Genomic DNA, 57671 nt, shown 5'->3' with positions numbered 1-57671 from the left:
GATCCGGCATCAACAGCGTGCCGTCCATATCGAAAGCTGCCAGGCGATACATAGAGACCTCTGAATGTGAACGCGATTACAATCACTGCAGTATGGGATGGCATTTGCGGAAGTAATAGTGAACAATTTGAGAAAACTGTTCCGGATTTCTACTCATGCGCCTGGTTCACCGTCTCAGCCAATATCAACGCCTGTACCATCAGCTCGGCAGCGCGCCGGTCGCCGTGACCATCGGCGAACTGGCGGCGATGTTCTACTGCAGCGAGCGGCACGCCCGCACGCTGGTGCAACAGCTGCAGGATCAAGGCTGGTTGAGCTGGCATTCGCAGCCCGGCCGTGGCAAACGCGCTCGCCTGCACTGCCTGAAAACCCCGGATGAACTGCGCGCGCAGCTACTGCAACAGCTACTGCAACAGGGCAACCATCAGGGGGCGCTGGAGATGGCGCAACTCGATCCGCAGCACCTGCAGGATCTGCTCAGCCCGCACCTCGGCGGGCAATGGCAGGCCGGCAGCCCGACGCTGCGCATTCCCTATTACCGCACGCTGGAAGCGCTCGACCCGCTCACGCTGACCGGCCGCGCCGAACAACATCTGGTGTCGACCCTGCACGCCGGGCTGACGCGCCTGGTGACCGGTAACCCGGAACCGCAGCCCGATCTGGCGCACCACTGGCAGATTGACGATCGCGGCCTGCGCTGGCGCTTCTTTCTGCGCAGCCAGCTGCGCTGGCACAACGGTGAACCGCTGACCGGCCACCAGCTGCTGCAAACGCTGGAAAAACTGCAGCTCCACCCGCGTAGCCAACCCAGCTTGGCCAACGTCGCGAACATCAGCCTGCCGCATCCGCTGTGCATTCAGTTTGATCTGCAGTTGCCGGACTATTGGCTGGCCCACCGGCTGGCGGAGCTGCCTTGTCTGATGACCCATCCGGAGCTGCCGGCCATCGGCGCCGGCCCGTTCAAACTGACGTTGAATGAACCGCAGCTGGTGCGGCTAGAACAGCACGCCGGTTACCATCTGCAGCATCCGTATCTGGACACCATCGAATACTGGATCACCCCCGATCTGCCCACCGCCGGCGCCGACGCCAGCTGCCAGCATCCGGTGCGCATCACCATCGGTCAGCAAGACGATTTGGCGCAGGCCCGGCCGGTACAGCGCAGCATGAGCCTGGGCTGGTGTTATTTGGCGCTGAACCTGCGCCACGGCGTGCTGAGCGAAGCCCAGGGGCAAAAGCTGCTGATGCTGATCCAGCAGTCAGGCCTGCTGAACCATCTGCCGATCCCCAACAGCGTGATCACCCCCAGCCATGAAATGCTGCCCGGCTGGCGCATTCCCAGCCAACAGATTGAAGAAGATGTCCCCCTGCCTGCCCGGCTGACGCTGCTGTATCGGCCACCGGTCGAGCTGGAAACGGTGACGGTCGCGCTGCAACAGCTGTTGGCGCAGCACGGCTGCGAGCTGGAGGTGCGCTACTACGCCGGCAAGCGCTGGCAAAGCGAGGAACAGATCGCCCAGGCAGACCTGCTGTTGGCGGACAACCTGATCGGCGAAGCGCCTGAGGCGACGCTGGAGAGCTGGCTGCGGCAGGATACGCTGTGGCGCGGCATCCTGACGGAAAGCCGCTGGCAGCAGCAACAGGAGACGCTGCAGCAGATCCAGCAGCTGCAGGCGCAGCAACCGCGCTTCGAGCGGCTGCAGGCCTATTACCAACGGCTGATGGCCGCCGCCATCATCACGCCGCTGTTCCACTACCAGTATCAGATCAGCGCGCCGCCGCGCATGCATGGCGTGACGCTGACCGCGCACGGCTGGTTCGATTTTTGCCAGGCGTGGCTGCCGCCGCCGGTGGACGACGCACCGACCTGAGCCGAACCGCCCTGCGCCTGGCGGCCCTTTCTGCTACTATTGTCGCCGCAACGCAATTTTTATCCTGCCGCCCGAATGTGTATCGGGAATGGCCAAAGTCCAAAAAGGTGATTTTATGAAGCGCGCGGTTGTCGTTTTCAGCGGTGGACAAGACTCCACGACCTGCTTGATCCAGGCATTGCAACAGTATGACGAAGTTCACTGCGTCACGTTCGATTATGGCCAGCGCCATCGCGCCGAGATTGAAGTGGCTCAAGAGCTGTCGGTGGCCCTCGGCGCCAAAGCGCACAAGGTGCTGGACGTAACGCTGCTCAATGAGCTGGCCGTCAGCAGCCTGACGCGCGACAATATTCCGGTTCCCGCCTACGATCCCAACCAGAAAAACGCGCTGCCGAGCACCTTCGTGCCGGGCCGCAATATCCTGTTCCTGACGCTGGCGGCGATCTACGCCTACCAGGTGGAAGCGGAAGCGGTGATCACCGGCGTATGTGAAACCGATTTCTCCGGCTACCCGGATTGCCGCGACGAGTTCGTTAAAGCGCTGAACAAAGCGGTGGTGCTGGGCATCGCCCGCGATATCCGCTTCGAAACGCCGCTGATGTGGCTGAACAAGGCCGAGACCTGGGCGCTGGCGGATTATTACCACCAGTTGGATCGCGTGCGGCAGGATACGCTGACCTGTTACAACGGCATCAAGGGTGACGGCTGTGGTGAATGCGCTGCCTGCAACCTGCGCGCCAATGGCCTGATGCAGTACCAGGCCAACCAGGCGGAAGTGATGGCGGCGTTGAAACAGAAGGCCGCTCTGGCCTGAGGCAGTGACGGCGGCAACCTCTGCCGCCCGTGAGTTTACTGCGGGTTTTCCTTCAGCGTGAGCGCCTCCAGGTGCTCGCGCAATTCGCCTTCAATAGGCAGCGCCCGCTGCGTTTTCAGATCGACGCACACGAAAGTCAGCAGCGCGTCGGCCACCGACGTCCCCGCCGGATCCTGCGTCACCTTTTGGCTCAGCACCCCGCTCTTGCCGTTGAGCTGCACCATCTGGCTGTCGATACGCAGCTTATCCCCCAATACTGCCGGGCTGCGGTAATTGATATTGATGTTCACCACGATGAAAGCGATGTTGTTTTCCGTCATCCAGCGGAACCCGGCCTCGTTTTCCAGCCACTCCCAGCGCGCCTCTTCCAGAAACTCCAGATAGCGGGCGTTGTTAACGTGCTGGTAAACATCAAGGTGATAACCGCGAACTTTGATAAAGGTTTGCATAGGGAACGATCGCTCCTGCCTGGTGATTACAGAAAGAGGGAGCCGCAGAGGCTCCCTCGCCCGTTTGGTCAACGCGCCAAACTGGTAAGACCTGTAAAATGTAGCAGAGGAGTCACGGCCTCAGCGGCATTTTGCCACGCAGCCGCGACCGGGATCACATTTTCAGTCGGGTGCGATTCTTCTCAAACAGCGCCGGCCCGATGCCCGGCACCTCCTGCAGTTGCTCAACCTGGGTGAACGGCCCGTTCTGTTCGCGGTAGCGCACGATGCCTTCCGCCTTCTTCAGACCGACGCCGCTCAGGGCGGCAGCCAGCTGTTCGGCGGTGGCCTGATTGATGCTGACCGCCGCCTCTTCGGTTGCCTTGGTCATCACCGATTGCCCGCCATTGCCCGCCGGTGTTGAGAGCATCGGCGCCGGCGCATCGGCTTTATCTACCGCGGCGGCTGGCCCCGCGAGGCATAACAACAGCGCGGTCAGCACCGCTTTGACGTGATGACGGTAACCTGATAACGCTTTTTTCTCTGTATGTTGCATGCTGTATCCTCCTTGTGTGTGACAGCACGGCTACCTTGCCGCGGCGGCGGATATTCAGCAATCGGCGGATATCAGATGTGGAAAAGGCCGCGAAAGCGGCCTTTGTTTGTTGCACTGCGTTGCAGAAAAATGCGGCGATTACTGCGGCTGTTGCTCAGCGGCGCCCATTTTGATTTTGGCTTCTTTACGCAGGCTCGCCAGCAGCGAATCGAAGGAAACGCCGGTCGCGCCCTCTTCCATCTTGCCGACGAAGGTTTTCATTTCGTCTTCCGGCAGCGTGCCTGGCTTCACCGCATCGAGTGCGATCAGCACCACGTTGTCCTGGCGATCCTGCGACATGCCGTACACCGGTTTGCCATCCTGCGGGTGCGGCAGCGCGAACACGCTCTCCACCAGCTGGCTGTCTTCCGGCGCGCGCGCCATCTTCTGCACGGCGCCAAAGCTCAGGCCGGCGGCTTTCATCGCCTCGTCGCCCTTGCCCTGCTTCAGCTCAACCAGCAGCTTCTCGCCCTGCAGCTTCGCTGCCTGCAGCGCCTTGTTGCGCTTCACCAGATCTGCCACGCGGTCTTTGACCTGGTCGAACGGCTCGATGCCTTCCGGCTTGTGGCCACTCACGCGCACCACGAAGGCGCGGTCGCCGTCTACGGTGATAACGTCAGAGTTGCTGCCCGGCGCGCCGTTCTCGCCGATCAGCGAGCCGTCGAAGATCGCCTGCACGACCGGCTTGAAGTTCAGCGCGGCGGGAATGTTGTCGCGGGTGAACCAGTCGCTTTGCGCCGCTTTCACGCCGGCCGCTTCTTCAGCCGAGGCCAGTGATTCGTTGTCGCTGGTCGCCGCTTCGCTCACCTTCTGCTGCAGCGCGTAATACGCGTCTACCGCTTTCTCCTGCTGCACCTGCTTGGCGATAGCATCATGCACTTCGCTCAGCGGTTTCAGTTTCTCAGGTTCGATGTCGTTCAAACGCACGATCAGGAAGCCGACAGAGGATTTCACCACGCCGGACAGCTGCCCTTTCTCGGTCAGGTTAGCCTGTTTCAGCTCGTCGGCGGTGGTTTCCGGCTCCAGCCAACCCAGCTCACCGCCGGTACGGCGTGAGATGATGTCGGTGGATTTCTCTTTCGCCAGGGTGGCGAAATCGGCACCCTTCTTCAGCTCGTCCAGCGCCGCGTTGGCTTCCGCCTCGGATTTCAGCTGGATCACGCTGTAGTTTTTACGCTCCGGCTGGCCATAGCTGCTCTTGTGCTGGTCATAGTAAGCGCTGATGTCCTCTTCGCTCACTTTCACCTTGTCCTGCATGGACGCGGCGTCCAGCGGGATATAGCTCACCTTCACCTGCTCCGGAGCGATGAAGCTGTTTTTATTCTGATCGTAATACGCCTTCAGTTCGTCGTCGCCGGCGCTCTGTTTCGCCTGCAGCGCTTTCAAATCGATGGTCGCCAGGCGCACGTCGCGCTCCTGCAGCACCAACGCCGCCATCGCTTGCGATTCGGACGGCAGCACAAAGCCGGAATCGCCGAAGGCCTGGATCACCTGCTGATTGACCAATTGCTGACGCATCGACTGCGCGAAATTGTCGGCGGTGTAGCCCATGCGGCCGATCAGGTCGAGGTATTTGGCGTTATCAAACTGGCCGTTGGTCTGGAAGTAAGGCGCCTTGCGGATGGCGTCCTTGATCTGATCGTCGCTGACCGTCAGGCCCAGTTTCTTGGCGTACTGGTCGAGCAGCATGTTGTCGATCAACTGGGACAACACCTGACGGCGCATCTGCTGCATGTAGCCTTCGTTGCCGGCCAGCGCGGAGAACTGGTCACCCAGTTGCTGCTGCATGCGGCTACGCTCGCTTTGGAAAGCCTGTTCCAGCTGAGCGCGTTCGATCGTCTGACCATTTACTTTCGCAGCATAATCGCCGGAGCCGCCGATCAGGTAGTTACCCACCCCGGTCAGAACGAATGACAGGATGATCAGGGCCAGGATGATTTTGAGCACGACGTGATTGGCAGCCGCGCGTAAATTGTCCATCATAGTGTGACAACACTCCGCTGTGATGTGGATTAACAACCCTTGTGCAGGCGCGTTCCCTGCGACAAAAATAAAAAAAGCGCATCAGTCCGATGCGCCTTGTATCTTACCTTACCAGCACCGCTGCGTCAGGTGATTGTTTATTACAAAACCCTGTTACGCTAAACGGTTAGACGCTAAATCAGTTTACAGCGTCTTTCAGCGCTTTCCCTGCACGGAAGGCCGGTACTTTGGCTGCCGCGATTTTGATCTCTTTACCGGTCTGCGGGTTGCGGCCGGTACGAGCCGAACGTTCACGTACGGTGAAGGAACCGAAACCTACCAGAGCCACGTCATCCCCTGCTTTCAGAGAGTCGGTAACGGAAGCGATTACTGCGTCTAAAGCACGTCCCGCTGCCGCTTTGGAAATATCAGCACCTGCGGCAATCTTGTCGATCAGTTGTGACTTATTCACTCTATCATCCCCTCTAGAATTCTATCGTCGCACCGAAAAATCCCTACGGTTGCGACAGCGCAGCTGTTATATCAATCCCATCGAACCTTGGCAAGCCACCGACTGGGTGGCAAAACGCGGGCCGACAGAGATCTAACTTAGCGGTACAAAAAAATACTGGCAAGTCCGAAATGGCTTGCCAGTATAAGTTTTATCAATGGTTTTTGCGATTCGTCACTATTTTGCCGCTACCGGCAGTGCGCCGAAGGCCGGGTTTTGTAACGCAATGTTCAAAACTTCATCGATTCGCTGCACCGGATGAATCTCCAGATCGGCGATAACATTGTCCGGGATCTCTTCCAAATCGCGCTTGTTCTCGTAAGGGATCAGCACGGTTTTGATGCCGCCGCGATGCGCCGCCAACAGCTTCTCTTTCAGGCCGCCGATCGGCAACACCTGGCCGCGCAGCGTGATCTCGCCGGTCATCGCCACATCGGCGCGTACCGGGTTGCCGGTCAGGCAGGAGACGAGCGCGGTGCACATCGCGATACCGGCGCTCGGGCCGTCTTTCGGCGTCGCCCCTTCAGGCACGTGCACGTGGATGTCGCGTTTCTCGTAGAAATCGGCGTTGATGCCCAATTTCTCCGCGCGCGCACGCACCACGGTCAGCGCCGCCTGAATCGATTCCTGCATCACCTCACCCAGGGAACCGGTGTAGGTCAGCTTGCCTTTGCCCGGCACGCAGGCGGTTTCGATGGTCAGCAGATCGCCGCCCACTTCCGTCCACGCCAGCCCGGTGACTTCGCCCACGCGGTTTTCGGTATCCGCACGGCCGTAATCGACGCGCTGCACGCCCAGGTAATCCTTCAGGTTGTCGCCGTTGATCTCGATATGCTTGAGCTTCTTGTCCATCAGCAACGTTTTCACCGCTTTACGGCACAGCTTGGAGATTTCACGCTCCAGGCTACGCACCCCGGCTTCGCGGGTGTAGAAGCGAATGATGCCGATGATGGCGCTGTCGTCGACCGTCAGCTCGCCTTTTTTCAGCGCGTTGCGCTCAAGCTGCTTCGGCAGCAGGTGCTGCTTGGCGATGTTGAGCTTCTCGTCCTCGGTGTAACCCGACAGGCGGATCACTTCCATACGGTCCAGCAGCGGCGCAGGAATGTTCATCGAGTTCGAGGTGGCAACGAACATCACGTCGGACAGATCGTAATCGACTTCCAGGTAGTGGTCGTTGAACGCCACGTTCTGTTCCGGATCCAGCACCTCCAGCAGAGCGGAAGCCGGATCGCCGCGCATGTCGGAAGACATCTTGTCGATCTCATCCAGCAGGAACAGCGGGTTCTTCACCCCAACCTTAGCCATCTTCTGGATCAGTTTGCCTGGCATCGAACCGATGTAGGTACGACGGTGACCGCGGATTTCCGCTTCGTCACGCACGCCGCCCAGCGCCATGCGCACGTACTGGCGACCGGTCGCTTTGGCGATCGACTGCCCCAGTGAGGTTTTACCCACGCCCGGTGGCCCCACCAGACACAGGATCGGCCCCTTGATTTTGCTGACGCGGCTCTGAACCGCGAGGTACTCGAGGATGCGATCCTTGACGCGCTCAAGGCCGTAGTGATCGGTATCGAGCACTTCCTGCGCCTTGTTCAGGTCTTTTTTCACCTTGCTGCGCGCATTCCACGGCACCTGCAGCATCCAGTCGATGTAGCCGCGCACCACGGTCGCTTCCGCCGACATCGGCGACATCATCTTCAGCTTTTGCAGTTCCGCTTCGGTTTTCTCGCGCGCCTCTTTCGGCATTTTCGCCGCATCGATCTTGCGCTTCAGCGCTTCGTGCTCGTCCGGCGCGTCGTCCATTTCGCCCAGTTCTTTCTGAATCGCCTTCATCTGCTCATTCAGATAGTACTCGCGCTGGCTCTTCTCCATCTGCTTCTTGACGCGGTTGCGGATACGTTTCTCAACCTGCAGCAGGTCGATCTCCGATTCCATCATCGCCATCAGGTATTCCAGACGCTCGGTGATGTCGGACATCTCGAGCACCGACTGCTTGTCGCTGAGTTTCAGCGGCATGTGGGCAGCGATGGTGTCCGCCAGGCGCGCGGCGTCGTCGATGCTGTTCAGTGAGGTCAGCACCTCCGGCGGGATTTTTTTGTTCAGCTTGATATAGCCTTCAAACTGATTGATCGCGGTGCGCACCAGCACTTCCTGCTCGCGCTCGTCGATCGATGGCGACTCCAGGTATTCCGCCTGCGCGGCGAAATGCTCACCGCTGTCGGACAGCGTAGTGATGCGCGCGCGCTGCAGCCCCTCGACCAGCACTTTTACCGTGCCGTCCGGCAGCTTCAGCATCTGCAGGATCGACGCTACGGTGCCAACCGAGAACAAGTCGTTAATGCCAGGTTCATCCGTTGAGGCCTCTTTCTGTGCCACCAGCATGATCTTCTTATCGTGATCCATTGCGGCTTCGAGGCACCGAATCGATTTTTCCCGGCCAACAAATAACGGGATCACCATGTGCGGATAAACCACCACGTCGCGCAATGGCAGGACGGGGATTTCAATGCGTTCGGAACGCTCAGGGTTCATAGAGCTCTCTCTTAGTTTAATTTCCGCCAGGTTGAGGGGGAATCTCATGAGACGCAAGCATCTAACGTTTCATAAAATCTGGTTAATGAGTATATGGGGATGAATCTCTTACATTCAACGGCAAGAATGCAGGAAAAAGAAATGGGGGATGAAATCCCCCATTTTGCTGATAACGCTCTGGTTTGACTGGCTAATTATTCGCCAGATGCCTGGGCTTCCGGCTTGCCGTAAATCAGCAGCGGCTTGGATTGGCCGGCGATCACCGACTCGTCGATCACCACTTTGTCTACGCTGTCCATCGACGGCAGATCGTACATGGTGTCGAGCAGCGCGCCTTCCACGATGGAACGCAGGCCGCGGGCGCCGGTTTTGCGCGCCATGGCTTTCTTGGCGATGGCGTTCAGCGCTTCGTCACGGAACTCCAGCTCCACGCCTTCCAGGTTGAACAGCGCCTGATACTGCTTGGTCAGGGCGTTCTTCGGCTCTTTCAGGATCTGAATCAGCGCGTCTTCGCTCAGTTCGCTCAGGGTCGCCACGACTGGCAAACGGCCGATGAACTCAGGGATCAGCCCGAATTTGATCAGGTCTTCCGGTTCGGCCTGCAGCAGCAGTTCGCCTTCGGTCGCCTTCTCGGACTCGCCCTTGACGGTCGCGCCGAAGCCGATGCCGGAGCCGGTGTTGACGCGCTGACCGATCACCTTATCCAGGCCGGCAAATGCGCCGCCGCAGATAAACAGGATCTTGGAGGTATCGACCTGCAGGAACTCCTGCTGCGGATGCTTGCGCCCGCCCTGCGGCGGAACCGCGGCGATGGTGCCTTCAATCAGCTTCAGCAGCGCCTGCTGCACGCCTTCACCCGAGACGTCACGCGTGATCGACGGGTTGTCGGACTTGCGGGAAATCTTATCGATTTCATCGATATAAACGATGCCGCGCTGCGCTTTTTGCACGTCATAGTCACATTTTTGCAACAGCTTCTGGATAATATTTTCCACGTCCTCGCCCACGTAACCGGCTTCGGTCAGCGTGGTGGCGTCGGCCATGGTGAACGGCACGTCCAGGAAACGCGCCAGCGTTTCCGCCAGCAGGGTTTTACCGCTGCCGGTCGGGCCGATCAGCAAGATGTTGCTCTTGCCCAACTCGATACCGTTGCTGGTATCGCCGTTGCGCAGGCGTTTGTAGTGGTTATACACCGCAACCGCCAGCACTTTCTTCGCCTGCTCCTGGCCGATGACGTAGTCATCCAGGTGGTGGCGAATTTCGTGCGGCGTCGGCAGCGCACTGCGCTCACGATGCGGGGCAACTTCTTTAATCTCTTCGCGAATAATGTCGTTACACAGATCGACACATTCATCGCAGATATACACTGACGGCCCGGCAATCAGCTTACGCACTTCATGCTGGCTTTTGCCGCAAAAAGAGCAGTACAGCAGCTTTCCTGAACCGTCTTTGCGCTTATCTGTCATCAGTCAAACCTCTTCTTTAGTCTTGTCCCGCAGGAAAATCACGGCGGCAGTGCGCCCAAACTCATATCGGGAACGCCGAGGGGCTACAACAGAGCGAGCCCCTGCCCACTCTGATTACTATAGTCCATCGGCGCCGCGTGGTTCTAGCTGCGGTGTGTCAGAATGCCGTCAACCAGGCCGTATTCCACGGCTTCTTCCGCGGTCATAAAGCGATCGCGCTCGGTGTCGCGTTCGATCTGCTCCAGCGGCTGGCCAGTATGCTCGGCCATCAGTTCGTTCATGCGCGCTTTCACCTTGAGGATTTCACGCGCGTGGATTTCGATGTCCGTCGCCTGGCCCTGGTAGCCGCCCAGCGGCTGGTGAATCATCACGCGCGAGTTCGGCAGGCAGAAACGCTTGCCTTTGGCGCCGGCGGTCAGCAGGAAGGAGCCCATCGAGCACGCCTGGCCCATACAGATGGTGCTGACGTCCGGCTTGATGAACTTCATGGTGTCGTAAATCGACATGCCCGCGGTAATTACCCCACCCGGCGAGTTGATGTAGAGGTAAATGTCTTTTTCCGGGCTTTCCGCTTCGAGGAACAGCATTTGCGCCACGATCAGGTTGGCCATGTGATCTTCCACCTGGCCGGTCAGGAAAATGATGCGCTCTTTCAGCAGGCGGGAATAGATGTCGTAAGAACGCTCCCCGCGTGAAGTCTGCTCTACCACCATCGGCACCAGCGCCATGTTCGGTGCAAATTGATCTCGTTCGCCACTGTATGACATTACCGTCTCCTAATAGAAATTGCCTTGGCGGCCAGGGTGTCACCCTAATACGCCGATTCTACTTGAGAACGGCCATGATGACTATGCTCAAGCATTCGACCCGCGCCACACGTACCCGACGGTTATTTCATCCCGCGCACTTTGGCAAACAGCCCCAGAATTATTCTTTACAGATTGGGGGAGCCCGGCGCGATTTCAAGCCCAGAGGCCGATTTTCTCCGCGCGCCGAAAACGATGCCGTTAATCTGACCGTTATCATGCCAGCCAGTTCCCCAGGCAACAGGGTAAATATAGTGCATATTGCCCCGTTTAACCTGAGATTAATCAGCAACGTGGCAAAAAGAAAAGCCCGCAACCTGAGGTTGCGGGCTTTTTCATCGTGCGCCGGTTCGCCAGGCGAAACCGGGGGCGCCGTTCATTGCGCCCGGCACGCCGGCATTACGCCTGTTGAGTCTGGTTCATCAGCTCGCTGAAGGTAGTGGCTTTTTCTGTCACTTTCGCTTTTGCCAGCAGGGCTTCAACCGCTTGCTCTTCCAGAGCCACGTTGCGCATGTTGTTCATCAGCTCTTTGTTTTTGCTGTAGAACTCGATGACTTCGCTTGGATCTTCGTAGGCAGAAGCCATTTCTTCGATCAGCGTCTTCACGCGGTCTTCGTCAGCTTTCAGATCGTTGGTGCTGATCACTTCGCCCAGCAGCAGGCCAACCACTACGCGGCGTTTCGCTTGCTCTTCGAACAGCTCGCGTGGCAGTTCCAGCGCTTGCTTCTCGTTGCCGCCGAAACGCTGTGCAGCCTGACGACGCAGTACGTCGATTTCGCCGTCGATCAGGGCAGCTGGTACGTCGATTTCGTTCGCGCTCACCAGGCCATCGATCGCCTGAGACTTGATGCGGTTACGCACGGCGCCTTTCAGCTCGCGCTCCATGTTCTTGCGAACTTCGGTGCGCAGGCCGGCAACGGAACCATCCGCCACGCCGAAACGCTTGATGAACTCTTCGGTCAGTTCCGGCAGTTCGCGCTCTTCAACTTTCTTCAGCACGATAGCGAATTTGGCCGCTTTGCCCTTCAGATTTTCCGCGTGGTAATCTTCCGGGAAGTTCACGTCGATGGAGAACTCTTCGCCCGCTTTGTGACCGACCAGACCTTCTTCGAAGCCTGGGATCATGCGGCCCTGGCCCATTGCCAGCACGAAGTCGGACGCTTTGCCGCCTTCGAACTCTTCACCGTCGATAGAACCGGTGAAGTCAACGGTCACGCGATCTTCAGCTTCCGCTGCGCGATCGGTTTCTTTCCAGGTCGCCTGCTGCTTGCGCAGGGTGTCCAGCATCGCGTCGACGTCTTCGTCGTTCACTTCGACCACAGGTTTTTCAACTTCGATGTTTTCCAGGCCTTTCAGCTCAACTTCTGGATACACTTCGAATTCAACGGCGAAAGTGAAGTCTTCACCTTCTTTGTACTCGCCCGGCACGTAGTTTGGTGCGCCGGCCGGATTAATCTTTTCTTTGATGATCGCATCAACGAAGCTGCGCTGCATCGCTTCGCCCAGCACGTCCTGACGAACAGAAGCGCCGTAACGCTGTTCCACGATGTTCATCGGCACTTTGCCTTTGCGGAAGCCGTCGATACGCACGCTTTTCGCTGCGTTGATCAGCTCTTTCTTCACCGCCTGCTTGATAGTATCAGCCGGTACAGTAATAGAGAGACGGCGCCCAAGGCCTTGAGTGGTTTCTACTGAAACTTGCATCTTGTTACCTCAAAAAAATCACAGTGCTCGGTCAACTCCGTTCCAAGAACCAGGACGGCTACAGATAAGAACCGAGTTCCCTGATGACAGAAGCGTCCCGAAACCATTCCGGAAAAATAAGACGCGACATTATAGCGGCGCATGCGTGGCGAGTCGAGGAAAGCTAGGCGGCGCAGGCGCGCTAAAACTCACACTTTTGCCGATTCGATCGCCAAAAGGCCGCCAAAACAGACCGAACGTTGGCCACATTGCGCGTCGGCCGTGTCGTCGTCAAAAACAGAAACGGCCCGCAGGCCGTTTCAAAATTCGTCAGTAGTAATACCCTAATTCAAGGGCAAAGTTCCACTGATACCTGAAAATTTCCCCCTCAGGCCAGCGTCCCAGCGCCGCGGCACGGCGGCGAGGCCGGCACGGTATCCTGCAACCCTTCCCACTCCTTGAGCGTATAGGTGTGCAGCGCCAGCGCGTGTACGCCGTCCGCCAGCTCCTCCGACAGCACGCCGTAGATGGAACGGTGGCGCGTCAAAAAACGTTCGCCGACGAAGCGATCGCTGACCAATACCACTTTGAAATGGCTTTCTGAACCCGCCGGAACGTTATGACGATAGCTTTCATCAACGACTTCCAGATACGCGGGCTCAAACGCCGCCCTTAACTTTGCTTCTATTTGCTCGCGAATCATAGGATCTCCTTACAACACCGGCAGAGGACCGTGCCCATCTAGTTCAATATTAGCCGGTTTTCCCCCGTTTAGACCATCGCAGGGACAAATTTCTCTTTTCTGCGGTCAAATGATGAGCGCTATCCCCGTCGCTTGGGGGATTATCCGATTGAGCGGGACAAAAAAGCGTGTTTTTATCAACGGCAGGTAAAAATTTGTCACTCTGGCGCCTTCCGCGCTTCCACCGCACGGCGGCGATGCTATGATGTCGGCAATTTGTTGTCGGCTATCCCACTCTGATTATTGCTAAATCCATCGAGAATGAGACAGAAAACATGTTAAAGAAACTTTGTCTTCCTTTGCTGGCCGCCCTGCTGCTGGCCGGCTGCGCAACCAGCAGCAACACCCTGAACGTCACGCCGAAAATCGTTCTGCCGCAGCAGGATCCTACCCTGCAGGGCATCACCGTCAGCATCAACGGTGCGGATCAGCGTACCGACCAGGCGCTGGCCAAGGTAAACCGCGACGGCCAGCTGGTCACGCTGACGCCATCGCGCGATCTGCGTTTCCTGCTGCAGGAAGTGCTGGAGAAACAGATGGGCGCACGCGGCTACATGATCGGCGCCGACGGCCCGGTGGCGCTGCAGATCGTCGTCAATAACCTGTACGCGGACGTCTCCGAAGGCAACCTGCGCTACAACATCACCACCAAAGCCGACATCTCGATCATCGCCCAGGCGAAGAACGGCAACAAGCAGGTGAAGAATTACCGCTCGACCTATAACGTGCAGGGCGCCTTCACGGCGACCAACGAGAAGATCACCGACGCCGTCAACTCCGTGCTGGGCGACGTGATCGCCGACATGGCACAGGACACCAGCGTCAACGATTTCATCAAGCAAAACGCGCGCTAATCACCGCACCTTGCGCCGCCCGGCGGATCGGGCGGCGCAGACAGGGAACTCATGTCGAAACACTATCTGAACATCTTCACCCAGCGTAACTCCGCCATTCTGCTGCTGCTGGGCTTCGCGTCGGGTCTGCCGCTGGCATTGACCTCCGGCACGCTGCAAGCCTGGATGACCGTCGAAAATATCGATCTGAAAACCATCGGCATCTTCTCGCTGGTGGGCCAGGCCTATGTCTTCAAATTCCTCTGGTCGCCGTTCATGGACCGCTATACCCCGCCGTTCCTTGGACGGCGCCGCGGTTGGCTGCTGATCAGCCAGTTACTGCTGGTGGTCGCGATCGTGGCGATGGGCTTCATGCAACCCGCGCAGCACCTGTGGTGGCTGGCGGCGTTGGCGGTGCTGGTGGCGTTCTGCTCCGCCTCGCAAGATATCGTGTTCGACGCTTATAAAACCGACCTGCTGAAAGCCGAAGAGCGCGGCACGGGTGCGGCGATATCGGTACTGGGTTATCGGCTGGCGATGCTGGTTTCCGGCGGCCTGGCGCTGTGGCTGGCGGATCGCTATTTCGGCTGGCAAGCCACCTACTGGCTGATGGCCGGGTTGATGCTGATCGGCGTGGCCGCCACACTGCTGGCGCCGGAGCCGGACGAAAGCATCCCGGCGCCGCGCACTATGGAACAGGCGGTCGTCGCGCCGCTGCGCGATTTCTTCGGCCGCAACAACGCCTGGCTGATCCTGCTGCTGATCGTGATGTATAAAATGGGCGACGCCTTCGCCGGCAGCCTGAGCACCACGTTCCTGATCCGCGGCGTGGGGTTCGACGCTGGTGAAGTCGGGCTGGTGAACAAAACCCTCGGCCTGTTCGCTACCATCGTCGGCGCCCTGTTCGGCGGTGTGCTGATGCAGCGTCTCAGCCTGTTCCGTGCGCTGATGCTGTTCGGCGTCCTGCAGGCAGTCTCCAACCTCGGGTATTGGATCCTGGCGGTGACCGACAAGAGTCTGCTCACCATGGGCAGCGCCATCTTCCTCGAAAACCTGTGTGGCGGCATGGGCACCGCGGCCTTCGTGGCACTGCTGATGACGCTGTGCAACCGCTCGTTCTCCGCCACTCAGTTCGCGCTGCTGTCGGCGTTGTCCGCCGTAGGACGTGTCTATGTCGGCCCGATCGCCGGCTGGTTCGTCGAAGCCCATGGTTGGCCGCTGTTCTATCTGTTCTCGATCGCCGCCGCCCTGCCGGGCTTGCTGTTGCTCGGCATCTGCCGCCAGACGCTGGAACACACCCAGCAGCATGGTGACTTTATGCCGCGCACCGAGTTTTCAGAATCTTACCGTTGGGCTCTGCGCTTGCTGACGCTAGGCTGTTCGTTGCTGGGTCTGTGGTTGCTGTTGCTGATCGCCAATGCGCTGGACTGGGCACAGGCACCGCTGTTGGCCGATCGGCTGCTGCAGGTCGGCGCCGCGCTGAGCCTGCTCGGCGTCGCAATGGGCAGCACGCTGGATTACCTGGCGTTGCGCCGCACCCGTTTGGCATAACCTGACCGGCCGGCGATTTCGCCGGCCGAAAAAAAAGCGATCCGAGGGTATATTTATTTCGCTAAAAAAAGATAATCGGCGCGGAAATTATTTTTTTATCCGACTGCGGCGCTCGGAAATAAAATTAAATTCACCTTTAAGACACAATTATTTTACATTAAATAAACCTTTTCTGCGTATTTCCCCGCCGCGCATTTCTTCGCCAAATTCATCATACCTTTAGTTTTCCTTAACATACGGGCTGCTCGTCACGATTCAGCGTGCCAACGCGTTGTTGTCATTAGTAAATTGTCACGCAGGGTTACATCTGTGACCCCCTTAACAGAAAGTGTCAACAAGCCGCTGACACTCCCTTAAGCATGTTTACAGTACTGCAACCTTCCCGTAAAATGCCCGCACACATGAAACGACAATTGAGCCTTTGTTATTGAGGTCGTTAGATGAGACTTAAGAAATACAATAAAAGTATTGGGATGCTGTCATTAATCGCAGCCACTGTATTGCTCAGTGGTTGCGATATGGTTTTGATGAATCCCAAAGGAGCAATTGGTGTTGAGCAACGGACACTGATTATCACTGCAATCGCGTTGATGTTGATCGTGGTGGTGCCAGTTATCTTCATGGCGTTCGCCTTTGCCTGGAAGTATCGCGCTTCCAACAAAGACGCCAAGTACAGTCCGAACTGGGCCCACTCCAACAAGATCGAAGCGGTCGTCTGGACCATTCCTATCATTATCATCGCCATCCTTGGCACCATTACCTGGAAGACTACCCACGAACTCGACCCGTTCAAGCCGATTGTCACCGACAAGAAGCCGATGACGATCGAAGTGGTGTCGCTCGACTGGAAATGGCTGTTCATCTACCCGGAACAAGGCATTGCGACCGTTAATGAGCTGGCTTTCCCGAAAGATGTTCCAGTCGAATTCAAGATCACCTCTAACTCGGTAATGAACTCGTTCTTTATCCCGCAGTTGGGTGGACAGATTTATGCGATGGCCGGCATGCAGACCAAACTGCACCTGATCGGCAACGAAGCCGGTGCCTACAAGGGCATCTCCAGCAGCTATAGCGGCGCAGGCTTCTCCGGTATGAAATTCACCGCGATCGTTACCCCGACCGAAGGCGACTTCGATCAGTGGGTGGCCAAGGTGAAGGCATCGTCTAAAAACCTGAACACCACCGACGACTTTAACAAACTGGCAGAGCCGAGTGAAAACAACCCGGTTGAGTACTTTGCCGCTGTCAAACCGAATTTGTTCAAAGAAACAATTGCCAAATTCATGGGCGACATGGATATGCACAAGGGCGCTGGCGCGCACGAAGGCATGGACATGAGCCAAGGTATGGACATGGGTGAACATGCTGCTCACGCCGGAGCCGAGGAATAACTGATGTTGGGAAAATTAACACTTGATGCGGTTCCGTACCACGAACCGATCATCATGGTCACCGTAGCCGCAATTATTGTCGGGGGCCTGGCAGTGCTGGCGCTGCTGACCTATTTCGGCAAATGGAAGTGGCTGTGGAGCGAATGGCTGACTTCGGTCGACCATAAAAAAATTGGTATCATGTACATCGTCGTGGCGATGGTCATGCTGCTGCGCGGCTTCGCCGACGCCATCATGATGCGTAGCCAGCAGGCGTTGGCGTCCGCCGGCGAAGCCGGGTTCCTGCCGCCGCACCACTACGACCAAATCTTCACCGCGCACGGCGTTATCATGATCTTCTTCATGGCGATGCCTTTCGTGGTCGGCCTGATGAACGTCGTGGTACCGCTGCAAATCGGTGCGCGCGACGTTGCCTTCCCGTTCCTGAACTCCCTGAGCTTCTGGTTCTTCGTGGTGGGCGTTGTGCTGATCAACATCTCCCTGGGGGTCGGTGAGTTCGCTCAGACCGGTTGGCTGGCGTATCCGCCGCTGTCGGGTAAAGAGTACAGTCCTGGCGTCGGGGTCGATTACTGGATCTGGAGTCTGCAGATTTCCGGTCTGGGTACCCTGCTGACCGGCGTGAACTTCTTCGCCACCATCCTGAAGATGCGCGCCCCTGGCATGCCTCTGATGAAGATGCCGGTGTTCACCTGGGCGGCACTGTGTACTAACGTCCTGATCATCGTTTCTTTCCCAATTCTGACCGTCACCATCGCGCTGCTGACCCTGGATCGCTATCTGGGCACCCATTTCTTCACCAATGATATGGGCGGCAACATGATGATGTACATCAACCTGATTTGGGCCTGGGGTCACCCAGAGGTGTATATCCTGGTTCTGCCGGTGTTCGGCGTGTTCTCCGAAGTCACCGCAACCTTCTCCAGAAAACGCCTGTTCGGCTATACCTCACTGGTATGGGCAACCATCGCGATTACCGTTCTGTCGTTCATCGTCTGGCTGCACCACTTCTTCACCATGGGGTCCGGCGCGAACGTTAACGCCTTCTTCGGTATCGCCACCATGATCATTTCCATCCCGACCGGGGTGAAAATCTTCAACTGGCTGTTCACCATGTATCAGGGCCGTATCAAGCTCAACTCCGCGATGCTGTGGACCGTTGGCTTCATCATCACCTTCTCCGTGGGTGGTATGACCGGCGTTCTGCTGGCGGTACCGGGCGCGAACTTCGTGCTGCACAACAGCCTGTTCCTGATCGCTCACTTCCACAACGTCATCATCGGCGGCGTGGTGTTCGGTTGCTTCGCGGGCCTGACCTACTGGTTCCCGAAATCCTTCGGCTTCACGCTGAACGAAAAATGGGGCATCCGCGCGTTCTGGTTCTGGATCATCGGCTTCTTCACCGCCTTCATGCCGCTGTACGCATTGGGCTTTATGGGCATGACCCGTCGTATCAGCCAGAACATCAACCCTGAGTTCCACCCTCTGCTGCTGGTTGCAGCCGGCGGTGCGGCGCTGATCGCCTGCGGCATCCTGTGCCAGCTGACCCAGATCTTCGTCAGTATCCGTGACCGCGAACAGAACCGCGATCTGACCGGTGACCCATGGGGTGCTCGTACTCTGGAGTGGTCAACCTCGTCTCCACCGCCGTTCTATAACTTTGCCGTAGTGCCACAGATCCATGACCGTGATGAGTTCTGGGACATGAAAGAAAAAGGCGAAGCGTATAAGAAACCGGCTAAATACGAACCGATTCATATGCCTAAGAACACCGGCGCCGGCGTTATCATCGCCTTCTTCAGCCTGGTATTCGGTTTCGCAATGATTTGGGAAATCTGGTGGATGGCTCTGGCCGGCTTCATCGGTATGATCGTTGTCTGGATCGGCAAGAGCTTCGATCACGATGTTGACTACTATGTGCAGGTTGATGAAATCGAGCGCATTGAGAACCAACACTACGAACAAATCCGTAAAGCAGGCGTGAACCATGTCAACTGAAACTCTGACCAATCATAACGCAGCCCATGCAGAGCATGGGCACCACGACGCAGGAGAGACCAAAGTCTTCGGATTCTGGATCTACCTGATGAGCGACTGTATTTTGTTTGCGAGCTTGTTCGCGACTTATGCAGTCCTGGTGAACGGGACCGCTGGCGGTCCCTCAGGCAAAGACATCTTCGACCTGAAGTTTGTCCTGGTCGAAACTTTCCTGCTGTTGTTCAGCTCCATCACCTACGGCATGGCGATGATCGCCATGAACAAAGGTAAAGTTGGCGGTGTAAACACCTGGTTGTTCCTGACCTTCCTGTTTGGTCTGGGCTTCGTGGCGATGGAAATCTATGAATTCCATCACCTGATCGCCGAAGGCTTCGGTCCGGATCGCAGCGCGTTCCTGTCCAGCTTCTTCGCGCTGGTCGGCACCCACGGTCTGCACGTGACTTCTGGCCTGATTTGGATCATCGTGCTGATGATTCAGGTGAGCAAGTTCGGCCTGACCGCGACCAACAAAACCCGCCTGATGTGCCTGAGCCTGTTCTGGCACTTCCTGGACGTGGTCTGGATCTGCGTATTTACCGTTGTCTACCTGCTGGGGGTTATGTAATGAGCCATTCATCCCATGAAACCTCTCACGGCGGCGCAAGCCACGGCAGCGTGAAGTCATACCTGATCGGCTTTATCCTGTCGATCATCCTGACGGTAATTCCATTTGCGATGGTAATGAACGGCTCCGCCTCTCATTCCACCATCCTGGCGGTTGTTGTCGGTATGGCGGTTATCCAGGTGATTGTTCACCTGGTTTACTTCCTGCACATGAACACCTCATCGGAAGAGCGCTGGAACCTGGTGGCATTGCTGTTCACCGCTATGATCATCGGTATCGTTGTTGTAGGTTCACTCTGGATTATGTACAACCTCAACATCAATATGATGGTCGATTAAGAGCTGAGCTGCACGTGATGATTAAGCAATACCTGCAAGTCACTAAACCAGGAATTATTTTCGGCAATTTAATTTCTGTCGTCGGGGGATTCCTGCTCGCTTCCAAAGGGAGCATCGACTATCCCCTGTTTCTCGCCACCCTGGTGGGTGTCTCGTTGGTGGTCGCGTCGGGCTGTGTGTTTAACAACTACATCGACCGCGACATCGACAAGAAAATGGAGAGAACGAAGAATCGGGTGCTGGTAAAAGGCCTGATCGCGCCGAGTGTCACCCTGGTTTATGCGACCGCTTTGGGTATTGTGGGCTTTGCGTTGCTGTATATCGCAGCCAACCCGCTGGCCATGTGGCTGGCGGTGATGGGCTTCGTGGTTTATGTCGGCGTTTACAGCCTGTACATGAAACGCCACTCGGTCTACGGCACGCTGATCGGCAGCCTGTCGGGCGCCGCGCCGCCGGTTATCGGCTACTGCGCGGTGACCAACGAGTTCGACGCCGGCGCGTTGATCCTGCTGGCTATCTTTAGCCTGTGGCAGATGCCGCATTCTTATGCGATCGCTATCTTCCGCTTTAAAGATTACCAGGCGGCCAACATTCCGGTGCTGCCGGTGGTGAAAGGCATTTCCGTCGCCAAGAACCACATCACGGTCTACATCCTGGCATTTATGATCGCCACGCTGATGCTGACCCTGGTTGGTTATGCCGGCTACAAGTACCTGATCGTCGCTGCGGCGGTGAGCGTATGGTGGCTGGGCATGGCGCTGCGCGGTTACAAGACCGAAAACGACAGCGTCTGGGCGCGTAAACTGTTCGTGTTCTCCATCGTCGCCATCACCTCGCTGAGCGTGATGATGTCGATCGACTTCAGCGCCACGGCGGCGCCTGAAGCGCTGGTGACCTACGTTTGGTAAGCCAAATCATCTGTGAATGGGCCGCTTTTGCGGCCCATTTTATTTGTCACGCCAAAAAGCGGCCAAACTGTAATATCTGTTAAACAACATTCGATTTACCCCCCCTGCCCTGCACACTAAAATGACGCAGCTTTACAGAAATCATGCCATCAGGCGCTGTCGCAACGTCTGATGGCATGGTTTTTACCGAGGTTTGATGTGAACGATAATTCAATGACCCCGCAGGAGCGCCGCGCCACCTGGGGATTGGGCACCGTATTCTCCCTGCGCATGCTCGGCATGTTTATGGTACTGCCGGTGCTGACCACCTACGGCATGGCGCTCAACGGCGCCAGCGAAGCGCTGATCGGCATCGCCATCGGCATTTACGGCCTGGCACAGGCGGTATTTCAGATCCCGTTCGGCCTGGTGTCCGATCGCATAGGCCGCAAGCCGCTGATCGTCGGCGGCCTACTGATCTTTGCCCTCGGCAGCGTGATCGCCGCCGTCACTGACTCTATCTGGGGCGTGATCCTCGGCCGCGCGTTGCAAGGCTCCGGCGCCATCGCCGCCGCGGTAATGGCGCTGCTCTCCGATCTGACCCGCGAGCAGAACCGCACCAAAGCGATGGCGTTCATCGGCGTCAGCTTCGGTATCACCTTCGCCATCGCCATGGTTCTGGGCCCCATCATCACCCATGCCTTGGGCCTGCATGCGTTGTTCTGGATGATCGCCGTGCTGGCGCTGGCCGGCATCGTCATCACTCTGGCAGTAGTACCTTCCGCCGATACCCATCTGCTGAACCGCGAGTCCAGCATCGTGCGCGGCAGCTTCCGCAAAGTGCTGAGCAACTCGCGCCTGCTGAAGCTCAACTTCGGCATCATGTGCCTGCATATCCTGCTGATGTCGAGCTTCGTGGCGCTGCCGCTAGCGATGGAGAAAGCCGGGCTGGCGGCCAGCGAACACTGGATCGTCTACCTGGTGACCATGCTGGTGTCGTTCGCCGCCGTGGTGCCGTTCATCATCTATGCCGAAAAATATCGCCGCATGAAGCAGGTGTTTATGGGCTGCGTGGCGGTGCTGTTTTGCGCCGAAGTGCTGCTGTGGCTCTCCGGCGCTCATCTATGGGGCATCATCGCCGGCGTGCAGCTGTTCTTCATGGCCTTCAACGTGATGGAAGCCATTCTGCCTTCACTGATCAGCAAAGAATCACCGGCCGGCTACAAGGGCACCGCGATGGGGGTCTACTCCACCAGCCAGTTTATCGGCGTGGCGATCGGCGGCAGCCTCGGAGGCTGGCTGTACGGTTTGCAGGGGGCGGGCTTGGTGTTTATCGCCGGCGCCGTGCTGGCCGCAGTCTGGTTCCTGGTCAGCAGCACCATGAAAGAGCCGCCGTATGTCAGCAGCCTGCGCATTACGCTGTCGGAACTGGCGGTGAAGGATTCGGCGCTGGAAAGCCGCCTGAAGGCACAGCCCGGTGTGGCCGAGGCGATCGTCGTGCCGGAAGAGCGCAGCGCCTACGTCAAGGTGGATACTAAGCAGACCAATCGCGGTCAGCTGGAAGCGCTGGTCAATTCGCTGTAAAGAATCAGGGCCGGCAATGCCGGCCCCGTAGAGATTAATCGCGGAAGTTCTTGAACTGGAACGGCTGCCCCAGATCGCCGCCGCGCACCAGCGCCATCACGCTCTGCAAATCGTCGCGTGACTTGCCGGTCACCCGTACTTCTTCACCCTGGATCTGCGCCTGCACCTTCAGCTTGCTGTCTTTGATCAGCTTGACGATTTTCTTCGCCACAGAGGTTTCAATCCCCTGCTTCAGCTTGGCTTCCACGCTGTAGGTTTTGCCGCTGTGGGTAAACTCTTCCGGGATCTCCAGCGCAGCGCCGTCGATGCTGCGCTTGCTCAGCTTTTCGCGCAGAATGTCGAGCAGCTGTTGCACCTGGAAATCAGACTCGGTGGCAACCTTGATGCTTTGGTCTTTCTCGTTTAGCTCAAAGCTGGCCGGCACGTTGCGAAAATCCCAGCGGGTACCGAGATCGCGGGTAGCGTTCTCAACGGCGTTACGCACTTCCTGCATATCAATTTCGGAAACGATGTCGAAAGATGGCATACTTCTTCCTCCTGAATGAGTGCCTAATAGCTTAGGCGATTTTGATGCCGAGCATGATAACCGCTTTGCCGCCTCAGACAAAATCTGCTGAACGCACGCAGGGATAGCGCTTCGGGCTGCCATAAAGCCTATAGTTAATTCACGGTAATTGAGCGGTATTCCCGTGTTTCCAAGGAGACTGAATGAAAATAACCATTCTTGGTTGCGGCGCGCTCGGACAACTGTGGCTCTCCCGGCTGTATCAGCAGGGCCACGATGTACAGGGATGGCTAAGAGTGCCACAGCCTTTTTGCGCAGTGAACGTGATAGAGCCGGAAGGCGTCTCGTTCAATCGCAATTTGCCCACCAACGATCCGGAGCATCTTGCGCAAAGCGAGCTGCTGCTGGTGACGCTAAAAGCCTGGCAGGTGTCCAGCGCGGTCAGCACGCTGCTGCCGAAGCTGAACCCCCACTGTGCTATTTTGCTGCTGCACAACGGCATGGGCACCCAGGAAGAGCTGCCGCCGAACGGCCAGCCGATCCTGCAGGGCACCACCACCCACGCTGCGCGCCACGAAGGCAGCACCATTATCCACGTCGCCACCGGCATCACTCACATCGGCCCAACCTCGCCGGCCGCCCAACACCTCAGCCACCTGGCGGAAGTGCTGCATCAGGCGCTGCCTGACGTCGCCTGGCACAACAATATCGCCTCGGCCAACTGGCGCAAGCTGGCGGTCAACTGCGTGATCAACCCGCTGACGGCGCTGTACGGCTGCCGCAACGGCGACCTGCAGCGTTACCCGGAACAGATCGAAACGCTGTGCCGTGAAGTCGCCAGCGTGATGGCGATGGAGGGCTACCACACCTCCTGTGAAGGCCTGATGCAATACGTGATGGACGTGATCCACAGCACCGCCGACAACATTTCGTCGATGCTGCAGGACATCCGCAGCCAGCGGCACACCGAGATCGACTACATCACCGGTTACCTGCTGCGCCGCGCGCGCAGCCACGGCCTCACGCTGCCGGAGAATGCGCGGCTGTTTGAATTGATTAAACGAAAGGAAAATGAATATGAGCGTATCGGCGCTGGTCTGCCTGGCACCTGGTAGCGAAGAAACCGAAGCCGTCACCGCCATCGATCTGCTGGTGCGGGCGGGCGTAAAAGTCACTACCGCCAGCGTTGCCGGCGACGGCGAGCTGACTATCGTCTGTTCGCGCGGCGTCAAGCTGCTGGCCGACGCGCCGCTGGTGGCGATCGTCGATGAGCCGTTCGACGCCATCGTGCTGCCCGGCGGCCTGAAAGGCGCGGAATGCTTCCGCGACAGCCCGCTGCTGGTGGAGAAGGTGCGGCAAATGCATCTGCAGGGCAACATCGTCGCCGCCATCTGCGCGGCGCCGGCGCTGGTGCTGCAACACCACTATCTGTTCCCGATCGGCAACATGACCGGCTTCCCGGGCCTGAAAGACCAGATACCGGCGGATAAATGGATGGAGCGCCGCGTGGTGTACGATGCCCGCGTCAACCTGCTCACCAGCCAGGGGCCGGGCACCGCGATGGAGTTCGCGCTGAAGCTGATAGACCTGCTGCTTGGTAAAGCCAAGGCGGCGGAGATCGCCGCGCAGCTGGTGCTGATCCCGGGGATGTACGACTTCCGCGACTGAGCGGCTTGCCGATAAAAAAAGGGCTGAACATCGGTTCAGCCCTTCTCGTTGATGCCGCTCCGTGCGTTACGGGCGATAAACCTTCACGTTGTTGAAGCCCTGCTCCAACAGGTACAGCGCCTGCAGGCGGCTCATCACGCCGCGCTCGCAGTACAGCAGGTAGGTTTTGCTCTGGTCCAGATTACCAAACTGGGTGCTCAGCTTGTAGAACGGCAGCGCTTTCACTTCAACCTGTTCCAGCTGCAGCGGTTTCTCTTCCTGCTCGTCGTTGGAGCGGATATCCAGGATCACCTCGTCGGCGCCAAAGGCCGCGACGGTTTCCACCTCGGTCACCTGTTCCTGCGTCTGTTCGGCGATAGAGCGGATATCAACGTTCTTCGCCTCGCTCACCACGCGGTCAAGAATGCTGAAATCGAAGTGGCTCTCTTCCTCTTCGATCTTGGCCTTGACGGCTTTTACCGTCGGGCTCTTCGAAATCACACCGCAATATTCCGGCATGGTTTTGGCGAAGTCTTCAGTGCCGATTTCGCGCGCCAGCTTGATGATGTGCTCTTTATCGTGCGAGATCAGCGGACGCAGGATCAAGGTATCGGACGCATTGTCGATCAAGCGCAGGTTGGTCAGCGTCTGGCTGGAGACCTGCCCCAGCGCCTCACCGGTCACCAGCGCCTGCACGCCGTAGCGTTCGGCCACTTGCGAAGCGGCGCGCACCATCATGCGCTTGAGCACCACGCCCATCTGGCCGTCGTCGACCTTCTCCAGGATCTCGCCCACCACCGGCTCGAAGTCGATAGCGACGAAGCGCACCTTGTGCGAACTGGCGAAGCGATTCCAGAGATAATGTGCCACCTGCTTCACGCCGATCTCGTGCGCAGCGCCGCCCAGGTTGAAGAAGCAGAAGTGCACGCGGCAACCGCGACGCATCAACATATAGCTGGAGACGCCCGAGTCGAAACCGCCGGAAATCAACGACAGTACGTCTTCCTGGGTGCCGACCGGGTAACCACCGATGCCTTCGAGGCGGCGTTTGACCAGCATCAGCTTGTCGTCTTCAATCTCCAGATTTACCGTGACCTGCGGGCGGCTAAGGTTAACGCGCGCGCTCTCGATATGCTGGTTCAGGCCGCCGCCGACGTAGCGCTCTACGTCCTGCGAATTGAACGCCTGCTTGCCGCGGCGCTTGACGCGCACGCAGAAGGTTTTGCCTTCCAACTGGGCGCGGTAGGCTTCCAGCGTCTGCTCGAAGATGTGGTGGATGTCGGTATAAGCGCGGTCTTCCACTTCCAAAATATGGTGGATGCCGGGAATGCGCGTCAGGGCGTCGGCGATGATCGGCCGCTGGTTTTCATCTTTGGCGCGAACTTCGATATGATCCCAGTGACGGACGACCGCCAGCGTTTCATCATACTGCTTCAGGACGTTGCGAATATTGGTCGAGAGAATCTTGATAAAGCGCAAGCGCACAGATTGGCTCTTGATGGTGATTTCCGGGAACAATTTAATGATAAACTTCATGGCGGTCTTTGTTGTCAGATAAGAATTACGGCGCGGAGTATATCACCATATCGCCGTGCTCTGCGCACAAAACCACACATGAGCGCCATGATTTGCTAATCAAGATCCGCTAGGATAGGCTCTGGCGCCACGGTTCACATGATGACGTAAAAAGAAAATTATGCCGAAAAAACCAGCACAATCAGCCAGTACAGAGCAAACTGCCAGCTTTGAAAGCGCCCTCGGCGAGCTGGAAAGCATCGTGACGCGTCTGGAGTCAGGCGAATTGCCGCTGGAAGACGCGCTGAACGAGTTCGAACGTGGCGTACAGCTGGCGCGTCAAGGCCAGCAGAAACTGCAACAGGCGGAACAGCGTGTGCAGATACTCCTTAACGACAGCGCCGACGATGCGGCGCTGACGCCTTTTACACCGGATACCGAGTAACCGACATGTCTGAGATCGCCCCATCGGCCGCTTTTGCCGATCAAATGCAGATTTTCCGCCAGCGTGCCGATCGCGCGCTGTTGGACTTCATCGCCCCGCTGCCGTTCAACGACGGCAACATGGTGGCGGCGATGCGTCACGGCGCCTTGCTGGGCGGCAAGCGCCTGCGGCCGTTCCTGGTCTACACCACCGGCCAGATGTTCGGCGTGTCGCTGACCAACCTGGACGCGCCGGCGGCAGCGGTGGAATGCATACACGCCTACTCGCTGATCCACGACGATCTGCCGGCGATGGACGACGACGATCTGCGCCGCGGCCAGCCGACCTGCCACATTAAATTCGGCGAAGCCAACGCGATCCTGGCCGGCGATGCGCTGCAAACGCTGGCGTTTTCGATCCTGGCCGATGCCGAAATGCCTGACGTGGCGTTGCGCGATCGGCTGGCGATGGTCTCCGAACTGGCGACCGCCAGCGGCGTAGCCGGCATGTGCGGCGGCCAATCACTGGATCTGGAAGCCGAAGGCAAGCGCGTCGATCTGCAGGCGCTAGAGCAGATCCACCGCCACAAAACCGGCGCGCTGATCCGCGCGGCGGTGCGCTTGGGCGCGCTGAGCGCCGGCGAAGCCGGGCGAGCGGCGCTGCCGCAGCTGGATCGTTACGCCGCCGCGGTCGGCCTGGCGTTCCAGGTTCAGGATGACATTTTGGACGTTGTCGGCGAGACTGAGAAAATCGGCAAGCGCCAGGGAGCGGACCAACAACACGGAAAGAGTACCTACCCGGCGTTACTCGGGCTTGACAGCGCGAAAGCAAAAGCGTGGGATCTCTATCAGGAAGCATTAGCTGCATTGGACACTTTGGCAGCGCAATCTTATAACACAGCGCCATTGCGAGCGTTAGCCAGCTTCATTATTGAACGCGACAATTAACGTGTGACGTTAACTCCTCTGATATGAGTATCGAATGAGTCTTGATATAGCCAAATACCCAACCCTGGCGCTAGCGGAAAACCCCGAGGAACTCCGCTCGCTGCCCAAAGAGAGCTTGCCGAAGCTGTGCGATGAGCTGCGGCAATACCTGCTGAACAGCGTCAGTCGTTCCAGCGGCCACTTTGCCTCCGGGCTGGGTACCGTCGAACTGACGGTGGCGTTGCATTTCGTCTACAACACGCCGTTCGATCATCTGGTGTGGGACGTCGGCCACCAGGCCTACCCGCACAAAATTCTGACCGGTCGTCGCGACCGCATCGCCACCATTCGGCAAAAGAACGGCCTGCATCCGTTCCCGTGGCGCGCCGAAAGCGAATACGACGTGCTGTCGGTCGGCCACTCATCGACCTCGATCAGCGCCGGCCTCGGCATGGCGGTGGCGGCAGAGCGTGAAGGCAAAGGCCGCCGCACGGTGTGTGTGATCGGCGACGGCGCCATTACCGCCGGCATGGCGTTCGAAGCGATGAACCACGCCGGCGACATCAATCCGGACATGCTGGTGGTGCTGAACGACAACGAGATGTCGATCTCGGAAAACGTCGGCGCGCTGAACAATCACCTGGCGCAGCTGCTGTCCGGCAAGCTTTACTCCACCCTGCGCGAAGGCGGCAAGAAAGTGCTGGCCGGCGTGCCGCCGATCAAGGAGCTGGTGAAACGCACCGAAGAGCACCTGAAAGGCATGGTGGTGCCGGGTACGCTGTTCGAAGAGCTGGGCTTCAACTACATCGGCCCGGTAGACGGGCACGACGTACAGGGCCTGGTCGCCACGTTGAAAAACATGCGCGATCTGAAAGGCCCACAGCTGTTGCACATCATGACCAAGAAAGGCCGTGGTTACGCGCCGGCGGAGAAGGATCCGATCAGCTTCCACGCGGTGCCGAAGTTCGATCCCGCCAGCGGCACGCTGCCGAAAAGCGCCGGAGGTCTGCCGACCTATTCGAAAATCTTCGGCGACTGGCTGTGTGAAACCGCCGCCAAAGACAGCTCGCTGATGGCGATCACGCCGGCGATGCGCGAAGGCTCCGGCATGGTGCAGTTCTCTCGCGACTACCCGCAGCAATATTTCGACGTGGCGATCGCCGAGCAGCACGCGGTCACTTTCGCCGCCGGGCTGGCGATCGGCGGCTACAAGCCGGTGGTGGCGATCTATTCCACCTTCCTGCAACGCGCCTACGATCAGCTGATCCATGATGTGGCGATCCAAAACCTGCCGGTGATGTTCGCCATCGATCGCGGCGGCATCGTCGGCGCCGACGGCCAGACCCATCAGGGGGCGTTCGATCTGTCGTTCATGCGCTGCATCCCGACCATGGTGATCATGACGCCAAGCGACGAGAACGAATGCCGGCAGATGCTGTATACCGGCTATCACTATAACGATGGCCCGAGCGCCGTGCGCTATCCGCGCGGCACCGGCACCGGCGCTGCGCTGGAGCCGCTCAGCCTGCTGCCGATCGGCAAAGGCGTGGTGCGCCGTCAGGGGGAAAAGATCGCCATTCTCAACTTCGGCACCCTGCTGCCGGAGGCCGCGCAAGCGGCGGAAGCGCTCAACGCCACGCTGGTCGACATGCGCTTCGTCAAACCGCTGGACGAGCAGTTGGTGCTCGAACTGGCCGCCAGCCATGAAACGCTGGTCACGCTGGAAGAGAACGCGATCATGGGCGGCGCCGGTAGCGGCGTTAACGAACTGCTGATGGCCAAACGCCGCCCGGTGCCGGTGCTGAACCTCGGCCTGCCGGACAGCTTCGTCTCGCAGGGCAGCCAGGAAGAGCTGCGTGCCGATCTGGGGCTGGACGCCGCCGGCATTCAGCGCCAAATCGAAACCTGGCTGGCGCAGTAATCAGCCCCCGCGCCTGAAAAAACGCCTCCGCCCTCGGGGGCGTTTTCGTTTCCGCCCTTCGGGATCCGCGCTACAGTTACTGTCTGAGCTGTGAATGGGAGGCAAGCATGAAGTACCTAAAACTGGGCAACACCGATCTGAACGTCTCGCGCATCTGCCTGGGTTGCATGACCTACGGCGAACCGAACCGCGGCAATCACGCCTGGACGCTGCCTGAAGAGAGTAGCCGTCCGCTGCTGAAACAGGCGCTGGAAGCCGGCATCAACTTTTTCGACACCGCCAACAGCTATTCCGACGGCAGCAGCGAGGAGATCCTCGGCCGGGCGCTGCGCGACTATGCGCGCCGCGAGGAGGTGGTGATCGCCACCAAGGTGTATTTCCCGCTGAGCAACCTGGAGCGCGGTTTGTCGCGCGCCAAGATCATGCAATCCATCGACGACAGCCTGCGGCGCCTGGGCACCGACTATGTCGATTTGCTGCAAATCCATCGCTGGGATTACGAAACGCCGCTGGAAGAGACGCTGGAAGCGCTGCACGACGTGGTGAAAGCCGGTAAGGCGCGATACATCGGCGCCTCCTCGATGTACGCCTGGCAGTTCGCCAAAGCGCTGTATACCGCCGATCTGCACGGCTGGACGCGCTTCGTCAGCATGCAGGATCAATACAACCTGATCCAGCGCGAAGAAGAGCGCGAGATGCACCCGCTGTGCGCCGCCGAAGGCATCGCCGTGCTGCCGTGGAGCCCGCTGGCGCGCGGCCGCCTGACCCGCCCCTGGGGCGAAACCACCGCGCGGCTGGTTTCCGACCAGTTCGGCAAGAGCCTGTACGAGGAAACCGAAGGCATTGACGCCATTATCGCCGAGCGCGTCGCCAGCCTCGCCGACGAACGCGGCGTGCCACGCGCGCAGATCGCGCTGGCCTGGCTGCTGAACAAGCCGGCAGTCAGCGCGCCGATCGTCGGCGCTTCGCGCAGCGAACAGCTGGACGACGCCATCGCCGCAGTCGATTTGAGTTTGTCGCCGCAAGAGGTGGCGGAACTGGAGACGGCTTACGTGCCGCATCGGGTGACAGGGTTTGAATAAAGAGAAGCGGGCGCGAAGAAGCGCGCCCGTTGTCAGAACAGCCCGATCGGCCAGTGGTGCCCAATCAGGTAGATGATGCCGGCGGACAGCACGCCGGCGATAATATCGTCGACCATAATACCCATGCCGCCATGCACGTTGCGGTCGAACCAGCGGATCGGCCACGGCTTCCACATATCCAGAATGCGGAAGATGACGAAACCGGCGGCGACCCAGCGCCAATCGTTGACCGGCAACGCCATCAGCGTGATCCACATGCCGACGAACTCGTCCCAGACGATGCTGCCGTGATCGTGCACCTTCATGTCTTTTGCCGTGCGATGGCAAATATAGACACCGATGCAAATGCTGAACATCACCGCCAGCGAGTAAAGCTGCCACGGCAGTTGGATCAGCAGCAGCCAGAACGGGATCGCCGCCAGCGATCCCATGGTGCCCGGCATCACCGGCGACAAACCGCTGCCAAAACCGGTGGCCAGCAGGTGCCATGGATTGCTCATCCGCAGCCGGCGCTTGGCTTCATCCATCGGTGCCCGGCTCCGCGTTGAAATGATCGAAGCCGGCCCAGTCCAGCTCTACCGCCTCATCGTCGCGATAATAGCGAATACCTTCAGACAGCGGGCCAATTTGGCCGATACAGGTGTAGTCGGCTCCGAGGTGGCTCAGCGCCACTTCCAGCGCACCGCGGTTGATCTCCGGCACGGTGAAGCACAGCTCGTAATCTTCGCCGCCCGCCAGCGCCCAACGCAGCGCCTGCTCGGCATCGGCGTGGCTGCTCAGCGCCTGCGACATCGGCAGCTCGTCCAGTACGATGCGTGCGCCACAGTCGCTGGCCTTCAGGATATGCTTCAGATCGGAAATCAGGCCATCGGAGATGTCGATCGCCGAGCTGGCCAGATCGCGCAGCGCCTGCCCCTGCAACACCCGCGGCTGCGGCCGCAGATGACGAGCGACCAGATAATCGCGCGCCGCCGCATCCGTCACCGCCAGGCGATCCTGCAGGATCGCCAGACCGGCGGCGCTGTCGCCCAGCGTGCCGGTCACATAGATCCAGTCGCCGATGCGCGCGCCGCTGCGGGTCAGCGCCCGGCCGGCCGGGATCAGCCCCTGAATGGTCAACGTCATGCTCAGCGGGCCGCGCGTGGTATCGCCGCCAATCAGCTGCATGCCGTAATAGTTGAGCTGATCGAACAGGCTGTCGCTGAAGGCCTTCAGCCACGGCTCGTTCACCTCCGGCAGGGTCAGGGCCAGCGAGAGCCACGCAGGATCGGCGCCCATCGCCGCCAGATCGCTCAGATTGACCGCCAGCGCCTTGTAACCGAGATCGGCCGGATCGATGTCCGGCAGGAAGTGAATGCCCGCCACCAGTGTATCGGTACTGACGGCCACCAGCTGTTTTTCCGGCACTGCCAGCAGTGCGCAGTCATCTCCAATGCCCAACTGTACATCCCGGCGCACGCGCTTAAACCGGTCAAAATAGCGGGCAATGAGGTCAAATTCGCCGCATGCCATATCGATATTCCACTAGAAGAAATTAAGGCCGGGAATGCCGGCCTTAATGTTTTACTTTTTCTTGCGAAGGGTTGGCGCCACTTTATCCAGCACCCCGTTCACAAACTTGTGGCTGTCTTCCGCGCCGAAGGTTTTCGCCAGCTCGATCGCTTCGTTAATCGCCACCTTATAAGGGACATCCTCGCGCATTTTCAGTTCAAACAGCGCGACGCGCAGCACCGCGCGCTCCACCTGGCCCAGCTCTTCGAGCTGACGCGACAGGTAAGGCGCCATCAGTTCGTCCAGCATACCTGCATTCACTGCCGCGCCGGACAGCAACTCGCGAAAATAGGCGACGTCAACATCTTTGACATCCTGCTCCGTCAGGAACTGGTGTTCAACATCGGCAAGGTCGTTTTTAGACAACTGCCAAGAGTAAAGCGCTTGAACAGCGCACTCACGAGCGCGGCGACGAGCAGCAGGTTTCACGGAATTCCCCTTAACTAAATTCAGGCTTTAATAGCTTTGATAACATTAATCATTTCAAGTGCGGTCAGCGCGGCTTCAGCGCCCTTGTTGCCCGCTTTGGTGCCGGCGCGTTCGATCGCCTGTTCGATGCTTTCGGTGGTCAGCACGCCAAAGGCAACCGGTATTTCGGCATTCATCGCAACGTTGCCGATGCCGGAGCTGGCTTCGCCCGCTACATATTCGAAGTGCGCGGTGCCCCCACGGATAACGGTGCCCAGCGCGATAACCGCGTCGTATTTGCCGGTTTTGGCCAATACGCTCGCCGTCAGCGGCAGCTCGTAAGCGCCCGGGACCCAGACAACGGTGATGTTGTCGTCAGCAACCTGACCAATGCGTTTCAGCGCGTCGATAGCACCTTCCAGCAGGCTGTCGTTGATGAAATTGTTAAAACGTGCAATTGCGATCGCCACACGGGCATTTGGAGTAGCAACAACACCTTCGATAACTTTCATGGGCTTTCCTTAAAAATGGGTTCAATACCCCGCAGGGGGGCGGATTCTATCATATTCTTTCATCGCCTGCGCGGCGCTTTTGTAAAACCGGCGCGCGGGCGCGAGATTCAGTGTTTCGCTCGCAGGCGCAAACGCAGATCGGGGCCAACCTGACGCACGTCACTAAAGACGAATTCCGGCGCGTCGGCCAGCCGTTCCAGGCCCGGCAGATGACACAGGCCACGGCCATTATCGCCCAACAGTTTCGGCGCGATGTACAAAATGAGCTCATCCACCAGGCCAGCCTGCAGCAGCGCGCCGGCCAGCGTTGCGCCCGCCTCTACCCAGATTGAATTCACCTGGCGCTTGGCCAACAGCATCATCATCACCACCAGATCGATGCCGCCGCCGTGCGCCGGGCAGATAAACTGTTCGACCTCTTGCGGCCAGGCCTGTTCATCCGCCTGCAGGCGCGCCAGCCAGGTAGCGCCCGGCTGCTGCACCACGCGGTGCTGCGGGGTAATGCGATTTTGGCTGTCGAGCAGGATGCGCAGCGGCTGGCGCAGATTTTCGCGCGGATAGAGGCGCTGCGTCTCGGCGTCCAGCTCATCCCAACGCACCGTCAGCGACGGATCGTCCGCCAGCACGGTGGCGCTGGTGCTGAGAATGGCGGCGCTCTGCGCGCGCAGGCGCTGCACGTCCTGACGCGCTTCGGGTGAGGTGATCCACTGGCTTTCGCCGGAGGCCATCGCCGTGCGGCCGTCCAGCGACGCGCCCAGCTTCAGCTGCACATAGGGGAAACCGGTGCGCATGCGTTTGAGGAAGCCCAGGTTGACCGCTTCGGCCTCGGCCAGCATCAGGCCATGACGGACTTCGACGCCGGCTTGCTGCAGCTTGTACAAGCCGCGCCCCGCCACCTGAGGATTGGGATCTTGCATCGCCGCGACCACCCGCGTCACGCCGGCGGCCACCAGCGCATCGGCGCAGGGCGGCGTGCGGCCGTGGTGACTGCACGGTTCGAGCGTGACATAGGCAGTGGCGCCGCGCGCCTTGTCGCCCGCCATGCGCAGCGCGTGCACTTCCGCATGCGGCTCGCCGGCGCGCAGATGATAGCCTTCACCGACAATTTCGCCGTCGCGCACGATAACGCAGCCGACGTTCGGATTGGGCGCGGTGGTGAAACGCCCCAGCCGCGCCAGTTCGAAGGCGCGCGCCATGTAAAATTCGTCGTGATGCATGAAAGATCCTTTAGTCTTGCAGGCGGGCAATCTCTTCACCGAACTCGCGCACGTCTTCGAAGCTGCGATACACCGACGCGAAGCGAATGTAGGCCACCTTATCCAGCTTTTTCAGCGCGTCCATCACCAGATTGCCGACTAACTTGGTCGGCACTTCGCGTTCGCCGGTGGCGCGCAGTTGGGATTTGATATGATTAAGGGCGTTTTCCACATCGTCCGAGCTGACCGGGCGCTTTTCCAGCGCTTTCAGCATGCCGCGACGCAGTTTGTCTTCGTTGAACGGCTCGCGCACCTCATCGCTTTTAATCACTCGCGGCATCACCAGCTCGGCCACCTCGAAGGTGGTGAAGCGTTCATTGCATACCAGACACTGGCGGCGGCGGCGCACTTGCGAACCGTCCCCCACCAGGCGGGAATCGATGACTTTGGTATCAACGGCGGCGCAGAAAGGGCAATGCATAACACGTCCTGATAAACGTTTTTTATAGATAAATGCAGTTTAACCCGAAGTGCAGCCACAACAAAGGGCGGCGGCCATTTGTTGCGACAGGCGGCGGGAAGGTGGCAGCGATATGACTTTCACCACTATGCGGACTAAGCTTGATAGCAGGAGACTCAGCATAGGAAATCGCCGTCATGACAACCTGTTACCCTAAAATCGCCCTGCTCGCCGCCGCCATTTTGCTGGCGGGCTGCGCGCACAACACCGCCGTGCCTCAGCTGCGCCATCAGGTCGCCGCGCTGAACCAGAAAGTGAGCGTACTGACCGACCAAACCACCGCACTAGAGCGGCAGAATTTGCTCAATCAGCACTCCGACAATGGCGTCTACCTGCTGCCGGCGGCTCGAAGCGCTGCCCGTTTGCAGAGCAGCATCGGCGAACTGAGCGTTTCGCTGAGCCACATCAAGAGCGAGGCCAACGGCACGCAGGCGCAGCTGCATGTGCGCATCCTCTCACAGGCTACGCTGCCGCCGTTCAACGCGGTGGTGGAATGGGGTCAACTGGATGAGGCCACCGGCCGGCCGCTGACCGCCGAAGCACTGTCGCAACCGATCGCCAGCGCCGACTCGCTGCTGCCGAAACCCGGTCAGGACTTCGAGCTACGCTTCAGCGGCCTGACGCCGGAACAGCTCGGCTATATCCGTCTGCACAGTCTGGTGGCCACCGCCCAACCGGCGGTGGTGCAGCAACGCTGAAACCCAAAGCAAAAAAAAGGAGCGCCATTGGCGCTCCTTCTCATTTCGCTGAATACTGCGGCGGTTAAGGCAGAATTGAAGGCTGATCCGCGCCCTCTTTTTCCACTTTTTGCTGCAGCATGTGCTCGCGTTTCATCCCCAGCTTCAACGCCAGCGCGGACGCGACGTAGATGGAGGAAACGGTACCGATCGACACGCCGATCAGCATCGCCAGCGAGAAGCCTTGCAGCATCGCGCCACCGAAGATGTACAGCATCAGCACCACCATCAGGGTAGTACCGGAAGTCATCAGCGTACGGCTCAGCGTCTGGGTCAACGACACGTTCATGATCTCGTAAGGCGTACCGCGGCGGATCTTGCGGAAGTTCTCACGAATACGGTCGGAGACCACGATGCTGTCGTTCAGCGAGTAACCGATAACCGACATCAGGGAAGCGACGATGGTCAGGTCAATCTCGATGTGGAACAGCGACAGCACGCCCAACGTGATGATCACGTCGTGCGCCAGCGCGATAACCGCCCCCAGCGCCAGGCGCCATTCGAAGCGGAAACCGACGTAGATCAGGATACAGATCAACGCCACCAGCAGCGCCATGCCGCCGGTTTGCGCCAGCTCGCTGCCCACGCTCGGGCCGACGAACTCGATGCGCTTCACGGTGGCGTTTTTATCCACCGAGTCGTTGATCACGCCGATCACCTTGTTGCCCAGTTCCTGGCCTGCGGTGCCGGTCGCCGGTGGCATGCGCACCATCACGTCGCGGCTGCTGCCGAAGTTCTGGATGATCGGATCCTGGAACCCGGCCTTCTCCAGCGTATCGCGCATCAGGTCAAGGTTAGCCGGCTTCTCCAGGTTGATTTCAATCACCGTACCGCCGGTGAAATCCAGACCCCAGTTAAACCCGCGCACCGACATGGTGACGATCGACGCGACCAACAGCAGCAACGAGATGCCGAAGGCCAAATAGTCCCAGCGCATAAAGTCGTAGACTTTACGGCCGTAGTTGAGTTGCTCAACAGTATAATCCTGTGCCACAACGCACTCCTCAGATAGACAGCTTGTTAATGCGTTTGCCGCCGTAAAGCAGGTTGACGATGGCACGGGTACCGACAATCGCGGTGAACATGGACGTCGCCACACCGATCGCGGTGGTGATCGCAAAGCCTTTGATCGAACCGGTGCCGACTGCGTACAGGATGACCGCGGTGATCAGCGTGGTGATGTTGGCGTCGACGATACTGGAGAACGCGCCTTTATAGCCCTCATGGATTGCCTGCTGAACGGACCGGCCATTCTTCAGCTCTTCCTTGATACGTTCGTTAATCAGTACGTTGGCGTCGACCGCCACCGCCAGCGTCAACACGATCCCGGCAATGCCCGGCATGGTCAGCGTCGCCCCCGGCAACAGGGACATCACGCCGACGATCAGCACCAGGTTGGCGACCAGCGCCGTGGTGGCGATCACGCCGAACTTACGGTACCAGACCACCATGAAGACGATGGACGCCACCAGGCCCCACAGACAGGCTTCCAGACCTTGGGTAATGTTCTGCTGACCCAGGGTTGGACCGATGGTGCGCTCTTCAACGATCTGAATCGGCGCGATCAGCGCACCCGCACGCAACAGCAGCGAAAGCTGACGCGCTTCGTTCGGGTTGCCGATACCGGTGATGCGGAAGCTGTTGCCCAGACGCGACTGAATGTTCGCCACGTTGATCACTTCTTCCTGTTTCACCAGCACCGCACGGCCGTTGGCGTCTTTCTTACCGCTGTCCTTATACTCCACGAACAGGGTCGCCATCGGCTTGCCGATGTTGTCCTTGGTGAAGTTGGACATCGACGTGCCGCCGGCGCTATCCAGCGAGATGTTAACCTGCGGCTGGTTGTATTCGTCGGTGCTCGAGGTGGAGTCGGTGATGTGGTCACCGGTCAGGATCACGCGCTTGTACAGCACGATCGGCTGGCCGTCGCGGGTATATTTCACCTCGGAATCGCCCGGCACGCGGCCGTTGGCCGCCGCGGTGGCGTCCGCATTGGTGTTCACCAGACGGAATTCGAGGGTCGCGGTGGCGCCCAGAATTTCTTTGGCGCGCGCGGTGTCCTGAATGCCCGGCAGCTCGACCACGATGCGGTCGGCGCCCTGGCGCTGCACCAGCGGTTCGGCGACGCCGAGCTGGTTGACGCGGTTACGCAGGATAGTGATGTTCTGCTGGACGGCGTATTCACGCGCTTCGCTCAGACGGGCGTCCGTCAGGTTCGCTTTCATGGTGTTGGCGCCGTTGGCGGACAGCACCAGATCGCGCTGACGCGGGCCGATGTAGCTGATGGCCTGGTCGCGAGCCGCATCGTCACGGAAGCGAACTTCCACGCCGTTGTTGTCCAGCTTGCGGATAGACGCGTAAGGAATGCCCTTCTCGCGCAGCTCGCTGCGCAGGGTATCCATGGTCTGTTCCTGCAGCTTGCTCAACGCGGTGTCCATGTCCACTTCCATCAGGAAGTGCACGCCGCCGCGCAGGTCCAGGCCGAGTTTCATCGGTTCTGCGCCCAGCATGGCCAGCCAGGTCGGCGTGGCCGGCGCCAGGTTCAGCGCCACGACGAATTTGTCACCCAGCTCGGTCACCAGCGCTTCGCGGGCGCGCAGCTGAACGTCAGGATCTTTAAAGCGAGCCAGGATAGCGCCATTTTCCAGCGCAATCGACTTGCTCGCGATGTTGTCTTTTTCTAATACGGTACGGACCTGGTCCAGCGTAGTTTCACTGGCGGCGACGCCGCGCGCGCCAGTGATTTGTACGGCCGGATCCTCACCGTAGATGTTGGGAAGCGCATAAAGCAGACCGACGAGGATCACGACGATCAACATCAGATACTTCCACAAAGGATAACGGTTTAGCACGGCAATTCCCTTCGGGAAAAAAGATTACAGGGCCTTCATGGTACCTTTCGGCAGAACGGCCGCCACGAAGTCACGCTTGATCATCACTTCCGTGGTGTCGTTCAGCGCGATGGCGATGATGCCGGTGTCGGCCACTTTGGTCACACGACCGATCAGGCCGCCGGTGGTCAGCACTTCGTCGCCTTTACCGATGGAGTCCATCAGCTTCTTGTGATCTTTCGCGCGTTTCTGCTGTGGGCGCAGGATCATGAAGTAGAAGATCAGGCCGAACACCACCAGCATAATGATCAGAGAGTACGGGCTTCCCTGAGCCGGAGCCCCTGCGGATGCGACGGCGTCAGAAATGAAAAAGCTCATTGAAATTCCCTCATTAAGTTATCAATTATTAGATCAAGCGTTTAAAGGCGGAATCGGCTTGCCGATCCGACCATAGAAATCCGCAACAAACTGCTCTAATTTACCCTCTTCGATAGCCTGGCGTAAACCCGCCATCAGGCGCTGGTAGTGACGCAGGTTATGAATTGTGTTCAGTCGAGCACCCAATATTTCGTTGCAACGGTCGAGATGGTGCAAGTAGGCGCGGCTGTAATGGCGACACGTGTAGCAATCACAGTCCTTATCCAGCGGAGAAGTATCATCCTTGTGCTTGGCATTACGGATTTTTACCACACCGTCAGTCACGAACAAATGGCCGTTGCGGGCGTTGCGGGTCGGCATGACGCAGTCGAACATGTCGATGCCGCGGCGCACGCCTTCCACCAAATCTTCCGGCTTGCCGACGCCCATCAAATAGCGTGGCTTATCTTCCGGAATTTGCGGGCAAACGTGTTCAAGAATGCGATGCATATCCTCTTTCGGCTCGCCTACAGCCAAGCCGCCCACAGCGTACCCGTCAAAGCCGATATCCACCAGCCCTTTGACGGAAACATCACGTAAATCTTCGTAAACGCCGCCCTGAATGATGCCGAACAGCGCATTTTTATTTTCCAGCTCGTCGAAACGCTGGCGGCTGCGCTGCGCCCAACGCAGCGACATTTCCATCGAACGCTTGGCGTAGTCCCAGTCGGCCGGGTACGGCGTGCATTCGTCGAAGATCATCACGATGTCGGAACCCAGGTCATACTGGATTTCCATCGATTTTTCCGGGCTCAGGAACACCTTGTCGCCGTTGATCGGGTTGCGGAAGTACACGCCTTCCTCTTTGATCTTGCGCATCGCCCCCAGGCTGAACACCTGAAAACCGCCGGAGTCGGTGAGGATCGGGCCCGGCCACTGCATGAAATCATGCAGATCGCCGTGCAGCTTCATGATCTCCTGGCCAGGGCGCAGCCACAGGTGGAAGGTGTTGCCCAGCAGGATCTGCGCGCCGGTTTCTTTCACTTCTTCCGGCGTCATGCCCTTGACCGTGCCGTAGGTGCCGACCGGCATAAAGGCCGGGGTTTCCACCACGCCGCGGTCGAAAATCAGGCGGCCGCGGCGTGCGCGGCCATCGGTAGTTTGTAGTTCGTACTTCACAAAGCCTCCAGCATCAGAGAAACAGTCTGATGTCGTTGAAACGGGGCCGCGCCGTGGGCGCAGCCCGGGAAATTAACCGCCGACGGACTCGTTTTCCGCCTGCGGATTACGGCTGATGAACATCGCATCGCCATAGCTGAAAAAGCGGTACTGCTCGGCCACCGCCTGCTGATAGGCGTTCATGGTATTTTTGTAGCCGGCGAAGGCCGACACCAGCATGATCAAGGTCGATTCCGGCAGGTGGAAATTGGTCACCAGCGCGTCGATCACCTGGTAGTGATAGCCCGGATAGATAAAGATGCTGGTGTCGCCGAAGAACGGCGCAATCAGCGCCTCTTTGCTGGCCGCAGCGGCGCTTTCCAGCGAACGCACCGAGGTGGTGCCCACCGCCACGACGCGCTTGCCGCGCGCTTTGCAGGCCAGTACCGCATCCACCACCTCCTGCGGCACTTCGGCGTATTCGGCGTGCATCACGTGATCTTCGATGGTTTCCACGCGCACCGGCTGGAAGGTGCCGGCGCCGACGTGCAGCGTCACGAACGCCATTTCCACGCCTTTGGCGCGCAGCGCCGCCAGCAGCGGTTCGTCGAAGTGCAGGCCGGCGGTCGGCGCGGCGACCGCGCCCGGTTTCTCGCTGTAGACCGTCTGATACAGCTCACGGTCGGCGTCTTCATCCGGGCGAGCGATATAAGGCGGCAGCGGCATGTGGCCGGCCGCGTTGAGAAGGGTGAATACATCGCGTTCGTCGTTGAAGCGCAGCTCGAACAGCGTCTCGTGGCGCGCCACCATGGTAGCGGCGATGCTCTCATCATCCCCCAACAGCAGCTCGGCGCCCGGCTTGGGCGCTTTCGACGCGCGCACGTGCGCCAGCACGCGATGGTCGTCCAGCACGCGCTCCACCAGCACTTCTATCTTGCCACCGCTGACCTTGCGGCCGAACATGCGCGCCGGGATCACGCGGGTATTGTTGAACACCAGCAGGTCGCCGGCTTCCAGCTTATCCAGCAGATCGGTGAATACGCCGTGCGTCAGCGCCCCGCTCGGCCCGTCCAGCTGCAGCAGGCGGCATGCGCTGCGCTCGGCCTGGGGATAGTGGGCAATCAGGGATTCGGGAAGTTCAAACGAAAAATCAGCGACGCGCATGGGTATTCACTTCTTCAATTTATGGCTGGTTGGTAAAAAACAGGCGGCCTAGTCTAAAGCCGGGGGCGGTCAGCGGCAAGAAATAAGGAGGATTTGCCTGACTTCGGGTATAGTTGAGGGATGAATTTTCTCGCTCATCTTCACCTGGCCATGCTGGCGGACAGCTCGCTGCTGGGCAACCTGCTGGCCGATTTCGTGCGTGGCAACCCCGCCGCCGACTACCAGCCCGACGTGGTGGCCGGCATCATGATGCACCGTCGCGTCGACGTGCTGACCGACAGCCTGCCGCAGGTCAAAGCCTGCCGCGACTATTTCAGCGCCCCCTACCGCCGCGTGGCGCCGATCACCCTCGACGTGGTGTGGGACCATTTTTTGGCGCGCCACTGGCAGCAGTTGGAGCCCTCACGCGACCTGCACCAGTTTACCCAGGAAGCCCGCAGCCAGATCGAACCTTACCTGCCGCTCACGCCGCCACGCTTTCAGAACCTGAACGGCTATCTGTGGCCGGAACGCTGGCTGGAACGCTACGCCGAATTGCCGTTCATCGCCCGGGTATTGCAGGGCATGGCCAGCCGCCGTCCGCGCCTCGATGCCCTGGCAGGCTCGTTCGCCGACGTCGAGCGACACTATCATCAGCTTGAAACACAATTCTGGCAGTTTTATCCACAAATGATGCAGCAGGCGAAGGAAAAAACGCTCTGAGGTCAAGCTCAAGCGTTTGAAATTGCAGCGCCTTGCAAGAATTTACGCTTTGCCGCTTGCCCTTTTGTGGGAAAAGGTTATTTTTAAAGCCTGTCAAATTTAATTAATGAATTTAATAGGTAAAAGCTATCTCATCGATTGGTCTTTTGCCCTTTATTCGCCAAGTCGTGGCCCCTATACTGGCCCTTGTTTTTACATCCACCCTTTAACACCTATTACAGGAGTAATTATGGTCCTGGTAACTCGTCAAGCCCCTGACTTCACTGCAGCTGCCGTACTGGGTAGCGGCGAAATCGTTGAAAACTTCAACCTGAAGAAGCACCTGAACGGTAAACCAGCCGTGCTGTTCTTCTGGCCAATGGACTTCACCTTCGTATGCCCTTCCGAGCTGATCGCTTTCGATCACCGCTATGAAGAGTTCCAGAAGCGTGGCGTTGAAGTGGTTGGCGTTTCCTTCGACTCAGAATTCGTCCACAACGCATGGCGTAAAACCCCTGTCGACAAAGGCGGCATCGGTGAAGTGAAATACGCAATGGTTGCTGACGTTAAGCGTGAAATCCAGAAAGCTTACGGCATCGAACACCCGGAAGCTGGCGTTGCGCTGCGCGGCTCCTTCCTGATCGACAAAGACGGCATCGTGCGTGCTCAGGTTGTTAACGACCTGCCAATCGGCCGTAACATCGACGAAATGATCCGTACCGTTGACGCGCTGCAATTCCACGAAGAGCACGGTGAAGTGTGCCCGGCTCAGTGGGAAAAAGGCAAAGCAGGTATGGGCGCTTCCCCAGACGGCGTGGCAAAATACCTGTCTGAAAACGCTGCCAAGCTGTAATTTCAGCCTGATAGTGAATCAACCGGCCCACGCGGCCGGTTTTTTTATGCCCCTTTTTGGGGCAGACCGCCCGCCTTCAGTGCTTTATTTCCCTGTTTCCGCTCACATTTCCCGCCCAGTTCGCCGCGTGAATGCCCATCTGCGGCTACTATCAATAACGCTGGCTCGCGCTTTGCAAGCGAACAGCGGCAAGCAAACACAACACAATAAAAAACTGACAGGGTAGGAATAACTATGTTTTTACAGAAATGGAGCAAACCCCTGACCATGGCGGCGCTGCTGGTCAGCGGCAGCCTGTATGCGGCATCCAACCCAGCGGTGGAAGCCAAAAACGGCATGGTGGTCACCTCGCAGCATCTGGCTTCGCAGGTCGGGGTGGATATCCTGAAGATGGGCGGCAACGCCATCGACGCCGCCGTGGCGGTCGGCTATGCGCAAGCGGTGGTGAACCCCTGCTGCGGCAACATCGGCGGCGGCGGCTTTATGAGCGTCCACCTGGCGGACGGCACCGACACCTTCATCAACTTCCGCGAAACCGCGCCGGCGGCGGCCAGCGCCAACATGTATCTGGATGCCGACGGCAAGGTGAAGAAAGACGCCAGCCTGTACGGCTATTTGGCGGCGGGCGTGCCTGGCACCGTGCTGGGGATGGAAACCGCGCGTGAGAAGTACGGCAAACTGAGCCGTGAACAGGTGCTGGCGCCGGCGATCAGGCTGGCGCGCGAAGGCTTTGTGCTGACCCGCGCCGACACCGATATTCTCGACACCACCGTCGCACGCTTCAAACAGGATCCCGAGTCGGCCAAAATCTTCCTGCGCCCGGACGGCAGCCCGCTGCAGCCGGGGGACAAACTGGTGCAAACCGATCTGGCCAACACGCTGGAAGCCATCGCCAAAGGGGGAACCGACGCCTTCTATAAAGGCAAGATCCCACAGGCGGTGGAGGCAGCGGCCAAACAGGGCGGCGGCATTTTGACCGCCGCCGACTTCGCCAACTATAAAGTCACCGAAACCCCGCCGATCACCTGCAGCTATCGCGGCTACAAATTCGTGTCGGCGCCGCCTCCCAGCTCCGGTGGCGTGACGCTGTGCGAAATCCTCAACGTGGTGGAAGGCTATGACCTGAAAAGCATGGGCTTCAACTCGGCGGCGGCCATTCACACCATGACCGAAGCGATGCGCCATGCCTACATGGACCGCAACACCTACCTCGGCGACCCGGAATTCATCAAGAACCCGATCGACCGGCTGGTGAGCAAGAGCTACGCCGAGCAGATCCGCAAGAAAATCGTCGCGGACAAGGCCACGCCGTCGGAAAACGTACAGCCCGGCATGGAACCGCATGAGAAGCCGGAAACCACCCATTATTCGATCGTCGACCACGACGGCAACGCGGTCTCCACCACCTATACCGTCAACGGCCGCTTCGGCGCCGTGGTGATCGCACCGGGCACCGGCTTCTTCCTCAACGACGAGATGGACGACTTCACGGTGAAAGTGGGCGAGAAAAACCTGTACGGGCTGGTGCAGGGCACCGCCAACAGCATTGCCCCCGGTAAGCGCCCACTATCGTCGATGAGCCCGACGCTGGTGACCAAGGACAACAAGATCTTTATGGTGCTGGGCTCGCCGGGCGGCTCACGCATCATCACCATTACCCTGCAGACCGCGTTGAACGTGATCGACCACGGTATGGCGCCGCAGGAAGCGGTGGACGCACCGCGCATCCATCACCAATGGTTGCCGGATGAGGTGTACTACGAACAGCGCGGCGTTTCCGCCGATACGCTGAAGCTGCTGAGCGGCATGGGCTATAAGATGGTCGAGCAAACGCCATGGGGCGCCGCCGAACTGATTCTGGTCGGTTTGCCGGGCGCGGCGGGCGTCAGCCCGGCCAACTCCGGCAACGATTCGGCGGTTTCCGGCAAAGTGCGCGAAGGTTACCTGTACGGCGCCAACGACGTGCGTCGCCCGGCAGGCTCCGCGGTCGGTTACTGATGTAAACGCCTACTCACCTTGATCGCGGGGGCCTTACGGCCCCCGCAGTTCCCTTAGCCTTCATACCGCCACACGGTGGCCGACTCTTCCGCCAGCTGCAGGCGCAGCCCGCCGGCCGTTTCGCTCAACTCTCCCCGCCCTTCCACACGCCGCCACGGGCCGCGCGCCAACAGCGGGTTGTGCGGCAGCTGCGCCTGGCCGCTGCCGTCGCGCTGCAGCGCCACCAACACCTGCTCCTGCTGATACAGACGCACGAACACCAGCGTTTCTCCGCTGGCGTACAGCACCTGACAGCCGCCGCGACGCAGCGCCAGGCTCTGTTTACGCAGCGCCGCCATGCGCTGGAACAGCGCCAGCAGCGGCCGATCCCAGTCACCGACGTCCCACGGGAACGGCTTGCGGCAGAACGGATCGTTGCCGCCGTCCAGGCCAATCTCATCGCCGTAATAGAGACAAGGCACGCCGATCCAGCTCAGCAACCACACCGCCGCCATCTGCATGCGCGCCGCGTTCCCCTGCAACAGCGTGAGGAAACGCGCGGTATCGTGGCTGTCCAGCTGATTGAACTGGATCAGCTGGCGGCCGTGCGGCAGCCCCGCGCGGTAGCCGTCCATCCACTGCGCGCACCCGGCGGCGTCCAGCCGCACCGGGTGATAGGCCACGTCCAGCCCCGCCAAGAACGCCCGCACTGGCAGCGCAAAGCCCATGTAGTTCATCGCCGCATCCTCCACGCCGGCGTGCAGCCAGCGGCGCGCGTCGCCGAAGTGTTCGCCCAATACGTAGGCCTGCGGATTCTCCTGCTTCACCGCCTGATAGATGCCAGCCAGGTGGTGCAGGTTGCCGGTGGCACCGCCGTTCTCCCCCAGCATGTGCACCACGTCCAGCCGCCAACCGTCGATGCTGTACGGCGGGCGCAGCCAGTGGCGCACCACGCTGCCTTCCCCGCGATAGATCGCTTCCGCCACCTGCGGCTCGGCGAAGTTGAGCTTCGGCAGGCTGGCGTTGCCCTTCCAGTCGAGCGCGCGGCCGTCCGGGTAAAAGTTGAACCAGCCGCGATACGGTGAATCGGGGTGGTGACAGGCGCCGTTTTCGCCCTGGCGATGGCGGTCGAACCACGGATGCGAGTCACCGGTGTGGTTGAATACCCCGTCCAGCACCAGTTTCATGCCCACCTTGTGAGTGCTCACTCGCAAACGCTGCAGCGCCGCGTTGCCGCCAAAGTGCGGATCGACCTGGTAATAGTCCTCGGTATCGTACTTATGCACGCTCGGCGCGGTAAAAATCGGGTTCAGATACAGCGCGGTCACGCCCAGCTGCTGCAAATACGGCAGTTTGGCGCAGATGCCGTCCAGATCGCCGCCGTAAAAGGTCGAGGCGGCGTGACGATCCTCCAGCGGATGCTGCCAGTCGCGCCGAATCACCTCGGCACCGGCCGCGTGATGGCGGTAGCTGCCGCTTTGGATGCCGTGCTCGCCGCCGCTGCTGGCGAAGCGATCGGGGAAAATCTGGTAGAACAGCTGATCCGCCACCCACTCGGGGCCATGGTCGGGCTCGTCGACGGCGAACTGCGCCAGCTGGCCCGGCGGCGTTGGCGACCAGCCCTGCGGGCCGAACCACTGCTGGCGATCGGCCCACAGCAGCTTGAAGCAGTAACGCCGCGTCGGCTCGCCCTCATTCAGCGTAAGGCTGGCCTGGTAGCGCCGCATCCCCTCGTGGCGCTGCGCTTTCATCACCAGCAGCCACTCTTCGTTGTCCGGTTCGGCGCGCAAAAACACCCGTTCCGGCAGTTCATCCCCCTGTAACCACAGCGTGATATCCAAACGTTGCCCTTGCTTCACCACAAAAGGCGGGACCGGTTGATGCCAGGCGTTAAGCATACTGTTTCTCCTGCTGTACCAAACGAAATCGACGGCGTTCTTCAAGAAGCGAACAATGCCACGTTAAGTGCAACTCCCCCTCCTCTCTGGCCGCAAAACCCAGGGATGAGCCGGGGGGCGGAGACCGAAAAATAACGCTAACTCGATGTAAAAAAAGGTAAACAGGCACAAATCCTTCACGTTACCCCTTAGGCTAACGCGTTTTGAGCTTACAGGATATTTTTTGCGCATTTTTTAAGGAGCGGTAATGCAACAACAGATAACGCGCTGGCTGGAACAGTTTGGTTTGGAATTCGGCGGAGTGATGTCGCTGTTGATGGTATTGGGGTTGATTGTCCTGATCTCGGTGGTGATCCACCTGGTGCTGCACCGGGTGGTGTTGGCCGCCCTTCAGCGCCGCGGCCAGCAATCGCAGCGCGTCTGGCAACAGGCCATCACCCAATACAAACTGTTCCAGCGCGTGGCGCTGCTGCTGCAAGGGGTGATCATCAGCATCCAGGCGACGCTGTGGCTGCAGAGCGGCAGCCAGACTCAGGCGGTGATCGTTACCGCCGCGCAGGTGTGGATACTCGCCTTCACCCTGCTGTCGCTGTTCTCGCTGCTGGATACGCTGCTGGCGCTGCTGCGCCAAAGCCCGATTTCCAATCAGCTGCCGCTGCGCGGCATTTTCCAGGGCCTGAAACTGGTGGCGGCGATCCTGATCGGCATCATGATCGTCTCGCTGCTGATGGGCAAATCGCCGCTGTTGCTGCTCAGCGGCCTGGGCGCCATGACGGCGGTTCTGATGTTGGTGTTCAAGGATCCGATCCTCGGGCTGGTGGCCGGCATTCAGCTCTCCGCCAACGACATGCTAAAGATCGGCGACTGGCTGGAAATGCCGAAATACGGCGCCGACGGCGCGGTCACCGACATCGGCCTGACCACGGTCAAAGTGCGTAACTGGGACAACACCGTCACCACTATTCCTACCTACGCGCTGATCTCCGACTCGTTCAAGAACTGGCGGTCGATGTCGGAATCCGGCGGGCGCCGCATCAAGCGCAGCCTGAATATCGACACCGGCAGCGTGCACTTCCTGTCGGAAGAGGAACAGCGCCGCCTGCAGCGCAACCCGCTGCTGCACAGCTACCTGAACGTCAAGACCCAGGAGCTGAGCCAGCATAACCAGGAGATCGCCGTCGATCTGGCCTCGCCGCTCAACGGCCGCCGCCTGACCAACCTCGGCACGCTGCGCGCCTATCTGGAAGCCTACCTGCGCGCTCACCCGCGCATTCACCAGAATATGACGCTGATGGTGCGCCAGCTGGCGCCGACGCCGGAAGGCCTGCCGCTGGAAATCTACGCCTTCACCAACACTACGGTCTGGGCGGAGTACGAAAGCATTCAGGCGGATATTTTCGACCATATCCTGGCGGTGATCGACGAGTTCGGCCTGCGCGTGCATCAAACGCCAACCGGCAACGACCTGCGCGGCATGCTGCAACAAAGCGCGAACGCTTCCTGACGTCGGCTGACGTAATTGTGTCTGCTGGTAATTATTCTCTTTCAATTACCAGCAGATATCTCCATCCCCTTCTTTTCCCCGGCGAAAACGGCGTTAATGCGCCATCACCTTCACTACCAAGAGGGAAAGCCCTTGCTGAAACGGTTACGTCACCGGCTGTTTACCCTGCTGGCCACCCTGCTGTTTATCGGCTGCCTGCACAGCGCGTCGCTGGATGAAAGCCGCATGCCCCGCAATCTGCAACCTTCGCTGAGTGCGCTCAGCAGCAACCTGCAAGACATTCGCGAAGTGCTGGCGCGCTGCGCCGGCGAGGAGGAAGAGGAACGGCTGAACGACGGCGGCGTACGCATCGAAGCGCGCGCCGCCGGGGATGAGGAAGCGGAGGACAAGCGCCAGGTATGATGGGTTAAAAAACGCCCCATTTTGTTGCACTATACGCAACACCCAACTATGATGCGTATAGCGCAACACTCATGGAGCCATCAGGATGATAAGAAGCTTCAAGCATAAGGGACTCAAAAAGTTTTTCGAAACCGGTTCAACAGCAGGTATCGACGCCCAGCAGGCGAAAAAAATCGCGCTGCGGCTGAGCGTGCTGGATTTGGCGAAAGTGATTGATGACGTGGATCTGCCGGTTTTTTCTTGCACCCGCTAACGGGTGCTCGCCACGGGCAATGGTCCGTCACCGTGACCGGTAACTGGCGCATCACGTTTGAACTGGTCGAGGGTGATGTTTATATCGTGAATTATGAGGACTATCACTAATGAACCGCATGCATAATCCTCCTCATCCTGGAGAATTGATCAAAGAAACCATGGAAACGCTGAATCTCAGCGCGCGCGCGCTGGCTAAAGCGCTGGACGTCGCGCCCTCCACGGTTCAACGCCTGATCAGCGGAAAGTCCGATATTTCGCCGGAAATGGCCATCCGCCTGTCCATCGTGATAGGCAGCTCCGAACAGGTTTGGATGGGCATGCAGGATGCTTACGATCTGTGGCAGGCCAGGCAGTGCATCGACGTTTCGAAACTGCGCAAGCTGGACTTCGCTTAACGCCTGCCCCTAAAAAAACACCGGCCTCAGCCGGTGTTTTTCCATTTAGTCTTGCTGCGTCGCCAACGGCGCGCGTTTTTTCTGATGGTTGACCTTGAACCAGTACCCCGCCAACAGCAACACCACCCAAACCAGGCCGGCGTACAACGAGACACGCGTGGTTGGGAAGTAACCGATCAGACCGATGATGAACACCAGGAACACGATCGCCACCACCGAGGTGAATACCCCACCGCGTAGTGGGAACGCCAGCTGTTTCACCTGCTCTTTGCTCAGGCTGCGGCGGAAGGCAATTTGCGAGAACAGGATCATGATCCACACCCACACGGTGGCGAAAGTCGCCAGGGAGGCGATCACCAGGAACACACTCTCCGGCATGATGTAGTTGAGGTATACCGCCAGCAGCAGCGCCAGCATCATCACCACCACCGTCACCCAGGGAATACCGCGTTTCGACACCTTGCTGAACATTTTCGGCGCGTGGCCCTGCTCAGCCATGCCGTGCAGCATGCGGCCGACGCCGAACACGTCGCTGTTGATCGCCGACAGCGACGCGGTAATCACCACGAAGTTGAGAATGCCCGCCGCCACGGTGATGCCCATATGCTGGAAGGTCAGCACGAACGGGCTGCCGTTGGTGCCCACCTGGTTCCACGGGTAGATAGACATAATGACGAACAGCGTGCCGACGTAGAACACCAGAATGCGCCACGGCACCGAGTTGATGGCTTTGGGAATCGATTTTTTCGGATCTTTGGCTTCGCCGGCGGTGATGCCGATGATTTCAATGCCGCCGTAAGCGAACATCACCAGCTGCAGCGACAGGATCATGCCGATAAAGCCGTTGCTGAAGAAGCCGCCGTTCGACCACAGGTTATGAATACCGGTCGGTTGCCCGCCGTTGCCGATGCCCCAGATGATGATGCCGATGCCGGCTGCGATCATGATGATGATGGTGGCGACCTTGAAGAACGAGAACCAGAATTCCAGCTCGCCGAACACCTTGACGCTCATCAGGTTGATGGCGCCAATGATCAGCACCACGCTCAGCACCCAGATCCAGTGCGGCACTTCCGGGAACCAGACCCCCATATAGATGCCGAAGGCGGTCACGTCGGCGATGGCGACAATCAGGATTTCAAAGCAGTAAGTCCAGCCGGTGATGTAACCCGCCATCGGGCCGAGGTAGTCCTGCGCGTAGCGGGAAAATGAGCTGGCCTGCGGGTTGTTGACCGACATCTCCCCCAATGCGCGCATGATGATAAAGGCCACGATGCCGCCGATCAGGTAAGCCAGCAGCACGCTCGGGCCGGCCATTTTGATGGCGTCCGCCGAGCCGTAGAACAACCCGGTGCCGATGGCTGACCCCAACGCCATAAAGCGGATATGACGCGTGCTGAGGCCGCGTTTCAGCTTATTGTCGGGGACAGTGGTGGGTGACTGTTGTTGCATGAAAATGACCCATAGTTTTAAACGTAAAAAAGCCACGGACATGTCCGTGGCCCTAGATTAAGCCGGGGGATTATCAGTGCGCGGTCACTTGGGAACGCGTGCACACCCGATCATAAATCGCGACCAGCGCCAGCATCAGCAGCGAAGGCGGCAACCATGCCAACCCCTGCTCCGCCAGCGGCAGGTGAGTGGTCCAGGCCGGCAGCAGCTGCTGGAAGCTGGACGCTTTCACCGCGTCAAGGATACCAAACAACAGGCTGACAAGCATCACCGGCGCGATGATGCGCGGCGCGCTGTGCCACCAACGCAGGGTGAAGCTCAGCACCACCAGCACGATGCACGGCGGGTAAATCGCGGTCAGCACCGGAATGGAGATCTGGATCAGGTGGCTCAGGCCGAGGTTGGACACCACCATCGAGAACAGGCCCAGGATAAACACCAGCGTCTTGTACGAGAACGGCAGATATTGCGCGAAGAACTCGGCGCAGGCGCAGGTCAGGCCTACCGCGGTCACCATGCAGGCGATGAAGATCAGCGCCGCCAGGAAGAAGCTGCCCAAACCGCCGAAGGTGTTCTGAACGTAAGCGTGCAGGATCACCGCGCCGTTGGTGGCGTCAGGCACCAGCGCGCCGCTGCCAGAGCCTAGCTTGAACAGGCTCAGGTAAACCAGCGTCAGGCCCACGCCGGCGATCAAACCGGCCAGAATGGTGTAACGAGTCAACAGACCGGCGTCTTTCACGCCGCGTGAACGCGCCGCGTTGACGATAACGATACCGAATACCAGCGCCCCCAGCGTATCCATGGTCAGATAGCCGTTAACGAAGCCAGAGGAGAAAGGCACGCTCTGGTAAGCCGCCGTCGCCGGGATCGGCGCGCCGGCAGGCCACAGCAGCGCGGCGATGCCCAGTACGGCCAGCGCCACGATCTTCAGCGGCGCCAGCACGTGGCCGACGGTATCGAGCAGACGGCCCGGATACAGGGAGATGCCGATCACTAGCGCGAAGTACACCAGGCTATAGATGAACAGCGGCATGGCGCCGTCGCCGGTCAGCGGGGCAATGCCCACTTCAAAGGATACGGTGGCGGTGCGCGGCGTGGCGAACAGCGGGCCGACGGCCAGGTAGCAGACGGTCGCCAGCAGCAGGCCGGCGCCGCGGCCGATCGGCGAACTGAGGGCGTCGATGCCGCCGCCGACGCGCGCCAACGCGATGACGGTGATGACCGGCAGACCCACGGCGGTGATCAGGAAGCCCAGCGCTGCGGTCCAGACGTGTTCACCGGACTGCAAGCCGACCATCGGCGGGAAGATGATGTTCCCGGCCCCAACGAATAAGGCAAAGGTCATGAAACCCAGTGCCAGGATATCTTTTGACGTTAAACGATGACTCATACGATGTCGTGTTGCCTGTTCAAATGAAAAAAATGGTCCGATAGCGTGGTGGCGTAACGCCCCACCCGGTTGCCGGCATGCCCTAACGTTGCAGCGCCAAATAAGCACCCTAAACGCAGTCGATCCGGCGTTTATGTCCCTATTCGAAAGTGGCCGCTCATGAAGATGGGCAAAATTTTAGGAGTTATAAAAATGGAGGTTTAATCCGACAACGAGGGCTAAGGTAAACGTTTATAGCGCTTCAAGGCAAGACGCACGGCGAAAAGCAGAGCTATCGACCATATAAACTTTAGCCACCAGTCGATCATATTGGCTATCAATAAATATACACTACATGATTTGTATCATTTTTGAACAGCAGATTCACGAAACGTGAAGCATATATCACTTTACCGCGCGAAAACGCCAATATAAGCCCGATTTTCGCGTGGCACGAGCTTCGTTTGGCCGTGAAAAAAGGCGAAAATTACGTCGCATTTTGTCGGTTATTTCATCACGGCCGGCGCGAGCGGTGGCAACCCAAGCGCCTGACGGGTCTTCTGCAGGGCGCCCGGCGGCAGCGGCAGATAGCCGTCGTGATTGACCAGGCTCTGCCCGGCAGTCGACAGCACGCGGTCGAGGAACGCGGCGGTCAGCGGCTCCAGCGGTTGATTAGGGGCTTTGTTGATGTAGATATACAGATAGCGCGACAGCGGGTAGCGATCGTTGCGCACGTTGGCGGCGGTAGGCGCAACATAGTCCTCTCCCGACTCCGCCAACGGCAGCAGCCGCACGCCGCTGGCGCGAAAACCGATGCTGGCGTAGCCGATGCCGTTGAGCGAACCGGCCACCGCCTGCACCACCGAGGCTGAACCGGGCAGCTCATTGACGCGCGGCATAAAATCGCCGCCGCACAGCGCACGCAGTTTGAAATAGCCGTAGGTGCCGGACGCCGAGTTGCGGCCGAAACGCTGCAGCGAACGCGTCGCCCAGTCGCCACTCAGCCCCAGCTCGCCCCAGCGCGTCAGCGGTTTGCTTTCGCCGCAGCGCCGGGTGGCGGAGAAAATGCGATCGAGCTGCTGCAGATTGAGGCCGCGCAGCGGGTTGTCCTGATGCACCAACACCACCAGCGCATCCACCGCTACCGGCACCGCCAGCGGCGCATAGCCGTAACGGTGTTCGAACGCCGAAACCTCGGCGGCCTTCATCGGCCGGCTCATCGGGCCCAGCTGCGCGGCGCCCGCCGCCAACGCGGTCGGCGCGGTCGACGATCCGGCGGCCTGGATCTGCAGGTTAACGTTGGGATAATGCTGGCTGAAATCCTGCGCCCATAGCGCCATCAGATTCGCCAGGGTGTCGGAACCGACGCTGGACAGGTTGCCCGCCAGCATGCCGTCGGGCTGCGCCAGCGCGCCGCGCCCGGCCAGCAGCGCCAGGCAAAGCAACAGCCCTCGGGTTATTCGGGTCATACCGGTGTCTCGCGTTAATTTTTCACCGCATTCTCTGATAAAGCGGCGGGAACAATCAACCGATTGGGTAAGGTAAAGATAAAGCGGGTGCCGATCCCCGGTTCGCTGAGGATCTCCAGCCGCGCATCGTGATGGCTGAGCGCGTGTTTGACAATCGCCAGCCCCAGCCCGCTGCCGCCGGTCTGGCGCGAACGGGCCTTGTCGACGCGGTAAAAACGCTCGGTCAGGCGCGGCAGGTGCTCGGCGGCGATGCCCGGCCCGTTGTCGCTGACCTGGAACTGCGCGCCGTGCGCCGTCTGCTGCCAGCTCACTTCGATGTGGGTACCCTTCGGCGTGTGGTTGACCGCGTTGTACACCAGGTTAGACACCGCGCTGCGCAACTGATCTTCATTACCGAACACGTTGAGCTGCTCGTTAACCCGGAAGGTGATCTCATGATTGCCGCCGCTCAGCGACTGCGCCTCGCGCTGCAACACCCGCAGCATCAGCGGGATATCCACGCGCTCGTTCATGTCGACATTGGGCGCCGCCTCGATGCGCGACAGTGTCAGCAGTTGCTTGACCAGCCCGTCCATCCGGCGGGTCTGCTCTTGCATGGTGCTAAGCGCCTTGCTGCGCAGCGAACCGTCCTGCTCTTCGTCGCCCATCATCTCCAGGTAGCCCTGCAGCACCGTCAGCGGCGTGCGCAGCTCATGGCTGACGTTGGCGAAGAAGTTGCGCCGTGCGCCCTCCAGTTGGCGCATCTGGGTGACGTCGCGCGCCACCATCAGCAACTGCCCTTCGGAATACGGCATCACGCGGAATTCGACGTAGTGTTCGTTGTTCAACTGCAGCGTCAGCGGACGTGAAAACTCCTGCTGTTGCAGATAGTGGCTGAATTCCGGATAGCGCAGCAGGTTAAGGATGTGCTGGCCGTTGTCTTCCGGCCAGCGGAAGCCGAGCAGATGCTGCGCCAGCCCGTTGCACCAGAAGATATTGCCCTCGACGGTGGTCATCACCACCGCGTCAGGCAACGATTCGGCCCCGCTGCGAAAGCGCTTGATCAGCAGCGCCAGCTCGCGCCGGCGGCGGCGATTGCGCTGCTGCATCTGATACAGGCCATAGAACAGCGGCTCCCAGCTCCAGCGGCCGGGCGGCGGCGTCATGCTGCGGTCAATCCACAGCCAATGGGAGAGTTTGAGCTGGTTGTAGAAATTCCACACCAGCGCAGCCAGCGCGGAGGCCAGCAGAAACCAGGGCAGATAACCGAAAATCAGCCCCAGCAGTAAGGCGGGCAAACAAAAAAGAGCCAGCTCCAGAGCCAGCCTCTTCCACGACAGACGTTCTAACACGGCATATTCTCCAGCGCAGCGCGATCAGTAGCGCGTTGAGAACCGGTAGCCGGTGCCCCGAACGGTTTGAACCATTTTATCATGCCCACTGGTTTCTAACGCTTTGCGGAGCCGACGGATATGCACGTCAACGGTACGGTCTTCCACATAAACGTTAGTGCCCCAGACGTGATTAAGCAACTGCTCACGGCTATAAACCCGCTCCGGGTGGGTCATAAAGAAGTGCAGCAGCTTGAACTCGGTCGGCCCCATGTCCAACGCCTGATCGTTCGCCATCACGCGGTGGGAGGACGGGTCCAGGCTCAGGCCTTGCATTTCAATCACTTCTTCCACCGCCATCGGTGAAATGCGGCGCATGACCGCCTTGATGCGCGCCACCAGCTCCTTGGGCGAGAACGGCTTGGTAATGTAATCATCCGCCCCCACTTCCAGGCCGCGCACGCGGTCTTCCTCTTCCCCGCGCGCGGTCAGCATCATGACCGGAATATCGCGGGTCAGCGCTTCGCGCTTCATATGTTTGATAAACTGAATGCCGGAACCGCCGGGCAACATCCAGTCAAGCAACACCAAATCAGGGAACGGCTCAGACAGACGCGTCACGGCGCTGTCATAATCCTCGGCTTCCAACGGTTGGTAACCATTTTGTTCCAACACAAAGCACACCATCTCACGGATCGGCGCTTCGTCTTCCACCACCAGTATGCGTCTTGCCATCGTCAATCCTGCCAATGTGTTAGCGACTTTTCGGGCGCCATTATGCGTCAGTTTTGTGACACTTTTATGAAAAAAACCGGCTGTTATAGGCAGTAAGCATAGCGATTATTTCCCGCAGTAAAGAAAAATCATCCGGTTGTCATCATCATTGCGCCGGGACAGCCGCCGCCGCGGCCTTTATAATCATCGCCATTATCTTTGCATCCGGGAGTGTCATGCGCCTGATCCACACCTCTGACTGGCACCTTGGCCAGTACTTTTTCACCAAAAGCCGCGCCGCCGAGCACCAGGCTTTTCTGAACTGGCTGATCGAACAGATCGAACAGCAACAGGTGGATGCGCTGATCGTCGCCGGGGATCTGTTCGATACCGGCTCACCACCCAGCTATGCCCGCGAGCTGTACAACCGCTTCGTGGTGGAACTACAGCGCACCGGCTGCCAGTTGGTCGTGTTGGGCGGCAACCACGATTCGGTGGCGACGCTGAACGAATCGCGGGAACTGCTCTCCTGCCTGAACACCACGGTGATCGCGAGCGCGCAAGGCGCGGCCGAACAGCAGATCGTGGTGCTTAACCAGCGCGACGGCCAGCCGGGCGCGGTGCTGTGCGCCATCCCGTTCCTACGGCCGCGCGATCTGCTTACCAGCCGCGCCGGCGAATCCGGCGCGCAGAAACAGCAGGCGCTGCAGGAAGCCATCGCCGAACATTATCAGACGCTGTATCAGGCGGCCTGCGAGCGCCGCGACCAGCTGGGCTTGCCGCTGCCGATCGTCGCCACCGGCCACCTGACCACCGTCGGCGTCACCACCTCCGACTCGGTGCGCGACATCTATATCGGCACTCTGGACGCCTTCCCGGCGCAGGCCTTCCCGCCCGCCGATTACATCGCGCTCGGCCACATTCACCGCGCGCAGAACGTCGCCAAGTCAGAGCATATTCGCTATAGCGGCTCACCGATCCCGCTCAGCTTCGATGAGCTGGGCAAAGCCAAAAGCGTCTTCCTGGTCGATTTCGCCGACGGAGCCCTCCAGCAGGTAGATGCGTTAACGATCCCGCAGTTCCAGCCCATGCAGCTGATCAAAGGGGATCTGGCCGAGATCGAACGGCAACTGCAGCAATTTGCCGACTATGCCGGCGAGCTGCCGGTGTGGCTGGATATCGAAGTGGCGACGCAGGACTACCTCAGCGATATTCAGCGCCGCATCCAACTGATGGCGGATGAGCTGCCGGTGGAAGTGGTGCTGTTGCGGCGCAGCAAAGAGCAGCGCCGCCAGGCAATCGCGCAGCAGGATAAGGAAACGCTGAACGAACTGAGCGTCAACGAGGTGTTCGAACGGCGCCTGGCGCAGGAGGCCGACATGCCCGAAGCACGCCAACGGCGGATGCACCAACTGTTCCGCCAGGTGGTCGATGCGGTGCAGCACAATCCTGAGGAGACCAACCCATGAAGATCCTCAGCCTGCGGTTAAAAAACCTCAACTCGCTGCAGGGCGAATGGAAAATTGACTTCACCGCCGAGCCGTTCGCCAGCAACGGCCTGTTCGCCATTACCGGCCCGACCGGTGCGGGCAAAACCACCCTGCTGGACGCCATTTGCCTGGCGCTGTACCACCAGACGCCGCGCCTCAACGTCACGCCGAGCCAGAATGAACTGATGACCCGCCACACCGCCGAATCGCTGGCGGAGGTCGAATTCGAGGTCAAGGGCGTCGGCTATCGCGCCTTCTGGAGCCAGCGCCGCGCCAAGAATGCGCCGGACGGCAATCTGCAGGCGCCGAAGGTCGAATTGGCGCGCCGCGAGGACGGCAAGATCCTGGCGGACAAGGTGCGCGACAAGCTGGAGCTTACCGCAACCATCACCGGGCTGGACTTTGGCCGCTTCACCAAATCGATGATGCTGTCTCAGGGGCAGTTCGCCGCCTTCCTCAATGCCGATGCCAACGATCGCGCCGAACTGCTGGAAGAGCTGACCGGCACCGAAATCTACGGGCGACTGTCCGAACAGGTGTTCGAGTCGCACAAGCAGGCCAAAACCGACCTGGATGGGTTACACCAACGCGCCAGCGGCATCGAACTGCTGAACGACGAGCAGCGCCAGTCTCTGACCGAACAGCTGACGGCGCTGAGCGCGCAGGAAATCGCCCTCGGCGAGCAAACCCAGCGACAGCAACAGGCGCTGAGCTGGCTGCAGCAATGGCAACGCCTCCGGCAACAGCAAGGCGAGGGTCAACGGCGGCTGGAAACCGCCCAGCGCGAGCAGGCGGAGGCCGCCCCGCAGCTGCAGCAGCTGGCGCTCAGCGAACCGGCCGAGAAATTGCGGCCGC

The 57671-nt window shown here is 59.4% G+C and carries 54 protein-coding genes and 1 pseudogene (2 of these 55 cut by a window edge); 26 read left to right on the top strand and 29 right to left on the bottom strand.

From position 1 onward, the window contains the following. Positions 1–52 carry the beginning of an HMP-PP phosphatase gene (cof, locus tag ACSJLU_RS05130; RefSeq protein WP_025301772.1) on the bottom strand. It extends 773 nt beyond the left edge of the window, so the window shows 52 of its 825 coding nt (coding positions 1–52); it begins with the start codon at positions 50–52; its stop codon lies beyond the left edge, outside the window. A gap of 103 nt (positions 53–155) precedes the next feature. Here cof and ACSJLU_RS05125 point away from each other — a divergent pair, with 103 nt between their 5' ends. Both ACSJLU_RS05125 and queC read left to right on the top strand, forming a co-directional pair. Continuing rightward, positions 156–1871 (top strand): SgrR family transcriptional regulator, encoded by a 1716-nt coding sequence (locus ACSJLU_RS05125; RefSeq protein WP_380826747.1) that lies wholly within the window; start codon positions 156–158, stop codon positions 1869–1871. A 115-nt stretch (positions 1872–1986) separates the two neighbouring features. Continuing rightward, positions 1987–2685 (top strand): 7-cyano-7-deazaguanine synthase QueC, encoded by a 699-nt coding sequence (gene queC / locus ACSJLU_RS05120; protein ID WP_049206257.1) that lies wholly within the window; start codon positions 1987–1989, stop codon positions 2683–2685. Between the two features lie 35 nt (positions 2686–2720). On the opposite strand, the gene ACSJLU_RS05115 is transcribed toward queC, so the two are convergent. The 9 genes from ACSJLU_RS05115 to bolA form a co-directional block, all read right to left on the bottom strand. Next, positions 2721–3134 (bottom strand): acyl-CoA thioesterase, encoded by a 414-nt coding sequence (locus ACSJLU_RS05115; RefSeq protein WP_049206198.1) that lies wholly within the window; start codon positions 3132–3134, stop codon positions 2721–2723. A 154-nt stretch (positions 3135–3288) separates the two neighbouring features. Further along, positions 3289–3669 (bottom strand): ComEA family DNA-binding protein, encoded by a 381-nt coding sequence (locus tag ACSJLU_RS05110; RefSeq protein ID WP_025301768.1) that lies wholly within the window; start codon positions 3667–3669, stop codon positions 3289–3291. Positions 3670–3807: 138 nt separating this feature from the next. Beyond that, positions 3808–5691, bottom strand: coding sequence for a peptidylprolyl isomerase (ppiD, locus tag ACSJLU_RS05105; RefSeq protein WP_025301767.1), 1884 nt, complete (start codon positions 5689–5691; stop codon positions 3808–3810). Positions 5692–5869: 178 nt separating this feature from the next. Next, positions 5870–6142, bottom strand: coding sequence for a nucleoid-associated protein HU-beta (gene hupB, locus ACSJLU_RS05100; RefSeq protein ID WP_004940351.1), 273 nt, complete (start codon positions 6140–6142; stop codon positions 5870–5872). A gap of 216 nt (positions 6143–6358) precedes the next feature. Next, a complete protein-coding gene (lon, locus tag ACSJLU_RS05095; protein WP_025301766.1) occupies positions 6359–8713 on the bottom strand; it encodes an endopeptidase La in 2355 nt (784 codons plus the stop codon). A gap of 194 nt (positions 8714–8907) precedes the next feature. After that, positions 8908–10179 carry an ATP-dependent protease ATP-binding subunit ClpX gene (gene clpX / locus ACSJLU_RS05090; RefSeq protein ID WP_004940354.1) on the bottom strand — a complete coding sequence of 424 codons (1272 nt, stop codon included), beginning with the start codon at positions 10177–10179 and terminating at the stop codon, positions 8908–8910. 143 nt (positions 10180–10322) lie between these two features. Then, entirely contained in the window at positions 10323–10946 is a 624-nt protein-coding gene (clpP, locus tag ACSJLU_RS05085; protein WP_004940356.1) for an ATP-dependent Clp endopeptidase proteolytic subunit ClpP, read from the bottom strand. Positions 10947–11384: 438 nt separating this feature from the next. Next, the gene (gene tig / locus ACSJLU_RS05080; RefSeq protein ID WP_004940358.1) at positions 11385–12689 is read right to left on the bottom strand and encodes a trigger factor; all 1305 of its coding nucleotides are present in this window, start codon (positions 12687–12689) and stop codon (positions 11385–11387) included. A 367-nt stretch (positions 12690–13056) separates the two neighbouring features. Then, on the bottom strand, positions 13057–13371 hold the full coding sequence (gene bolA, locus ACSJLU_RS05075; protein ID WP_004940361.1) for a transcriptional regulator BolA: 315 nt from the start codon (positions 13369–13371) through the stop codon (positions 13057–13059). Positions 13372–13685: 314 nt separating this feature from the next. Between bolA and ACSJLU_RS05070 the strand changes: the two genes are divergently transcribed. From ACSJLU_RS05070 to ACSJLU_RS05035, 8 genes are all read left to right on the top strand, one after another. Continuing rightward, positions 13686–14264 carry a lipoprotein gene (locus ACSJLU_RS05070; protein ID WP_033634001.1) on the top strand — a complete coding sequence of 193 codons (579 nt, stop codon included), beginning with the start codon at positions 13686–13688 and terminating at the stop codon, positions 14262–14264. Between the two features lie 51 nt (positions 14265–14315). Continuing rightward, complete coding sequence (ampG, locus tag ACSJLU_RS05065; protein ID WP_025301764.1) at positions 14316–15794, top strand: muropeptide MFS transporter AmpG; 1479 nt, start codon at positions 14316–14318, stop codon at positions 15792–15794. Positions 15795–16234: 440 nt separating this feature from the next. Beyond that, a complete protein-coding gene (cyoA, locus tag ACSJLU_RS05060; RefSeq protein WP_025301763.1) occupies positions 16235–17185 on the top strand; it encodes a cytochrome o ubiquinol oxidase subunit II in 951 nt (316 codons plus the stop codon). A gap of 3 nt (positions 17186–17188) precedes the next feature. After that, positions 17189–19180 (top strand): cytochrome o ubiquinol oxidase subunit I, encoded by a 1992-nt coding sequence (gene cyoB, locus ACSJLU_RS05055; RefSeq protein WP_025301762.1) that lies wholly within the window; start codon positions 17189–17191, stop codon positions 19178–19180. Then, positions 19170–19784: a cytochrome o ubiquinol oxidase subunit III gene (locus tag ACSJLU_RS05050; protein ID WP_004940367.1), complete on the top strand. Its 615-nt coding sequence runs from the start codon at positions 19170–19172 to the stop codon at positions 19782–19784. The genes cyoB and ACSJLU_RS05050 overlap by 11 nt, the downstream gene beginning before the upstream one ends. After that, on the top strand, positions 19784–20122 hold the full coding sequence (locus ACSJLU_RS05045) for a cytochrome o ubiquinol oxidase subunit IV (protein WP_016928864.1): 339 nt from the start codon (positions 19784–19786) through the stop codon (positions 20120–20122). The genes ACSJLU_RS05050 and ACSJLU_RS05045 overlap by 1 nt, the downstream gene beginning before the upstream one ends. A gap of 17 nt (positions 20123–20139) precedes the next feature. Further along, positions 20140–21030 (top strand): heme o synthase, encoded by an 891-nt coding sequence (gene cyoE / locus ACSJLU_RS05040; protein ID WP_025301761.1) that lies wholly within the window; start codon positions 20140–20142, stop codon positions 21028–21030. A gap of 198 nt (positions 21031–21228) precedes the next feature. Continuing rightward, positions 21229–22593 (top strand): MFS transporter, encoded by a 1365-nt coding sequence (locus tag ACSJLU_RS05035; protein WP_025301760.1) that lies wholly within the window; start codon positions 21229–21231, stop codon positions 22591–22593. A 34-nt stretch (positions 22594–22627) separates the two neighbouring features. Here ACSJLU_RS05035 and ACSJLU_RS05030 read toward each other — a convergent pair whose 3' ends face one another. Continuing rightward, positions 22628–23119, bottom strand: coding sequence for a YajQ family cyclic di-GMP-binding protein (locus ACSJLU_RS05030; protein WP_025301759.1), 492 nt, complete (start codon positions 23117–23119; stop codon positions 22628–22630). 182 nt (positions 23120–23301) lie between these two features. Between ACSJLU_RS05030 and panE the strand changes: the two genes are divergently transcribed. Together panE and yajL are read left to right on the top strand one after the other, a co-directional pair. Beyond that, positions 23302–24213 (top strand): 2-dehydropantoate 2-reductase, encoded by a 912-nt coding sequence (panE, locus tag ACSJLU_RS05025; protein WP_342096685.1) that lies wholly within the window; start codon positions 23302–23304, stop codon positions 24211–24213. Further along, positions 24176–24766 (top strand): protein deglycase YajL, encoded by a 591-nt coding sequence (gene yajL, locus ACSJLU_RS05020; protein ID WP_342096686.1) that lies wholly within the window; start codon positions 24176–24178, stop codon positions 24764–24766. The genes panE and yajL overlap by 38 nt, the downstream gene beginning before the upstream one ends. A gap of 66 nt (positions 24767–24832) precedes the next feature. Here the strand turns inward: yajL and thiI are convergent, their stop codons facing one another. After that, positions 24833–26281, bottom strand: coding sequence for a tRNA uracil 4-sulfurtransferase ThiI (gene thiI / locus ACSJLU_RS05015; protein ID WP_043135640.1), 1449 nt, complete (start codon positions 26279–26281; stop codon positions 24833–24835). A gap of 160 nt (positions 26282–26441) precedes the next feature. On the opposite strand from thiI, the gene xseB reads away from it, so the two are divergent. The 4 genes from xseB (at position 26442) to ACSJLU_RS04995 (ending at position 30613) form a co-directional block, all read left to right on the top strand. Next, on the top strand, positions 26442–26705 hold the full coding sequence (gene xseB / locus ACSJLU_RS05010) for an exodeoxyribonuclease VII small subunit (protein WP_025301755.1): 264 nt from the start codon (positions 26442–26444) through the stop codon (positions 26703–26705). Positions 26706–26710: 5 nt separating this feature from the next. Beyond that, positions 26711–27631, top strand: coding sequence for a (2E,6E)-farnesyl diphosphate synthase (ispA, locus tag ACSJLU_RS05005; protein WP_060432551.1), 921 nt, complete (start codon positions 26711–26713; stop codon positions 27629–27631). Positions 27632–27665: 34 nt separating this feature from the next. Beyond that, positions 27666–29531, top strand: coding sequence for a 1-deoxy-D-xylulose-5-phosphate synthase (dxs, locus tag ACSJLU_RS05000; protein ID WP_025301753.1), 1866 nt, complete (start codon positions 27666–27668; stop codon positions 29529–29531). 107 nt (positions 29532–29638) lie between these two features. Continuing rightward, positions 29639–30613 carry an aldo/keto reductase gene (locus tag ACSJLU_RS04995; RefSeq protein WP_147823674.1) on the top strand — a complete coding sequence of 325 codons (975 nt, stop codon included), beginning with the start codon at positions 29639–29641 and terminating at the stop codon, positions 30611–30613. 32 nt (positions 30614–30645) lie between these two features. Here ACSJLU_RS04995 and pgpA read toward each other — a convergent pair whose 3' ends face one another. The 6 genes from pgpA to nrdR all read right to left on the bottom strand — a co-directional run bounded on the left by pgpA (position 30646) and on the right by nrdR (position 34761). After that, complete coding sequence (gene pgpA / locus ACSJLU_RS04990; protein ID WP_004940382.1) at positions 30646–31140, bottom strand: phosphatidylglycerophosphatase A; 495 nt, start codon at positions 31138–31140, stop codon at positions 30646–30648. Continuing rightward, positions 31133–32125, bottom strand: a complete 993-nt coding sequence (thiL, locus tag ACSJLU_RS04985; RefSeq protein WP_043135634.1) for a thiamine-phosphate kinase — start codon at positions 32123–32125, stop codon at positions 31133–31135. The genes pgpA and thiL overlap by 8 nt, the downstream gene beginning before the upstream one ends. 51 nt (positions 32126–32176) lie before the next feature. Further along, positions 32177–32593: a transcription antitermination factor NusB gene (gene nusB / locus ACSJLU_RS04980; RefSeq protein WP_004940384.1), complete on the bottom strand. Its 417-nt coding sequence runs from the start codon at positions 32591–32593 to the stop codon at positions 32177–32179. Positions 32594–32613: 20 nt separating this feature from the next. Beyond that, positions 32614–33084 carry a 6,7-dimethyl-8-ribityllumazine synthase gene (gene ribH / locus ACSJLU_RS04975; protein ID WP_004940385.1) on the bottom strand — a complete coding sequence of 157 codons (471 nt, stop codon included), beginning with the start codon at positions 33082–33084 and terminating at the stop codon, positions 32614–32616. Positions 33085–33191: 107 nt separating this feature from the next. Next, entirely contained in the window at positions 33192–34301 is a 1110-nt protein-coding gene (gene ribD, locus ACSJLU_RS04970) for a bifunctional diaminohydroxyphosphoribosylaminopyrimidine deaminase/5-amino-6-(5-phosphoribosylamino)uracil reductase RibD (RefSeq protein WP_025301750.1), read from the bottom strand. Between the two features lie 10 nt (positions 34302–34311). Further along, complete coding sequence (gene nrdR / locus ACSJLU_RS04965) at positions 34312–34761, bottom strand: transcriptional regulator NrdR (RefSeq protein WP_004940387.1); 450 nt, start codon at positions 34759–34761, stop codon at positions 34312–34314. 176 nt (positions 34762–34937) lie between these two features. Between nrdR and ACSJLU_RS04960 the strand changes: the two genes are divergently transcribed. Beyond that, complete coding sequence (locus ACSJLU_RS04960; protein WP_025301749.1) at positions 34938–35498, top strand: DUF3251 domain-containing protein; 561 nt, start codon at positions 34938–34940, stop codon at positions 35496–35498. A 64-nt stretch (positions 35499–35562) separates the two neighbouring features. Here the strand turns inward: ACSJLU_RS04960 and secF are convergent, their stop codons facing one another. The 5 genes from secF to queA all read right to left on the bottom strand — a co-directional run bounded on the left by secF (position 35563) and on the right by queA (position 41047). Continuing rightward, a complete protein-coding gene (gene secF / locus ACSJLU_RS04955; protein WP_004940389.1) occupies positions 35563–36531 on the bottom strand; it encodes a protein translocase subunit SecF in 969 nt (322 codons plus the stop codon). Between the two features lie 10 nt (positions 36532–36541). Next, positions 36542–38389, bottom strand: coding sequence for a protein translocase subunit SecD (gene secD, locus ACSJLU_RS04950; RefSeq protein ID WP_004940390.1), 1848 nt, complete (start codon positions 38387–38389; stop codon positions 36542–36544). A 24-nt stretch (positions 38390–38413) separates the two neighbouring features. Continuing rightward, on the bottom strand, positions 38414–38746 hold the full coding sequence (yajC, locus tag ACSJLU_RS04945) for a preprotein translocase subunit YajC (RefSeq protein WP_004940391.1): 333 nt from the start codon (positions 38744–38746) through the stop codon (positions 38414–38416). Positions 38747–38779: 33 nt separating this feature from the next. Continuing rightward, positions 38780–39904, bottom strand: a complete 1125-nt coding sequence (gene tgt / locus ACSJLU_RS04940; RefSeq protein WP_016928877.1) for a tRNA guanosine(34) transglycosylase Tgt — start codon at positions 39902–39904, stop codon at positions 38780–38782. 72 nt (positions 39905–39976) lie between these two features. Further along, positions 39977–41047 (bottom strand): tRNA preQ1(34) S-adenosylmethionine ribosyltransferase-isomerase QueA, encoded by a 1071-nt coding sequence (gene queA, locus ACSJLU_RS04935; RefSeq protein WP_033651079.1) that lies wholly within the window; start codon positions 41045–41047, stop codon positions 39977–39979. Between the two features lie 120 nt (positions 41048–41167). On the opposite strand from queA, the gene ACSJLU_RS04930 reads away from it, so the two are divergent. From ACSJLU_RS04930 to ggt, 3 genes are all read left to right on the top strand, one after another. After that, a complete protein-coding gene (locus ACSJLU_RS04930) occupies positions 41168–41749 on the top strand; it encodes an ACP phosphodiesterase (protein ID WP_025301748.1) in 582 nt (193 codons plus the stop codon). A 229-nt stretch (positions 41750–41978) separates the two neighbouring features. Continuing rightward, a complete protein-coding gene (locus ACSJLU_RS04925) occupies positions 41979–42581 on the top strand; it encodes a peroxiredoxin C (protein ID WP_004940403.1) in 603 nt (200 codons plus the stop codon). Between the two features lie 234 nt (positions 42582–42815). Next, a complete protein-coding gene (gene ggt, locus ACSJLU_RS04920) occupies positions 42816–44579 on the top strand; it encodes a gamma-glutamyltransferase (protein ID WP_342096687.1) in 1764 nt (587 codons plus the stop codon). A 53-nt stretch (positions 44580–44632) separates the two neighbouring features. On the opposite strand, the gene malZ is transcribed toward ggt, so the two are convergent. Further along, entirely contained in the window at positions 44633–46456 is a 1824-nt protein-coding gene (malZ, locus tag ACSJLU_RS04915) for a maltodextrin glucosidase (protein WP_025301746.1), read from the bottom strand. 247 nt (positions 46457–46703) lie between these two features. Between malZ and ACSJLU_RS04910 the strand changes: the two genes are divergently transcribed. From ACSJLU_RS04910 to ACSJLU_RS04895, 4 genes and pseudogenes are all read left to right on the top strand, one after another. After that, on the top strand, positions 46704–47960 hold the full coding sequence (locus ACSJLU_RS04910) for a mechanosensitive ion channel family protein (protein ID WP_103101574.1): 1257 nt from the start codon (positions 46704–46706) through the stop codon (positions 47958–47960). 132 nt (positions 47961–48092) lie between these two features. Then, positions 48093–48362: a hypothetical protein gene (locus ACSJLU_RS04905; protein ID WP_313258580.1), complete on the top strand. Its 270-nt coding sequence runs from the start codon at positions 48093–48095 to the stop codon at positions 48360–48362. Between the two features lie 85 nt (positions 48363–48447). Next, positions 48448–48725, top strand: a pseudogene (locus ACSJLU_RS04900) (type II toxin-antitoxin system RelE/ParE family toxin). Next, positions 48725–49012, top strand: a complete 288-nt coding sequence (locus ACSJLU_RS04895) for a HigA family addiction module antitoxin (protein WP_033653280.1) — start codon at positions 48725–48727, stop codon at positions 49010–49012. The pseudogene ACSJLU_RS04900 and the gene ACSJLU_RS04895 overlap by 1 nt, the downstream one beginning before the upstream one ends. Before the next feature lie 45 nt (positions 49013–49057). Here ACSJLU_RS04895 and proY read toward each other — a convergent pair whose 3' ends face one another. From proY to phoB, 5 genes are all read right to left on the bottom strand, one after another. Then, on the bottom strand, positions 49058–50464 hold the full coding sequence (proY, locus tag ACSJLU_RS04890; RefSeq protein WP_025301743.1) for a proline-specific permease ProY: 1407 nt from the start codon (positions 50462–50464) through the stop codon (positions 49058–49060). A 73-nt stretch (positions 50465–50537) separates the two neighbouring features. Then, positions 50538–51854, bottom strand: a complete 1317-nt coding sequence (gene brnQ, locus ACSJLU_RS04885; RefSeq protein ID WP_049188672.1) for a branched-chain amino acid transport system II carrier protein — start codon at positions 51852–51854, stop codon at positions 50538–50540. Between the two features lie 485 nt (positions 51855–52339). Beyond that, entirely contained in the window at positions 52340–53302 is a 963-nt protein-coding gene (locus tag ACSJLU_RS04880; RefSeq protein WP_049206207.1) for a PstS family phosphate ABC transporter substrate-binding protein, read from the bottom strand. Between the two features lie 14 nt (positions 53303–53316). Then, positions 53317–54633, bottom strand: coding sequence for a phosphate regulon sensor histidine kinase PhoR (phoR, locus tag ACSJLU_RS04875; protein WP_004940434.1), 1317 nt, complete (start codon positions 54631–54633; stop codon positions 53317–53319). A 24-nt stretch (positions 54634–54657) separates the two neighbouring features. After that, on the bottom strand, positions 54658–55347 hold the full coding sequence (gene phoB / locus ACSJLU_RS04870) for a phosphate response regulator transcription factor PhoB (protein WP_004940438.1): 690 nt from the start codon (positions 55345–55347) through the stop codon (positions 54658–54660). Between the two features lie 215 nt (positions 55348–55562). On the opposite strand from phoB, the gene sbcD reads away from it, so the two are divergent. Next, on the top strand, positions 55563–56795 hold the full coding sequence (gene sbcD, locus ACSJLU_RS04865; RefSeq protein ID WP_025301739.1) for an exonuclease subunit SbcD: 1233 nt from the start codon (positions 55563–55565) through the stop codon (positions 56793–56795). Next, positions 56792–57671 carry the 5' portion of an exonuclease subunit SbcC gene (gene sbcC / locus ACSJLU_RS04860; protein WP_342096688.1) on the top strand. Its footprint extends 2372 nt past the window's final position, so only the first 880 of its 3252 coding nucleotides appear in the window; its start codon is at positions 56792–56794; its stop codon lies beyond the right edge, outside the window. Before sbcD ends, sbcC begins: the two co-directional genes overlap by 4 nt.

Origin of the sequence: Serratia bockelmannii (assembly GCF_051803255.1) — a bacterium.
Lineage (GTDB): Bacteria > Pseudomonadota > Gammaproteobacteria > Enterobacterales > Enterobacteriaceae > Serratia > Serratia bockelmannii.
Note: the sequence above shows the minus strand (reverse complement) of the source record. Positions and strands in the feature narration are given on the sequence as shown.

Coding starts and splice junctions, on each gene's coding strand:
- proY (WP_025301743.1), bottom strand. CDS start 50,464: ATGCAACAACAGTCACCCACCACTGTCCCCGACAATAAGCTGAAACGC.
- ppiD (WP_025301767.1), bottom strand. CDS start 5,691: ATGATGGACAATTTACGCGCGGCTGCCAATCACGTCGTGCTCAAAATC.
- ribD (WP_025301750.1), bottom strand. CDS start 34,301: ATGCATCACGACGAATTTTACATGGCGCGCGCCTTCGAACTGGCGCGG.
- thiI (WP_043135640.1), bottom strand. CDS start 26,281: ATGAAGTTTATCATTAAATTGTTCCCGGAAATCACCATCAAGAGCCAA.
- ACSJLU_RS05125 (WP_380826747.1), top strand. CDS start 156: ATGCGCCTGGTTCACCGTCTCAGCCAATATCAACGCCTGTACCATCAG.
- cyoA (WP_025301763.1), top strand. CDS start 16,235: ATGAGACTTAAGAAATACAATAAAAGTATTGGGATGCTGTCATTAATC.
- ACSJLU_RS05115 (WP_049206198.1), bottom strand. CDS start 3,134: ATGCAAACCTTTATCAAAGTTCGCGGTTATCACCTTGATGTTTACCAG.
- xseB (WP_025301755.1), top strand. CDS start 26,442: ATGCCGAAAAAACCAGCACAATCAGCCAGTACAGAGCAAACTGCCAGC.
- queA (WP_033651079.1), bottom strand. CDS start 41,047: ATGCGCGTCGCTGATTTTTCGTTTGAACTTCCCGAATCCCTGATTGCC.
- phoB (WP_004940438.1), bottom strand. CDS start 55,347: ATGGCAAGACGCATACTGGTGGTGGAAGACGAAGCGCCGATCCGTGAG.
- ACSJLU_RS04995 (WP_147823674.1), top strand. CDS start 29,639: ATGAAGTACCTAAAACTGGGCAACACCGATCTGAACGTCTCGCGCATC.
- ACSJLU_RS04930 (WP_025301748.1), top strand. CDS start 41,168: ATGAATTTTCTCGCTCATCTTCACCTGGCCATGCTGGCGGACAGCTCG.
- ACSJLU_RS05070 (WP_033634001.1), top strand. CDS start 13,686: ATGTTAAAGAAACTTTGTCTTCCTTTGCTGGCCGCCCTGCTGCTGGCC.
- brnQ (WP_049188672.1), bottom strand. CDS start 51,854: ATGAGTCATCGTTTAACGTCAAAAGATATCCTGGCACTGGGTTTCATG.
- dxs (WP_025301753.1), top strand. CDS start 27,666: ATGAGTCTTGATATAGCCAAATACCCAACCCTGGCGCTAGCGGAAAAC.
- nrdR (WP_004940387.1), bottom strand. CDS start 34,761: ATGCATTGCCCTTTCTGCGCCGCCGTTGATACCAAAGTCATCGATTCC.
- ACSJLU_RS04910 (WP_103101574.1), top strand. CDS start 46,704: ATGCAACAACAGATAACGCGCTGGCTGGAACAGTTTGGTTTGGAATTC.
- ACSJLU_RS05110 (WP_025301768.1), bottom strand. CDS start 3,669: ATGCAACATACAGAGAAAAAAGCGTTATCAGGTTACCGTCATCACGTC.
- cyoB (WP_025301762.1), top strand. CDS start 17,189: ATGTTGGGAAAATTAACACTTGATGCGGTTCCGTACCACGAACCGATC.
- ACSJLU_RS05050 (WP_004940367.1), top strand. CDS start 19,170: ATGTCAACTGAAACTCTGACCAATCATAACGCAGCCCATGCAGAGCAT.
- ampG (WP_025301764.1), top strand. CDS start 14,316: ATGTCGAAACACTATCTGAACATCTTCACCCAGCGTAACTCCGCCATT.
- clpX (WP_004940354.1), bottom strand. CDS start 10,179: ATGACAGATAAGCGCAAAGACGGTTCAGGAAAGCTGCTGTACTGCTCT.
- yajL (WP_342096686.1), top strand. CDS start 24,176: ATGAGCGTATCGGCGCTGGTCTGCCTGGCACCTGGTAGCGAAGAAACC.
- sbcD (WP_025301739.1), top strand. CDS start 55,563: ATGCGCCTGATCCACACCTCTGACTGGCACCTTGGCCAGTACTTTTTC.
- ispA (WP_060432551.1), top strand. CDS start 26,711: ATGTCTGAGATCGCCCCATCGGCCGCTTTTGCCGATCAAATGCAGATT.
- ACSJLU_RS04960 (WP_025301749.1), top strand. CDS start 34,938: ATGACAACCTGTTACCCTAAAATCGCCCTGCTCGCCGCCGCCATTTTG.
- ACSJLU_RS05030 (WP_025301759.1), bottom strand. CDS start 23,119: ATGCCATCTTTCGACATCGTTTCCGAAATTGATATGCAGGAAGTGCGT.
- tig (WP_004940358.1), bottom strand. CDS start 12,689: ATGCAAGTTTCAGTAGAAACCACTCAAGGCCTTGGGCGCCGTCTCTCT.
- lon (WP_025301766.1), bottom strand. CDS start 8,713: ATGAACCCTGAGCGTTCCGAACGCATTGAAATCCCCGTCCTGCCATTG.
- yajC (WP_004940391.1), bottom strand. CDS start 38,746: ATGAGCTTTTTCATTTCTGACGCCGTCGCATCCGCAGGGGCTCCGGCT.
- ggt (WP_342096687.1), top strand. CDS start 42,816: ATGTTTTTACAGAAATGGAGCAAACCCCTGACCATGGCGGCGCTGCTG.
- clpP (WP_004940356.1), bottom strand. CDS start 10,946: ATGTCATACAGTGGCGAACGAGATCAATTTGCACCGAACATGGCGCTG.
- bolA (WP_004940361.1), bottom strand. CDS start 13,371: ATGATTCGCGAGCAAATAGAAGCAAAGTTAAGGGCGGCGTTTGAGCCC.
- ACSJLU_RS05045 (WP_016928864.1), top strand. CDS start 19,784: ATGAGCCATTCATCCCATGAAACCTCTCACGGCGGCGCAAGCCACGGC.
- ACSJLU_RS04925 (WP_004940403.1), top strand. CDS start 41,979: ATGGTCCTGGTAACTCGTCAAGCCCCTGACTTCACTGCAGCTGCCGTA.
- ACSJLU_RS04880 (WP_049206207.1), bottom strand. CDS start 53,302: ATGACCCGAATAACCCGAGGGCTGTTGCTTTGCCTGGCGCTGCTGGCC.
- cyoE (WP_025301761.1), top strand. CDS start 20,140: ATGATTAAGCAATACCTGCAAGTCACTAAACCAGGAATTATTTTCGGC.
- pgpA (WP_004940382.1), bottom strand. CDS start 31,140: ATGGATGAAGCCAAGCGCCGGCTGCGGATGAGCAATCCATGGCACCTG.
- queC (WP_049206257.1), top strand. CDS start 1,987: ATGAAGCGCGCGGTTGTCGTTTTCAGCGGTGGACAAGACTCCACGACC.
- ribH (WP_004940385.1), bottom strand. CDS start 33,084: ATGAAAGTTATCGAAGGTGTTGTTGCTACTCCAAATGCCCGTGTGGCG.
- ACSJLU_RS04895 (WP_033653280.1), top strand. CDS start 48,725: ATGAACCGCATGCATAATCCTCCTCATCCTGGAGAATTGATCAAAGAA.
- malZ (WP_025301746.1), bottom strand. CDS start 46,456: ATGCTTAACGCCTGGCATCAACCGGTCCCGCCTTTTGTGGTGAAGCAA.
- panE (WP_342096685.1), top strand. CDS start 23,302: ATGAAAATAACCATTCTTGGTTGCGGCGCGCTCGGACAACTGTGGCTC.
- thiL (WP_043135634.1), bottom strand. CDS start 32,125: ATGGCATGCGGCGAATTTGACCTCATTGCCCGCTATTTTGACCGGTTT.